Raw genomic sequence first — 57,671 nt, 5'->3', positions numbered from 1 at the left:
GGGTGAGTCATTACTCAAAAAATTTAAAGAATTAATATAAAACATATTATGGGCTAAGAAGCCCTTTTTTTGATTAATAGTATTAATAAGAAGATAGATGATATTCAAATATATATTTTAGTAGTATAATGTAGAAATCTACTCTGGCTATTGTTAATGACGTTCATCTGGAAACGTTATTATGTTGAATCATTGCAGCAGTTCTTCGAAAACGCTGCTTAAAGACAGCGACTGATCTATAAAAAACAAGCCATTATTAAGAAAATTGAATTGAGCGAAATTAGTTCGTGAGTATAAGCAAAACGTCGCCAATGTTTTGCTATACTATTTTAGTAATTATCTCGAAGAAATTTTGTTGATTTATACGCAGAGGAGCATTGTTAAAATGTTTGATAAATATCCAAATCTTCATAGGATACATCATTTAACGCCAGCACAGTTATTATTAGTTTTTTATTTTGGAGCAATTATTATTTCAACGATTGTTTTATCGCTCCCAATCGCATATCAAGAAGGGGTGCATGTTTCTTTTATTGATGTGTTATTTACTGCTGTTAGTGCGCTTAGTGTAACTGGGCTGAGTACAATTTCAATTGGTGATACATTAAGTACGACAGGAGTTATTTTACTTGCGCTAATTCTCCAGCTGGGTGCTGTAGGTGTCATGACAGTAAGTACGTTTATATGGTTACTTTTAGGGAAAAAGATCGGTCTTTCCGAACGCAGGTTAATCATGCAAGATCAAAATCAAACAACGTTTGGTGGGGTCGTTGAATTAATTAAACAAATTTTAGTAGTAGTATTACTAATAGAATTATTAGGGTTTCTTATATTAGGAACGTATTTTATGAGGTATTTTCCGACACCGGCGGAAGCATATTATAATGGATTTTTCAGTACAATCAGCGCAATATCAAATGGGGGATTTAGCTTGAATAATAATTCCCTCGCTCCTTATAAGGATGATTATTTTGTTCAGTTCATTATTATGTTACTAATTGTGTTTGGTGCAATCGGCTTTCCAGTATTGATTGAATTAAAACAATTTATACTGAAAAAACGTAAAATGAAAAGAAAATTTCGTTTTTCCTTGTTTACAAAAGTAACTACAACAACATTTTTGGTTCTCATTGTTCTAGGTGCTGTCTTCATCTATTTAATTGATTCTACAGGATTTTTTAAAGGGAAAAGTTGGCATGAGAGTTTGTTTTATGCATTATTTCAATCAGTTACAACAAGAAGTGCAGGACTTTCAACAATGGATGTGAGTCTGCTATCGGATTCAAATCATTTGTTTATGTCTTTGTTAATGTTCATCGGTGCTTCACCAAGTAGTGCTGGCGGTGGAATTAGAACTACGACATTTGCACTTGTCTTAATCTTTATCATTACGTATGCACGTGGTGGTAAGAAAATTAAAGTTTTTAGCCGGGAAATTTATGATAAAGATTTAATGAAAGCTGTAACAGTTATGATTTTAGCTATTGCTATAGTATTTACTACTTTGCTAATCGTTTCCATTATTGAACCATTCTCAATCACACAGTTACTATTTGAAGTTACTTCAGCATTTGGAACGGTTGGTCTTTCTTTAGGAATAACGGCAGAATTAACAACAGTGAGTAAAATACTGTTAATGATATTAATGTTTTTAGGCAGAATTGGACTAGTAACTTTTCTAATTACTTTCCGAAAAGAAAATCAGAATGAGTATATTCGTTACCCGAAAGAAAGAATCATTATCGGTTAATTAAGAGGAAGATGATGAACGCTTCAAGTGATAATCGATTTTTCAAATTAGGAAAAATGGTGAAGATAGTTTTCATATAATATTTTTTATTTTCCATACTAAATAGTAGAGTGATTAATAATCTTTATTAAAGATTTTCATGGTAATAAAATCGAGATGAATAAAAAACTCGTTATTAGGGGCCTTTTTATAAAAAAAGACCGTGTAACATATTATCACTTTAAAATTAAATGAATAATTGGTATGATGGATGAAGATTATATAATAGGAGAGGGTGCGTTCACATGTGGGTAACTGCATTTGGAATAATTTGTTTAGTTATTGCTTTTTTGAATATTGGATATAGTCTTTTCGACCATGAATAAAAGAAAAATTAAAAAGGTCTAACCCTATGTAGGAGTTCGACCTTTTTTTGTAGCTATATTGACATATACAAACCCTTGAATATTATTATTTCTTATCGTGTAATTTTCCACTCATTAAATGGGTAAATAATAAACTCAGATCTCCCAATGATATCTGAACGATTAATAAAACCTAAACCATTCCTGCTATCTTTACTAATTGCACGATTATCACCCATTACAAAATAACTGTCTTCCGGAACTTTAATAGGGCCAAAATTGCCTGTAAGTAGAGATTCGTATTCGTCAACATAAGAATTTTCTTGTTTAATTCCATCTATAAAAAGATGATGATCTTTCATTTCAATCGTTTCGTTTGGTAAGCCAATTATTCGTTTTACATAGTTTTTCTGGGGGTGTTGGATAATAATTATATCGCCGCGATCCGGTTCAGATATAATATAAATTAATTTATTGAACACGATTCGTTCGCCATCTTCAAGGGCTGGGTGCATACTTTCTCCTTCTACAATTGACGTTGCAAATACAAATGTTCTTAAAAGGAATGCAAGTAAAACAGCGATTACAATAGCTTTACCCCATTCTAACCATTCATTCTGTTTTTTTGATTCAGCCACACTGAAGACATCCTTTCTACATTGAGACAATCCTCTATTATAGTAGCATAGCATGGATTATGTTTCGAGTTAAAACTATTGATTAATACAAAATTTGAAAAATAGTTAATTTTAACTAAAATGTTTGCATTTATTACCAAAACAATTATACTTTTAGTATACAGTATACGTTAACGTTTTTAATTTCTTTTATCGAGAGGGGAAAAAAATTAATACCATGAATTACGAGAAAGTAACATTACAAAAAATAGAAGATCTTCGTAATAAACTTGCAAAATGTGCTTATAATAAAGGATTTACAAACACTGAAACTGTTCAAGTCAGTCAACAATTGGACAATTTGTTAAATGCATATTCAGATATAAAACGTCGCGGAAACTAAAAACGAATTTTAAAGTTGATTCATTCAGGATCAACTTTTTTAATTTAAATAAATGGAACTAAAGTCTTATATACTTATCACCCCGAGTAAAAAATCTTCTTCATAGTTTGAGTATAAGTTTAAAGATACGATTGCTCCTATACTAATCGTCTGTTAAATAAAAGATAGTTCAAATATTTCGATTTAAGAGGCCTCTGTATGGTAAAGTCCCCAAGTATAAATCGGAATGTATATAGTTTTTTAACAGTAATGAAATGACTCCCCACCAAAAAAGTCCCTTTTAATATAAAAATTAAAGGACGTTTCAATGCATTCATTCCTTTTCTACTATGTATATGATCAATTATCTATGTATACACTGATTGTATATCAACTGCTAGAAAGGACTTATTTAGATGAATAATCACCTATTAGATTATATAAATTTTACCCAATTAGAAGTATTAGGATTTAAAAAAGAGTATTTCATTGTCTTGTTTTTTTTATTATCCTTAATTATTTTTAGTAGTTTTATTAAGCTTGTGATGAGAATATTAAGTTCAAAGAAATATCTGTATGTGCTAACATTTCTGTTAAATAGCTTATTATTTCTTACAACAACGGCGGTGATCTCGCAATTATATGTAAACTATACTATTTTTCAATTAGCACTTCAATCCGTTATTCTCTATGGAGTCTTTTTATCCATTTTCATGTTATATAAATATGTGAAAACAACTCTATTTACGTAAAAATCGTTGAAAGAAAATTCCCGGTCTTAATAATTCTAAAAACAGCTTAATTAAGATTGGGGAATTTAGAAGAGTAGGGAAAGAATCAATTCAACGATTTTATCAATCATTATCATTCATAGTAAATATAAAATTTTTTTGTAGGCGGCCACTCCATCTTTCCGAGTGAAGAAGGGGTATAGTAAGAGGGAACTCTTTTTTGATTTATTTCTTTTGGTGATTTCCAATTTATATACTGATAGATAATTTTTTTTGCATATGATAAAGACATCTTAGTTTTGGGATTGCGAAAGTCATTGTCTAAAGATCCTAGATGTTTTAATTTTTTGAAATCATCTTTAGATGGAGGCACATGAAAGTAGTAATTAGCAACTTTTACTAGGAGTGTTGAATGCTGATTACTGAGCCTAGGATTATTAGAGAAATGTAAACCGATTTTTTCAGCTTTATTTTCTTCTAATAATTGATCAATTGCTTTCTTTTTAATCATATATAAATGTTGCGGTTCAGGTGCTGTCTTTGCATGCCTGTTGACGGTGTAAATTGCCTCAGCAATTTCTGAAACCTCAAGTTTATTATTCAATCTTAATCCTCATTTCTTAAAAAATTTTGTTTATATTACATACAATAATATGGCAAAGAAGTGGCATATAGATCCTCCAAGAACAAATAAATGCCAGATAACATGATGGTAGGGAATCCGTTTCCATATATAAAACAATGCGCCCAACGTGTATATGATACCTCCAATAACGAGTAAGGTCAGACCATTTTGATGTAAGGCCTCGGTCAGTGGATTCCAAACAATAACAATTAACCATCCCATCAAAATATAAACTAAAGTGGAAAGAATAACAAATTTTTTTACAAAGAAAATTTTTAAAATGACACCTGTTACTGCAATTCCCCATATGACCGCAAATAATGTCCAACCGATTTTGCCACTTAAAATTACTAATAAAAATGGAGTATATGTTCCTGCAATAAATACATAGATTGATGCATGGTCAATGATTAAAAAAGCATTTTTCCATTTTCCTTTAGGTAAACTGTGAACGAGTGTTGAAGAGACATACATGAGCAGCATCGTAACTCCGAAAGTTGTAACTGAAACTATGAGTGAAGGGTCTCCAGTCAAAGATGCAAACACGATAAGTAAAATTAAACCAAAAATACTTAAAACGGCACCGACACCGTGTGTAATGGCATGGGCAATTTCTTCTTTTTTCGTGAAAATATGAACTTGCATACAAACATCCGTCCTTTTTAATTGACATATATATGTATTGTACAGATAAAAATGTCGGAAGGAAAGAATTTTTTTTTATTTTATTAGCTCATCCAACATGTTACTTATACCCTATCTATGGTAAAATATAATAGAAGGTTCATAATGCCAATTACAATTTTTATCTATTGAACTCCACACCAAATGTAAGGCTTTACATGAAAAAGGAATAAATTAAAGAGGAGTTGCTTGAATATGAGTATGACACAAGAGGATAATCAATTAAAAAATTTAACGGTAAAGGATTTAATGATACCGTCTGAAAAAGTAGCGCATGTTCAGTTAAATAACCCGCTCGAACACGCATTGCTCGTATTAGTAAAATCGGGCTATTTTGCAGTACCTGTCTTGGATTCTTCATATAAATTAGCTGGTTCTATTAGCAAGACAGTTATATTAGACCAAATTCTTGGAATTGAACGTTTTGAAGTTGAAAAATTATCGGAACTTAAGGTACATGAAGTAATGAAAAATGATCTTGAAAGCATTCAAAAGAATGCAAGTTTTATTGACGGCTTAAAGGCAGTAATTGATGCACCATTTGTTTGCGTAGTTGATGAAGAAGGATTTTTTGACGGAATACTTACTAGAAGAGCAATATTAAAAGTCTTAAAACGAGAGTATTACAGACGTTAAATAAGATAATACAGTTGAATCTTAAACTGGTAACTTGAAGAGTCTTATATTGATTGTTTGGAATTCTTTGTCCATGTACATATTGATTCCAATACTTATTAATATTTACAATTACCATTATATTTCCTGTAAGAGAAAGCATTATTAGCGTTAAGGAAAAGGTTACGGAGGAAGCATGAATGAAACGAGAGTTTGCAGTAATTGGTTTAGGCAGATTTGGTGGCAGTATATGTGAGGAATTAAGTATGGAAGGGATGAAAGTCCTAGCTATTGATAAGAATGAGCAAAAAATAAATGAGTATAAAAATATTGCCTCTCATGCAGTTATAGCTGATTCTACAGATGAGCATGCTTTAAAAGATCTAGGAATCAAAAATATTGACCATGTGATTGTTGCAATTGGTGATAATATCCAGGCAAGTATTTTGACAACAGTTATATTAGCAGATTTAGGCATTAAAAAGATTACTGTCAAGGCGCAAAATGATTACCATGAAAAAATATTAAATAAGATCGGTGCACATCATGTTGTTCATCCCGAGCGTGATATGGGTAGGCGATTAGCGCATAGCTTAATATCAAGCAATATATTAGATTATTTAGAGCTCTCAGAGGATCATAGTATGGTTGAAGTAATTGCAGGAAGAAAAATGTTAGGTAAAACATTAATAGAGTTAGATATTAGGGCAAAATTTGGTTGTAACGTTGTTGCAATTAAACGTGGAAAGCAAATGAATGTTTCCCCACAAGCTGACTATAACATTCAAGAAGGAGACATTTTAATCGTTATCGGAGCAGATAAAGATATTTCTAGGTTTGAGAGGCAGCTTGTTATTGATGGATAATTAAGTTAATGATTTATGGGTAATAAACATTTCCTTACAGTAAGGTAGGGGAGAGTACTATCTAATAATAAACAATAAAAAACCAGCAAATATGCTGGTTTTTTGTTTTATACTTCCATGATAATTGGAAGGATCATTGGTCTACGTTTTGTTTTTTCATATAGCAATGGAGCAATCGTATCGATGATCTCATTTTTAATTTCTGACCATTTGCTTGTCTTTCTGCTCATAATCTTATTTAAATGATCTGCAACAAGTTTTTGGGCTTCATTAATCAGGTCCTCGGATTCCCTCATATAGACAAAACCACGTGAAATGATATCTGGACCTGCCGCTATTTCAAAGTTTTTCATATTAATACTTACTACAACGATGACTAGTCCTTCTTCTGATAAGATGCGTCGATCACGGAGCACAATATTGCCAATATCTCCAATTCCGCTACCATCTACATAGACAGAGCCGGAAGGAATTTTTCCAGCAACGCTTGCTCGATCCTTGCTTAAAGCAAGTACATCTCCATTGTCTAAAATGAACGTATTTTTTTCTTCTACACCGCAAGCAATTGCGAGTTTTGTATGTTCATTTAACATACTATATTCACCATGTATAGGCATGAAAAACTTCGGTTTCATTAAACGAAGCATTAACTTTTGTTCGTCCTGACTTCCATGACCTGAAGTGTGAATATTACTTAGTGGTCCGTGAATTACTTTTGCTCCTGCTCGCATTAACTGGTTAATAATACGGCTGACACTTACATTATTTCCAGGGATTGGTGAGGAAGAAAAGACAACCGTATCACCAGGTGTAATTTGTATTTGTCGATGGGTTCCGTTAGCAATTCGGGAAAGAGCTGCCATAGGTTCTCCTTGGGAACCGGTACAAAGGATCGCAATTTCGTTAGATGGAAAACGATTAATTTGATTTGTATCAATGAACGTACCTTTTGGCGCTTCAATATAGCCTAATTCTCGTCCGATTTCAATAGCGGATTCCATGCTTCTTCCGAAAATCGCTACTTTTCGATTATGTGTAACAGCGGCATCCACTACTTGTTGTAATCGGTAAATATTCGAAGCAAAGGTAGCAAAAATTAATCGCTCATCAACTCTACTGAAAATATCGTTAATATTTTCTTTAACTACTTGTTCAGACATCGTAAATCCTGGAACCTCACTGTTTGTGCTATCTGATAATAAGCAAAGCACGCCTTCTTCACCAATTTGTGCCATTTTGGCCAGGTTAGCGGGTTCTCCGACTGGGGTAAAATCAAATTTGAAGTCTCCAGTCTGGACAATATTCCCTGCAGGTGTTTTTACTACAACACCGAATGCATCAGGAATACTGTGGGTAACATGAAAGAAGCTTACGGAAGTTTTACGGAATTTTATAATATCGTCTTCTTGAATTGTGTTTAGTTTTGCGTTTCTTAATAATCCATGTTCTTCTAATTTATTTCGTATAAGTCCAATCGCAAGTTTTCCAGCATAAATAGGTACATTTATTTCACGCAGTAAATAGGGGATACCACCAATATGATCTTCATGACCATGCGTGATAATGAGTCCTTGAATTTTATCTTTATTTTGCACTAAGTATGTGTAATCAGGTATTACATAATCAATTCCAAGTAGTTCATCTTCTGGGAATTTAATTCCTGCATCGATCACGATGATTTCATCTTGAAATTGTACACAATACATGTTTTTCCCGATTTCGTCTAAGCCGCCAAGTGCAAAAACGGCAGTTTGATCATTTTTTACAAATTTCATGATCAGACACTCTCAATTCTAAAGTGTTCAGATTTTTTTTCATACTCAAAATGCAATTCTTTTAACTGCTGGATATATTCGATGTTAATATTACGATTGGATAATTTTTTTCGCACGTCTCGCTCTGATTCTGCTTCAACGTAAAGGCTTTTTGTCCCTTCACGCGTTAGAGCAACATCAGAGTCTTGATATAAAACTTTAAAAATCATTCTATCTCTCCTAATGTATATTCGATATAAAAATAACCATTTTTCTTCCGTGTTTTTTCATGTTTAAATTATTACTCGTTGTCCTTAAAAGTAGTTCTATTTATCAGTAGTCGGTACACGTCCTTGTCTCAAAAACTCTTTCCATTTTCTCTTTAGCTTTTCTTTTAGGCGCTTAAACATCACCCATGCATCTCCTTTCTAATTAAGAAAAGCAAGATAAAAACTTTAACCGATCCAATCCCTGTTAATCTTATTATAATATGATTTCTATTTTAATGGAATAAATATCAATTATTTTTAACAATTTTCTTTGTTGATTAGTTTTACTAACAGTATTTTTACTTGTTTAGTGTAGTAATATACCTTTTAGTAAAGATAAAAAATAACCTTTTAATTAAAAGGTTATTTTAAAAGAAAAATTATTCAATTTCTACAGCTTGATCTGGTATATGGTAAGGGTTTTGTTTGTTAATATAATCGTAAAACATAATTCCATTTAGATGATCAATTTCATGTTGAATTACAATTGCAGGATAGCCTTTAAATCTAAGTTTAAGTGGATTTCCATTTATATCGAATGCTCTCACAGTTACCCGTGCATTACGGACGACCAAACCTTCAATTGGTTCGTCGACTGATAGACAACCTTCTCCACCACTTAAAAAAGCTTTTTCAACAGAATGACTGATAATCTTCGGATTGATCAGATGATAACTGTAAAGTTTATCATTGTGTCTAAAATGAATAACTACTAACTGCTTATTTATTCCAAGTTGTGGCGCGGCTAAACCGACACCAGAACGCAATTTATACTGATTTGCAATTTCTTCGTCTTGACTGTTTTTAATAAAGGCCATCATTTGATTTAATAAATAAACATCTTCTTCAGATGGCGGTAAATCAACTTCAATTGATTTATTCCTTAAAGCAGGATGTCCGTCTCTTACAATATCTTTCATTAGTAACATTTATTCGTACTCCTTATATCTATCTTTATTGTTCTCATCACTTTAGATTATATTTTAACATATTTTTGATAGGACATTCATACAATTGCTACTGTAAAATAATTTCGTCTAAGTGTATGATAAATATGTTATATAATTTAGTGATGGAAGGGGGACATTACTATTGAACAAATTAATTCATATATCGTTACTTATTCTGTTTCTAGTTATTCTTTCTGCCTGTGGCAAAGGAGATGTAACGGATGAAATACATAAATATTTAGAGGAAACAGTTGAGATCGAACAAGAATTTCAAGCAAATCAAGAAAAAGTGTATGAGCTAGAACAAAAAGATGAAGAGATTTATAAAAAAATTATGGAGCTTGCCTCAGATGAAATGGATGAAGCTAAAGAATTATCTGAACAAGCGATAGAATTATTGGATGAACGACTTGAATATGTAAAATTAGAAAGGACAAGCATGGAAGAGTCGCGTGAGGCATTTGAACAAATTGAACCATTATTAGAAAAAATAAGCGATAAAGATCAAAAACTTCAGATGGAAAAAATGTACGAAACAATGATAAATCGATATGAAGCATATGAAAAAGTTTACGAGCAATATTCAGAATCAATTCGAATGACAAAAGAACTTTATTCGATATTTAATGAAGACAAATTTAATGAAAGAGATGTATACTCAGTCTTGGAAAATGTAAATAACAGTTATGATGAGGTTTTTAAAGCAAATGAATTATTTAATAATGAAACTGCACTTTATAATAGTTTAAAACAAGAATATTATGAGATGAATAATGAAAAATAAAGGTATATGAGAGTTAAATGGATAAGATTTAACTCTCTTTTTTATGGGTATATTTAAAAAGAATGAGAAAATAATCATGTGTGCTAATACAGAGGAATAAGTAGAGCATATACTAATACAGTTTGGTATTATTACTACAACAGATTAGATGGAGCAGTAATACAACAGTTATAAATCTAGATAATTTTAATAAGAAACATAATAAAACCAGTTAAAAACGTTGACCTAACAGAGTCGATAAGCTAAACTAGATTTATGTAACATTGTACTATTATGAAATATATTTTTATTATAACAGTTTTAATAAAAGGCTTTCATAATGGTTAGAAGCATCACGGAATGATAGTTTTATAAAAATAGTAAAGAATACATTATTAGATATGAAGGAAAGGAAGAGGTGACTGAATTGAAACATAATCTAGAAGAGATAGAAAATAAATTTGAAATGTTTCAAGTGCTAAACGAACATGGGGAAATTGTTAATGAAGAGTATGTACCTAATCTCTCGGATGAAGAATTACAAGAATTAATGACCAGAATGGTTTACACGAGAGTATTAGATCAGCGCTCCATTGCATTAAATAGACAAGGAAGACTTGGTTTTTACGCACCGACTGCAGGTCAGGAAGCTTCGCAAATTGCTAGTCAATTTGCATTAGAAAAAGAAGATTTTATTTTACCGGGATATCGTGATGTTCCACAGCTGATTTGGCATGGCTTACCGCTGTACCAAGCATTTCTTTTCTCTAAAGGCCATTTTCATGGAAACCAAATGCCTGAAGGGGTAAATGCGCTCAGCCCACAAATTATTATTGGTGCTCAATACGTTCAAGCGGCAGGTGTAGCGTTAGGAATGAAATTGAGAGGGAACAAGTCTGTTGCCGTTACGTATACAGGTGATGGAGGTACTTCGCAAGGAGATTTCTACGAGGGAATTAACTTTGCGGGAGCCTATAATGCTCCAGCTATTTTCTTTATACAAAACAACTTTTTTGCTATTTCTGTCCCGGTAGAACTTCAAACAAAAGCAAAGACACTTGCCCAAAAAGCGGTTTCCGCTGGAATTGAAGGATTCCAAATAGATGGAATGGATCCGTTGGCAGTTTATGCAGCAACGGAGCATGCACGTAAACGCGCGATTAATGGAGAAGGTCCTACTTTGATTGAAACAATAACATATCGTTATGGACCACATACAATGGCTGGAGATGATCCAACGAGATATCGTACAAAAGATTTAGATTCAGAGTGGGAGCAAAGAGATCCGCTTGTACGTTTCAGAACTTATTTAGAAAACAAAAATTTATGGTCTGAAGATCAAGAAAACGAAGTTATTGAACGTGCAAAAGAGGAAATAAAAGAAGCGATTAAAAAAGCAGATGCATATCCAAAACAAAAAGTAACAGAGCTTATGGAGAATATGTACGAAAATTTACCTCATAATCTTGAAGAGCAAATGCAGGAATACAGAGAAAAGGAGTCGAAGTAAAATGGCACAAATGACAATGATTCAAGCGATAACTGATGCAATGCACAATGAATTGAAGAAAGATAAAAATGTGCTAGTATTCGGCGAAGACGTAGGTAGAAATGGTGGAGTTTTCCGAGCAACAGAAGGATTACAAAAAGATTTTGGTGAAGACCGTGTCTTTGATACACCACTGGCGGAGTCAGCGATTGGGGGATTAGCAATCGGACTAGCATTACAAGGGTTTCGACCAGTTCCAGAGATTCAGTTTTTTGGATTTTTATATGAAGTAATGGATTCTATTAATGGTCAAATGGCACGTATGCGCTATCGTACAGGTAATACGTTTTCTTCTCCAATAACGGTTCGTTCTCCGTTTGGTGGAGGAGTGCAAACACCAGAACTCCATGCAGACTCACTCGAAGGTCTTGTCGCACAGCAGCCAGGATTAAAAGTAGTCATTCCTTCAACTCCATATGATGCTAAGGGACTTTTAATTTCTGCAATTCGAGATAATGATCCAGTTATCTTTTTAGAACATATGAAACTGTATCGTTCATTTAGAGGGGAAGTCCCTGAAGAGGAATATACAATTGAAATAGGTAAAGCAGATGTAAAACGTGAAGGAAAAGATGTTACTCTAATTACTTATGGTGCAATGGTTCATGCTTGTTTAAAAGCAGCCACCGAATTAGAGAAAGATGGTATTGATGCTGAAGTAATTGACTTACGTACCGTATCGCCTATCGATATCCCAACTATTATTAAATCAGTTGAGAAAACAAATCGTGCAGTTGTTGTACAAGAAGCTCAACGTCAAGCAGGTATAGCAGCAAATGTAGTGGCTGAAATTCAAGAGCGAGCTATTTTGCATCTAGAAGCTCCTGTTTTACGTGTGACAGCTCCAGATACAGTATATCCTTTTGCAGCAGTTGAAGATGCTTGGTTACCAGATCATCAAGAAATTTTGAAAAAAGTCGGAGAAGTAATGAACTTTTAAACGAGATAGGAGGTTAATCAGATGGCTTTTGAATTTAAATTACCAGATATAGGTGAAGGTATTCATGAAGGCGAGATAGTTAAGTGGTTTGTAAAAGAAGGCGAAGAAATTAAAGAAGATGATCCTTTATGTGAAGTTCAAAATGATAAAGCAGTTGTTGAAATACCTTCTCCAGTTGAAGGAACTGTTTTAAGCATTAAAGTAGCAGAAGGGGAAGTTGCAATCGTTGGAGATCCTCTCATCAGTATCGACGCAGAGGGATATGAATCTGAGGATGAATCAGTAGATTCTCAAGTACAAGAAGAGAAAGAGCCTGCTAAAGAAGAGACTAAAGAGGAAACAACATCCCAACAAACAAAGCAAGAAAACACGAAGTCAGATAAACGAGTAATTGCAATGCCTTCGGTTCGTAAATACGCGCGTGAAAAAGATGTAGTCATTCAAGAAGTTACTGGAAGCGGGAAAAATGGCCGTGTACTTAAAGAGGATATCGATACGTATTTATCAGGAGATACAGCAAAAGCTGCTGATGTAACAGTGTCATCAGAAAATCCAGAAGCAAGCGACACAAAAGAGCAACCGGCTGTTGTGCGTAGCGGTGACTATTATGAGACACGTGAGAAAATGAGCGGAATCAGAAAGGCAATTGCTAAAGCGATGGTTAACTCGAAAACAAAAGCTCCTCATGTTACATTAATGGATGAAGTGGATGTAACAGAATTAGTAGCACATCGCAAACGATTTAAAGAGGTGGCGGCTGAGCAAGATATTAAGCTGACATTTTTACCATATGTAGTGAAAGCACTAATTTCTGCTTCGAAAAAATATCCGATATTAAATGCTGCTGTAGATGATGAAACGGAAGAAATTGTTTATAAGCATTACTATAATATCGGGATTGCAGCGGATACTGATAAAGGGTTACTTGTACCTGTAGTTAAAGATGCTGATCGTAAATCTTTATTTGAAATCTCTAAAGATATAAATGAGTTGGCAGAGAAGGCTCGTAGTGGTAAACTAACAGCTGAGGAGATGAAAGGTGCTTCGAACACCATTACAAATATTGGATCTGCAGGTGGACAGTGGTTTACACCAGTACTAAATTATCCGGAAGCGGTCATTTTAGGTATTGGTAGGATTGCAGAGAAAGCCGTTGTTCGTAATGGAGAAGTGGTTGTTGCACCAGTGCTTGCATTATCACTCAGTTTTGACCATCGTATCGTTGACGGTGCTACTGGACAGCATGCACTAAATCAAATCAAAAGACTATTAAATGATCCACAATTAATCATGATGGAGGCGTAAGGTATGGTAGTAGGAGATTTTCCAATTGAAGTTGATACGCTTGTCGTTGGAGCTGGACCAGGGGGATATGTTGCTGCAATCCGTGCTGCCCAGTTAGGACAAAAAGTAACAATTGTAGATAAGAGCGATTTAGGAGGAACATGTTTAAACGTTGGATGTATTCCTTCTAAAGCATTGATTCAAGCTGGTCACTTAACAGAAGCAGCAAAAGGTAATGCAGATTTAGGGATTACTACTGAGAATGTATCCGTTGATTTTTCTAAAGTGCAAGAATGGAAAGGAAACGTTGTAAACCGATTAACATCAGGAGTAGAATCACTATTAAAAGGAAATAAAGTTGACATTGTAAAAGGGGAAGTATACTTTGTTGACAAAAACCATGTAAAAGTTATGGACGATAAACAGTCACAGACATATACATTTAATAACTGTATTATTGCAACTGGTTCGACACCAATTGAAATTCCGAGCTTTCCTTTTTCTGACCGAGTACTAGACTCAACTGGCGGGCTAAATTTAAAAGAAATCCCTGAAAGTTTAGTTGTAATTGGCGGCGGATATATTGGAACTGAGCTTGGTTCAGCCTATGCTAATTTTGGTACAAAAGTAACAATTATTGAAGGTGAAAAAGAAATCCTAGGTGGTTTCGAAAAACAAATGACTTCTATTGTTAAAAAACGTCTTAAGAAAAAAGATGTTGAAATTGTAACAAATGCAATGGCTAAAGGTGTCGATGAATCCGATAGCGGTGTAAAAGTAACATTTGAGGCTGGTGGAGAAGAAAAGACAGTAGAGGCAGACTATGTGCTTGTTACTGTTGGACGTCGCCCGAATACTCGTGAAATTGGCCTTGAACAAGTAGGTATTGAAGTAGATGATAGAGGACTTATTAAAATTGATAAACAATGCCGTACTAATATAGAAAATATTTATGCGATTGGAGATATTGTTCCGGGTCTTCCATTAGCACATAAAGCATCTTATGAAGGAAAAGTGGCTGCTGAAGCAATTAGTGGACAAAAGTCTGAAATTGACTATATTGGAATGCCGGCAGTAGTATTCTCAGATCCTGAAATGGCATCTGTTGGCTACACAGAACAAGAGGCAAAAGAGGAAGGAATTAAAGTTAAAGCTTCTAAATTCCCATTTGCAGCTAACGGCCGTGCATTATCACTTAATGACAGTGACGGGTTCTTAAAACTAATTACACGCGAAGAAGACGGACTAGTAATTGGCGGACAAATCGTCGGTGCAAATGCTTCTGATATGATCGCTGAGATTGGTTTAGCAATTGAAGCAGGTATGACTGCTGAAGATATTGCACTTACTGTACATGCTCACCCAACATTAGGCGAAATTACAATGGAGGCTGCAGAAGTAGCACTTGGAACTCCAATTCATATGCTGTAATAGTCTTTACCAATTTGATAGTAAAACGCTCAGATTATATTTTAATCTGAGCGTTTTTTACGTTTGTTTATATTTGGTATATATAATACTCGCAAGCTCTTAACTTGATGATTCATGAAAAAATATGTAAATCTGAATAGGCGATTGGAATCTTTAACTATAAAATCTCCTTAATTTCTCATCCATTTTTACTTAATTCTAGATAAGTTTCTACAAAGTTAAATAGGTAGCATAAAAAATCCCGATAATTTTTGTCGCGTGATTTATATCGTCTCGGTTTTGAATATATGGTTTTTACTGAATGTCAGATGTTTTTTAAGGCAGGCACAGAGTATTAAAATCATGATAGAAGGTATTTTCCTTCTATCATGATAATTGAGTTGACTTAGATTTGCCGAGGTCTGTAATAATGACATATAAAAAATTAATGTGTTATACTATTTAAGTCTTGATTTCTCTATTGTGCTATACTATAATGTACTTAACAGTAAAAGAGTGAACATATTAAATAATTAATTAGAGGAGTTGGCTTAAGTGGGAATTATCATTTGTCAACAATGCCAAGAAGTTATTAACTATTATGAAGAAGAAAAAGTGACGAAATTATATAGTACTTGTCCAAATTGTAATACTAAAAACGAAAAAACCGAATAACCTAAAAAGAGTTATGCTTTAATGAAGCATAACTCTTTTTTTACATTCAATAAAAGAATGTAAATGTATTTAATATGTGAAACTAACTTGTTGGCTTTATAATGGAGTTAGATGATAAGATAAAAGTTAATCAATCATTTGGGGGGAAGTACATATGATGAATTGGAATACCAAATTTACAGATGTATTTAATGTTACTTATCCAATTGTTCAAGGTGGTTTAGCTCATTTGGCATATGCTGATCTTGCTGCAGCGGTATCTAATGCTGGGGGACTTGGTCAAATTACCGCAATGAGCTTACCCGGACCAGAAGAGTTACGTGCGGAAATTAAAAAAGTAAGAAAAATGACGGACAAACCATTTGGTGTGAATTTTGCTATTGGTGCAGGAAGGCGACCTTATGAGGAAATGGTTCAAGTTGCTGTTGACGAAAAAGTTCCTGCAATCTCTGTTACAGGAGGAAATCCAAAAGGCGTACTCGATATGGTAAGCGGTCACAACATAAAAAAATTAGTTCTCGTTGCAGCCAGAAGGCAAGCTGAAAAGGCTGAGGAACTTGGAGCAGATGCTGTGATGGTAGTAGGACAGGAAGGTGGAGGACATATTGGTCGAAGTGATACAGGGACACTCGTGTTGACCCCTCAAGTTGTCGATCATGTATCTATTCCAGTATTAGCATCAGGTGGTATCGTGGATGGTAGAGGTTTGATGGCGGCGTTTGCTCTGGGAGCAGACGGAATAGAAATGGGAACAAGATTTATTGCAACGCAAGAGTGTATTCATGCTCATAATGCATATAAGCAGGAAATTTTAGACGCAGATGAAGAAGCGACCGTTGTCATAAAACGGACTTTAGGAGTTCCTGCTCGAGCATTGAAAGGAAGCTGGCCTGAAAAAATCTTAGATCTCGAAAAACAACAAGTTGGATATGAGGGATTGAAAAATTACATAAGCGGCGAAGCTAATAAGCGCTATATTCATGATGGGGTAAAAGAAGAAGGGTTTGGTTGGGCCGGTCAAGGAGCGGCAAGGATTAATGACATTCCAACTGTAGAAGAACTTATTCAGTCGATTATCAAGGAAGCGGAATCCGTCAGAATGAAATGGGGCAAATGAAAATTAGAAAATAATTAAAACCAGCAAACGAATGATCGAAATTAAACTTAGGGAATATATGTATACTCCTGGTCAGCTAAAAGAGGCCACTTCCTTGGTCTGTAGCACACTTTTATTCAGCGTAAAGATTTTTAATCAACGCCTATAAGAGGATGTGCTTTCACCCTAGAGGACAGAATATGTTCACGATGGGTCGAACGATCGTGTGGTCTTACAAATTCGATAATTCCTGTAGTAACTTTATGTAAGGAGTGACAAAAGGTTTATCCCGTGAGCGAAGTTAGCTCACATAAATCTAACTTCGTTTGTAATTCCTCGCAGACAGAGTTGAATATTTTAATCTACTGCTACTTTGAAGTTGTATTGCTACGGTCAAAAGCTAATTTATGTGTTTGGAGTGATACTTTAATGAAGGCGTTTACGTTAGTTGCGGAACGTGTCTCCCAGAAACAGTGATAGGGAGAATAAAAAGAAAAAATTGTAATTGAGTAAACTAAATAGAGCTGCCCACTGTCAAGTTGACAGGAGCAGCTCACTTCATGACTAAGTCTCTTTACTTTCATTCAAAAAACGCATAATATAGCGATTTTATAGCTCGATGTAAACCGTTTGCTTTTATACCAAACATCATTGATACTTCAGAAGAGCCTTGGTTAATCATTTCAATATTAACTTTTGCCTCTCCTAGGGCAGCTGTGGCGGTTTTTGCCATCCCAATCGTTTCTTTCATACCCTCTCCAACAATCATGATTAAAGCCAAATTACGATGAACTGTCACTGTATCTGCTTCTAACTCATTTTCGAATCGTTCGACTATAATTTTTTCTTTATTTTCTGGCAATTGAGATTCGCGGATAATTATTGACATATCATCAATTCCAGATGGAGCATGCTCAAATGAAACTTCTTCTTCTTCTAAAATTTGAAACAGCTTACGACCAAATCCAAGTTCCCTGTTCATTAAAAACTTACTAATATAAATGCTTACAAACCCAGTGTCACTTGCAATACCTACGACACATTTGCCATTCGCTTCTTTGTTAGCAACAATCATTGTTCCAGGTGCTGACGGATTGTTTGTATTTTTAATACAGACTGGGATTTGCTCTTTAACTGCAGGTATTAATGCTTCATCATGAAAGACGGAAAAACCTGCATACGATAGTTCTCGCATTTCACGATAAGTTAAGACTTTTATTTCTTTTGGATTGTTTATAATCGTTGGATTTACAGAATACACTGAATCAACGTCAGTAAAGTTTTCATATAATTCCGCTTGGACACCAGCAGCAATAATTGCACCTGTAATGTCGGAGCCTCCACGAGAGAAGGTAGCAAGTGTACCGTCTTTTGTATATCCAAAAAAACCTGGAATAACACTAATGCCATCTTCATTTCGTAATTCGTAAATCGTGTTAAAACTCTCTGGAAGTATTTGCGCGCCGTTTATATCATTTTTTACAATGATACCAGCATCTTTAGGATTAACATATTTCGCATTAATTCCAAGGGTTTGTAGATAGGCACTTAAAATTTTAGCCGAGCTATCTTCCCCGATTGCTTTAAAGCAATTAAGCATATGCTCATCCGTTAAATCACTTTCCATAATTGATTTTAATTTCATATCAATTTCATTTATTAAATCTTCCGAAACATTCAATTCATTAATTATTTTACTAAAACGATCCATAATAGTTATGTAATAAGATTTATACTTATCATTCGTTAAATATGCTTGGCCAAGCTGGATTAATAAATCGGTTATTTTAAAATCGTGATCATGTCTTTTGCCTGGTGCAGACACGACGATAAATTTTCTATTCTGATCATCTTTTATTATATTTGCTACTTTTTTAAATTGATTGGCGTCAGCAAGGGAGCTTCCACCAAATTTTGCTACTTTCATTCGAATTTCCCCTCCACATTATTACCTCAAAATTTATTACCCTATTTTATCATAAAATGAACGATATTTTATGATTTTTTTGAACGTTCTTTAACTAATTGACGTTTTTTATCACGATGATAAATAAAACCTCCAATAAATGCTAATCCACCAATAAACATGATAAGACCTAAGAAAAATTGAATTCCTTCATGAACTAAGATCGGATATACTTCGGAAAAAAGAGCATCCCTCATTAATTTAATGCCAAAAGCTCCGATAATCCCAGGTAAAAAAATAACTATTACTGCTAATATACGAACCATTTTATTCCCCTTTTTCTACATGAATAGTATAAGTATAGCAACGTCACACTTAATTTTAAAGAAAAGTGAAAAAGTTAAATGATGTAGCTTGCTAAAAATTTCACGTTAACGTAATATTAAAAGAAATAATGTGCAAGTTTTTTCATGGCGGTGAGTATATGAAACGTGTTTTAGTAATTGGTGCGACTAAAGTTGCTTACGATTATTTAAAGATAATTAAAGGTTTTCCCAATATGAAAGTTATTGCAATAGTAGGTGAGGGAGAAGAAAAAGAACTAGAATCAGAATTTATTGATTCCTTACAGTTGTTTATTTCGCCAAGAGTTGAGGAATGGATGGTAAAAGATAGTGATTTTATTTTAGAAACAACAGGAAAAAAGGAAACTATTCTCCAGCTACGGAATCATATTCAATCATCTACCATCATTATTCCTAAAAATGTCTTACAAATGTTATTGCCTTTTGTGAATGAGTGGAGTCTTCAAATAAGCAACTTAGAATTAATTTTAAATAATATTCGTGATGGATTAATTGTTGTTAATAATTTGGAAAGAATACAATTTATTAATGATGCTGCCTGTACAATCATCAATGTCGATAAGAAGAATTCTTTTGGGCGCCCAATTAAGCAGATTATTAAAAAGACTAGACTTCCGAATATACTGAGAAGTCAACATAAAGAAGTTAATCAAAAGCTGGATTTGGAAAATGGTAAGCAGATTATAACTACAAGAGTCCCTTTAATCAATGACAGTAACCATTTAGTAGGAGCTTTTGCTATTTTTAAAGATAGCAACGAAGTAATCCGGTTAGCGGAAGAAAACACAGATTTAAAGGAAATAAAAACAATGTTAGAGGCAATTATTCATTCTTCAGATGAAGCGATAAGTGTCGTTGATGAAAATGGGAATGGGTTGATCATTAATCCAGCATATACGAGGATAACAGGATTAACGGAAAAGGAAGTAATTGGACAACCAGCCACAGTCGATATTTCTGAAGGCGAGAGCATGCATTTACAAGTATTGCAAACTAGAAGACCAGTTCGGGGAGCAAAAATGAAAGTCGGTCCTTCTAAAAAAGAAGTGATTGTAAATGTGGCGCCGATTATTGTTGCTGGTAAATTAAAAGGTAGTGTCGCTGTTATTCACGATATATCAGAGATCCAAGAATTAACGTCAGAATTAAAAAAGGCGAAGCAAATTATTAGAAACTTAGAAGCGACTTATACGTTTGATGATATTATTGGCTCGTCTTCAGAAATGATGATTGCAATTGAACAAGCTAAAATAGGGGCGAAAACACCTGCAACAGTTTTGTTAAGAGGTGATTCTGGAACGGGAAAAGAATTGTTCGCCCATGCTATTCATAATGAGAGTGACAGGAAATTTAATAAGTTTATTCGGGTAAATTGTGCGGCGCTCGCTGAATCAGTGTTGGAAAGTGAATTATTCGGATATGAAGAAGGAGCCTTTACCGGTGCAAAATCCGGTGGTAAGAAAGGTCTTTTTGAAGAAGCGAATAATGGAAGTATTTTTTTAGATGAAATTGGGGAATTATCCTTATCCATGCAAGCAAAACTTCTACGAGTATTACAGGAAAATGAAGTAGTCCGAGTTGGTGGTACGACGCCAATACCATTAAATATAAGGATTATTACAGCAACGAATGTTAATTTAGAAAAAGCTATTACAAATAAAACGTTTAGAGAAGATTTATATTACCGTTTAAATCGCTTGCCTATTTATATACCTGCATTAAAGGAGCGGATGAGTGACTTACCATATTTAGTTCATCATATGATTATGAAGGTTAATCAATTATATGGCAGGAATGTAAAAACGATTACAGATACTGCCCTAGAAAAGCTTCGTCACTATGATTGGCCAGGAAATATAAGAGAATTAGAAAATGTCATTAGTCGAGCTGTTATTTTTATGGATACGACCGAGGAAGTTATTAATTATCATCATCTACCTGAATTGCAGGATGTAAAACCTAAAGAAAACACGTCTGTTGCTAGAGAGGCTTCTGATCAATCGTTACAAGATGCAATGGAACAATACGAAAAAGACTTTATTTATCATATTTATAAAGAAAATAATTTTAATAAGACTAAAACGGCAAAGAAGCTAAATATTTCTGTCCGAAATTTATATTATAAAATTGAAAAATATGGTTTGGAATAATTACGGACTATGTTTTGCTAGTACTATCATGCAAAACTATTCAAAACCTGCAAGAAATTGCAAGGAACAGTTAGCGAAATCCTTAATTTCATTTGTTTATGTAATTGGCATGAAAATTGCATTAAATATTAGTAAAGGACTGTAAAAGGAGTGGTAAAAATGAAGACATTTGAATTAATTGAAGAACATGACTATGAGCAAATTGTATATTGTTATGATAAGGAATCAGGATTAAAAGCAATCATTGCAATTCATGACACAACTTTAGGTCCAGCTCTTGGTGGAACGAGAATGTGGAATTATTCTAGCGAAGAAGAAGCAATGAGAGATGTTTTACGACTTGCTAGAGGGATGACTTATAAAAATGCTGCTGCCGGATTAAACCTGGGCGGCGGTAAGGCAGTGATTATCGGGGATCCAAAGTCGGATAAGAATGAAGCATTATTCCGTGCATTTGGTCGTTATGTCGAAAGTCTGAACGGTCGATATATTACCGCTGAGGATGTAGGTACGACAGAAGAAGATATGGATACAATCTATTTAGAAACAGATTTTGTAACGGGAACATCAAGTGGTGGAGTAGGAGATCCGTCACCAGTGACAGCATTAGGAATATATTACGGGATGAAAGCGGCAGCTGAAGAAGCTTTTGGTTCCAATAGTTTACATGGTAGAACAATCGCTGTTCAAGGGGTAGGTCATGTCGCTTATAATTTATGTAAATATTTACATGAAGAAGGCGCCAATTTAATCGTCACAGATATTAATGAAGAGGCAGTAAATCGAGCTGTTAATGAATTTAATGCACAATTTGTAGATCCAGATAGTATATATGGGGTTGAATGTGACATTTACTCTCCTTGTGCACTTGGCGGTACCATTAATGATCAAACAATAGAACAGTTAAAGGCAAAAGTAGTTGCAGGAAGTGCAAATAATCAATTAGCGGAAAGCCGACATGGAGAATTATTATTTGAAAAAGGAATAGTGTATGCGCCAGATTATGTTATCAACTCTGGTGGTGTCATCAATGTAGCTGATGAACTTCAAGGATATGATCGAGAAAGAGTAATGAAGAAGGTTGAATCTATTTACACTATTTTACAAAAAGTTTTTCAAATCTCTAAAGAAAAAAATATATCTACATCAGTTGCGGCTGATCATTTAGCAGAGGAAAGGATTCAAGCTATTCGATCTTCAAATAGACAATTCCTACCGAACAATAAACATATTTTACGAGGAAGATAATTTATGTACAGACAGCATCGCATCTTGGTCATTAATCCGAAATCAACTACAACTAATATAAGTGTTTTTCATGATGAAAGGTGTATTTTTAAACAGAGAGTTCAGCACCACTCTATTTTTAATAGTGATTTAGCTGAAATAGATAATGAAGTAACAGTGAGAAAGACACAGTTATTACGTGCTTTAAACGAAGCTGGAATTAATATGTCTAAATTAGATGCTGTTTCAGCAAATGGAGGATTATTACGAGCAATTGAAGGAGGCACATATATTGTATCAAATGATGTGCTTACTGATTTAAGGAGCAGTTACAACGGCAAGCATGCTTCTAACTTAGGTGGTATATTAGCATTTGAAATTGCCAAGGGGTTAAATATACCTGCCTATATTGTTGACCCTCCTGTAGTTGATGAACTTAGTGAACTTGCGAAAATTTCTGGTTTACCAGGAATAGAGAGGAAAAGCATTTTTCATGCATTGAACCAAAAAGCAGTTGCACGTCAAGCAGCTAAAGAACTAAACCTTACCTATGAACAGGCCAATTTAATTGTTGCACATATAGGACACGGAATTACGATTGGTGCACATCAAGAAGGAAAGGTTATTGATGTGAATAATGGCTTGCACGGAGATGGACCATTTTCTTTAGAAAGAGCAGGAACCATTCCATCTGAAGCATTAATTTCCCTATGTTTTTCTGGGGATTACAGAGAAGAAGATGTAATTAATAAAATTACGTATAAAGGCGGCTTAAAGGCCTATTTACATACAGAAGATATTACAGAAATTGAAAATAGAATAAAAAGTAATGATCTATATGCGAAGGAAATTTTCGAAGCAATGGCTTACCAAATTGCTAAAGAGATAGGTGCTATGGCTGTAGTTTTAGCTGGAAAAGTACACGGTGTAGTACTAACGGGTGAAATTTCTAATAGTGACCTTCTAACAGAGTTCATTACAGAAAGAATTAACTGGATTGCGGATGTATTTATTTATCCAGGTGAATATGATTTACAAGCCTTAAATGCTGGAACATTGCGAGTTCTGAAACAAGAGGAAACACCAAAAAGTTATAGAAAAAAGACCGAATAAGGGAGGAGTCTTCGTGTCGAAAGAATATGATCTTGTCATTCTAGGTGGGGGCACTGGTGGATATGTAGCAGCTATACGTGCGTCTCAACTTGGAATGAAAGTAGCCGTTGTGGAGGCAGAAAAATTAGGTGGAACTTGTCTCCATCATGGTTGTATACCATCTAAATCATTATTAAGAACGGCAGAAATGTATCGGCAAATGCAAGATGCGTTAACATACGGAATTGAAGTAAATAACCTCCAATTAATTTTTCCAAAAGCTCAGGAAAGAAAAGATAAAATAGTTAATACGCTTTATCAAGGAGTACAATCTTTAATGAAAAAGAATGGAATTGATGTTTATCAAGGCTATGGGAGAATATTAGGACCAAGTATTTTTTCTCCTATGCCTGGAACAATTTCTGTCGAATATAAAAATGGCCAGGATAATACGATGCTGATTCCTAAATTTGTTTTAATTGCTACCGGCTCAACTCCAAGACCTTTTCCGGGTATGCCTTTTGATGGAGAGCATATTTTAAATTCGGATCATGCACTTCAATTAACAGAGCTACCAAGCTCCATACTAATAATTGGTGGAGGCGTTATAGGGATTGAATGGGCCTCCATGTTACAGGACTTAGGTGTTGAGGTAACAGTCATTGAAAATAATAAAACTATATTAGCAGGAGAAGATCTAGCCGTTCAACAGGAAGTGTTAAAGGCTTTAGAAAGTCGTGGAGTTACTATTCTAACTGATACGGCAGTTGAATCTGACACAATTGAAATAAACGATTCAACAATACGACTATCCGTTAACACACAAGGTAAACAGCAAAATATTGAAGTGGATAAATTATTAGTTTCTATTGGAAGAGAAGCAAATATTTCAGAGATAGGACTAACGAACACATCCATCCAAATTAAAAATAATGTGATTCAAACGAATGAAATGTATCAAACGAAAGAATCTCATATTTATGCGATAGGGGATTGTATTGGTGGGATGCAGTTAGCTCATGTGGCCTCTGCCGAAGGAATTATAGCTGTAGAACATATGGCAGGGAAAAGCCCAGACCCACTTAATCCACTTCAAATTCCGGCTTGTATCTATTCTTTTCCAGAAGTTGGGAAGGTTGGGCTGACTGAACAACAGGCTAAAGATGCAGGCTATGACATAAAAGTAGGAACCTTTCCATTCCAGGGTATTGGAAAGGCACATGTTTATGGGGAACCAATTGGTTTTACAAAAATAATCGTTGATCAACAGACTGAAGATATTTTAGGTGTTCATATGGTCGGGTCACATGTAACTGATTTAATATCGGAAGCAAGCCTGGCGAAAGTATTAGATGCAACTGCTTGGGAAATTTCTAAAACAGTTCATCCGCATCCAACATTATCGGAAGTGTTTTTGGAATCTGCTTTAGCAGTTGATCATGTACAAATTCATGGATAAGGGGAGAGGAAAATGGGAGAAAATAGACACTCTTCTTTAGGGCTTACGGATAAAGATGTCATTAATATGTATAGAACCATGCTTCTTGCTAGAAAAATTGATGAGAGAATGTGGTTGTTAAATCGTGCAGGAAAAATTCCATTTGTTATTTCATGTCAAGGTCAAGAAGCGGCACAGGTTGGGGCAGCTTTTGCATTAAATGTAGAAAAAGATTATGTGGCACCATATTACAGAGATATGGGTGTTGTCTTGCACTTCGGTATGACAACAAAAGATTTAATGTTATCAGGTTTTGCAAAAGCGGAAGATCCAAACTCAGGAGGCAGACAGATGCCGGGCCATTTTGGAGATAAGAAAAATCGAATTATTACCGGTTCTTCTCCTGTTACGACACAATTGCCACATGCAGTGGGCTTTGCTCTTGCAGCCAAATTAAAAAATGAAGATTTTGTAACATTCACTACGTTAGGAGACGGTTCAACTAACCAAGGTGATTTTCACGAAGGGCTTAATTTTGCCGGAGTCCATAAATTACCTGTAATAACGCTTGTCCAAAATAATAAACTAGCAATTTCTGTTCCATATGAAAAGCAAGTGGCAAGTGAAAACATTGCTGTGCGAGCACAATCATATGGGATGCCTGGGATCGTAGTAAATGGGAATGATCCCTTAGATGTGTATAAAGCAGTTAAAGATGCTCGAGAAAGAGCGGCAAACAATGAAGGGCCTTCTTTAATTGAAGCTGTTACAGTAAGATTGACAGCACATTCCAGTGACGATAATGACCGAACCTATCGGACGAATGAAGAGTTAGAGGAAGCACGTAAAAATGATTGTATTAGTTTGTTCTCCACCTATTTAAAGCAGTGTGGAGTCTTAACTGACGAATTAGAAGAAAAAATGAATAACGAAATAGCCGACGAAATTAATGAAGCAACAGACTATGCTGAGCAAGCAGCATTTGCAAGTCCGGATACATTACTAGATTATGTGTATGAAAAGTAGAGGTGGGATAATATGGCTGAGATCTCATACATTCAAGCGATAACAGCTGCGATGAATGAAGAACTTGAAAAAGATGAAAATGTATTTATCGTTGGAGAAGATGTAGGGGGTAAAGGGGGAGTTTTCCGGGCAACAGATGGGTTATATCAGAAATACGGCGAAGAACGTGTTATTGATGCACCTTTAGCAGAATCGGCTATTGTTGGAGTTAGTATTGGTGCAGCAATGTATGGTATGAGACCAATTGCTGAAATCCAATTTGCCGACTTTATTTTGCCAGCAGTAAATCAAATAGTGTCGGAAGCTGCAAAAATCAGGTACCGTTCAAATAATGATTGGAATTGTCCAATTACAATCCGAGCACCATATGGTGGGGGAATTAGTGGAGCGTTATATCATTCACAATCTATTGAGGCGATGTTTAACAATCAACCAGGACTGAAAATAGTGATGCCATCTTCCCCATATGATGCGAAAGGATTACTAAAAGCAGCTATTCGTGATAATGACCCTGTTTTATTCTTTGAGCATAAGCGTGCATATCGATTATTAAAGGAAGAAGTGCCGGAAGAGGATTACATCGTTCCAATCGGTAAAGCTAGCGTAAAACGAGAAGGCACTGATGTCACAGTAATTACATATGGTCTTTGTGTTCATCTAGCTAAACAAGCAGCCGAAACGCTTGCTAAAGAAGGGATAGATGTTCATATACTTGATTTAAGAACTGTTTATCCTTTAGACCAAGAGGCTATTATAGAAGCAGCTAGTAAAACAGGAAAAGTGTTACTTGTGACAGAAGATAATAAAGAAGGTAGTGTGATTGGAGAAGTTGCAGCGATCATTGCAGAACATTGTTTATTTGAGTTAGATGCACCAATTCGACGACTTGCCGGTCCAGATGTACCTGCAATGCCTTACGCACACTCACTTGAAAAAGCCTTCCTAATTGATGAAGATAAAATTGAAAAAGCGGTACGAGAGCTGGCTTTGTTTTAAGCGATTGTTTGGTTAAATTGTAAGGGAGGGAAGTAAATTGGATACTAAAAAGATTACAATGCCTAAGTTAGGTGAAAGTGTTACAGAAGGGACAATAAATAGTTGGCTTGTGAAAGTCGGGGATACCGTAAACAAATATGACCCCATAGCGGAAGTCATGACGGATAAGGTGAATGCAGAAGTACCTTCCTCTTACTCGGGAGTAATAAAAGAAATTGTGCGTGAAGAGGGAGATACAGTCGCAGTCGGAGAGCTTATTTGCTATATAGAAACAGAAAATGAGCAAGAGTCAGAACAAGCTGAACAAAAAAATCAACCTTCGACAGGGAACCTTAAAGAAAGGCCAATTGAAACATCAGATGAAACTTCGATGCGTTCCAGATATTCTCCAGCGGTAGTTAAATTAGCTGGCGAACATAATATTGATTTACAATCAATTAGCGGAACAGGCCTCGGTGGAAGAATTACAAGGAAAGACATTCAAGCTTATATTAATTCCGGGAAAATGGATAAGGCACCTATTAAAGAAAAAGAAACTGAAGACCAAACAGCAATCTATTCGGCTGGTGGTAAAGATAATGAAATACCTGTGACTGGTATTAGAAAAATAATCGCGGAAAATATGACGCGTTCAAAACAAGAGATCCCTCACGCATGGATGCAAGTTGAAGTAGATGTTACCGATTTAGTTTCCTATCGAAATAAGATTAAAACTGAATTTAAGCAAAGAGAAGGTTATTCTTTAACTTATTTTTCATTTTTTGTTTATGCTGTAGCTAGGGCATTAAAAGAATTTCCAGAAGTAAATAGTACTTGGGCTGGAGACAAAATAATCCAAAGACATGATATCAATATATCTATTGCTGTTGCTAAAGAGAATGAATTATTCGTCCCAGTAATCAAAGGCGCAGATGAGAAAAGCATTAAAGGAATAGCTAAAGATATTTATCAATTGGCAGAAAAAGCACGTTCGAATAACTTGGCTCCATCTGATATGGAAGCGGGAACGTTTACCGTTAATAATACAGGTACATTTGGATCTGTTTCATCGATGGGAATTATTAATCATCCACAAGCAGCAATTTTACAAGTAGAATCGATCGTTAAACGACCAGTTATTATTAATAACATGTTTGCAGCACGGGATATCGTCAATCTTTCTTTATCGTTGGATCATCGTGTATTAGATGGATTAATTTGTGGAAGATTTTTAGCACGAATAAAATCATTATTAGAAAATATGAATGAGAAAAATATAACCATCTAATATATGAGTAGATCAAGTCTCTATAAATTGATATTATAAATTAATGTTGTTAAACTTGTATTAGATATTGTTTAGATTGATAAAGGAGATGTATCAGAATGAGTTTCAATGATTTTATGGTAGATGTAGTTAATGTTGCTCGAGAAGATATGCGAGAAGCTGGTTATGAAGAAGTAACTGAAGCTGATCAAGTAGATGAAGCGTTAACTCGAAAAGGAACAACACTAGTAATGATTAATTCTGTTTGTGGTTGTGCAGGTGGAGTTGCAAGACCAGCAGCAGCTAATGCGATACATTATGATAAACGTCCTGACCATTTAGTAACTATATTCGCTGGTCAAGATAGAGAAGCTACAGAAAAAGCACGAACATATTTTGAAGGGTATCCACCTTCATCGCCATCGTTTGCCTTTTTAGAAGATGGAAAAATTGTTACGATGCTTGAACGACATGATATAGAAGGTTCATCTCCGATGGAAGTAATCAGCCGATTACAACAAATTTTTGATGAACATTGTAAAGAAATATAAATATCGTTTTTGCTATAATGATAAGACTGACTCAGTTATTTTGAGCAGTCTTATTTTTACAAAACTCCCAATAACTGATGTGAAAAACAGAATAAAGATAAGAGGGATGTAAAGGTGAAAATCGGTTATCGGACGATTAAAACAGCTATTGCTACGCCAATTGCAATTTCAATCGCTCAGATTTTTGGTGTTACGAATGTTGCTTCAGCTGGCATATTAACAATCTTATGTATTCAGCCTTCTAGAAAAAAATCAGCAGAAAGTGCATGGCATCGATTTTTAGCTTGTATTTTAGCAATCGTTTTTTCTGTTGTTTTTTTCGAACTGTTTAGCTATTCTCCTATCGTTCTCGGTTTATTACTTGCTGTATTTATTCCGACTACAGTTTTATTAAAAATTGAAAAAGGAATTATGACGAGTACGGTTATTACGCTTAATCTTTATGGGTTCGGTAATATAAATTTTGATTTTTTATTTGATCAATTTTTATTAATTATAATCGGAATTGGAACAGGGTTATTAGTAAATTTATATATGCCTAGTTTAGATAAGCAATTAAAAGCAAAACAGAAACAATTAGAAGACAATTTTCAAATCATTTTATATGAAATTGCACTTTATATCCGTGAACAGCATATGGATTGGGATGGAAAAGAAATAACGAAAGTAGAAGAAATATTAGAAGAAGCAGATGAACTTGTAGAAAGAGATCGCGAGAATCATTTATTAAGAGATGAACATTCATTTGAAGATTACTTTATTATGCGCAGAAAACAGTTTGATTTACTTCAACAAATGTTGCCACTCGTCACTCGTTTACCAAATAGGGATGATGTGTCCGAACGAATAGCGGCATTTTTTGAAAGATTGAGTGAAGCGGTGCATCCCGGGAATACAGCAGTATTATTTTTGGATGAATTAAAAGATATTCGGACTGAATTTAAACGGGAAGAATTGCCAACCACTCAAGATGAATTTGAAACGAGAGCAAGCTTGTTTCAGCTCCTATACGATATTGAGGAATATTTAATGTTAAAAAGTAAATTTAAAAAAACAGATGTGAAAATGAAACAAAAAAAGCAAAAGAAGACAGGAAAAGCGAATTAATGTCCAGTCTCCTTATTTGTTTCAATTATAATAGGGATAGTCCGCTTAAACCAGCTGTTAATAAAGATAAGAGCATCGCAAGAACCATTAAATAAACAAATAACTTCGTTCGGCGCTCTCGCTTTGATTTTCTTTTTGGCACATGATTTTGTTTTTTCGTCACGATAAATCCCCCTTTAATACAATTTCTATTATATAGTTTATCGTTAAATGGTAAAATGAACAAGTATATAAGAATAATCGAAGTTGATTGGAGGAAATGAAATGGATCAATTATCTAAGTCGAAAGATGCTCCTAAAAAAATTGCTCATATCGGGATAGCTGTAAAAAATTTGCATGATTCGATTAACTTTTATACAGATTTACTTGGTCTCACATTAGAAAGAGTTGAAGAAGTAGCATCTGAACAAGTTAGAGTTGCATTTTTAAAAATTGGTGAATCGAGAATTGAATTATTAGAACCGTTAAGTAACGAATCACCGATTTATCGTTTTATACATAAGAAAGGCGAGGGTATTCATCACATAGCCCTTGAAGTAAATAATATTAATGATCGGCTTGCAAACTTAAAGTCGAATGGTATCCAGTTGATTAATGAACAAGCCAAAGAAGGAGCAGATAATGCCCAAATCGCATTTTTGCATCCAAAATCAACCAATGGTGTATTATTTGAACTTTGTCAACATCAAAATAAGGAGTGATGATGAATGGATATCTATAGCAAGATTAATGAACTTTATGATAAGAGAAGAGAAGTGGAACTTGGTGGCGGAGACGAAAGAATCGAAAAACAGTATGAGCGGGGAAAACAAACAGCAAGAGATCGTATTCATTATTTATTAGATGAAGGTACATTTGTAGAGTTAAATCCTTTTATGGAAACTCGTACGACGGACTTCGGTATGGACAAGGTAGAGGCGCATGGAGAAGGCGTAGTTACTGGTTATGGTAAAATTAATGGTCGTCCGGTTTATTTATTTGCACAAGACTTTACTGTTTTTGGTGGTGCATTAGGTGAAATGCACGCTAAAAAAATTGCTAATGTAATGGACTTAGCTGCTAAAAGTGGGGCACCTTTTATCGGATTAAATGATTCTGGTGGTGCAAGAATTCAAGAAGGTGTATCCTCCTTAGACGGATATGGGCAAATATTTTATCGAAATTCTATATACTCGGGAGTCATTCCTCAAATTTCTGTAATTATGGGACCTAGTGCAGGGGGAGCAGTATATTCACCTGCAATAACAGATGTTATCATTATGGTAGAAAAAACAGCTAAAATGTTTATTACTGGACCAAAAGTGATTGAAACAGTAACAGGTGAGAAAATTTCTGCAGAAGATCTCGGAGGATCTCATGTACATAATACGAAAAGTGGAAACGCTCACTTAAGTGCTAAGACTGAAGATGAAGCACTTGATATGGTTAAAACATTGCTTACATATTTGCCTGATAATAATGAGAAAAAACCTCCAATTAGCGAATATAATTCAGATGATGATAATTATCGAGGTGAACTAACGGAAATCGTTCCTTATGATACAACTAGGCCATATGACATAAAGCGAGTTGTAAATGAAATTGTAGATCCGGATAGTTTTTTTGAAATACATAAAGATTTTGCAAAAAATATTGTTGTTGGGTTTGCTCGAATAAATGGACAGCCAGTAGGATTGGTGTGTAACCAACCACGATATATGGCTGGGGGAATTGACATCGATTCGAGTGATAAGGCAGCCCGTTTTATCCGTTTTTGTGATTCATTTAATGTTCCGATTATTACATTTGAAGATGTAACTGGATTTTTCCCGGGAATTAAACAAGAACATGGAGGGATTATCCGCCATGGCGCGAAAATATTATATGCATATTCTGAAGCTACAGTTCCTAAGATAACAGTAATTGTTCGTAAAGCATTTGGTGGGGCATATGTTGCTTTAAATAGTAAGTCAATAGGTGCTGATTTAGTGTTTGCTTGGCCAAATGCGGAAATTGCCGTTATGGGACCAGAAGGGGCAGCAAATATAATTTTTTCCAGAGAAATTGCTGAAAGTGATCATCCAGAACAAACGAGACAGGAAAAAATCGATGAATATAAGGAGAAATTTGCAAATCCATATATTGCTGCAGGATTAGGAATGGTAGATGATGTCATTGATCCTCGAGATACACGAATTAAATTAATCCAATCATTAGAAATGTTATATAATAAGAAAGAAGAGCGTCCTAAAAAGAAACATGGAAATATTCCACTCTAGGAGGAAATATTCATTTTGTCTAAAATAAATAAAGAACGAATAATTAAGGAGTTTATGGAGTTAGTTAAAATTGACTCTGAAACAAAATTTGAAACGAATATTGCTGAAAAATTAAATGAAAAGTTCACTGCATTATCATTAATTGTCAAGGAAGATAATGCAAAAGAGAAATCTGGTCATGGTGCAAATAATTTAATCTGTACATTAAAAGGGAACCTAAAAGAGGTTGAACCTATATTTTTCACGGCCCATATGGATACTGTAACTCCGGGACAAAACGTTAATCCACAAATTGAAAATAATTATATTATTTCAGATGGAACGACTATATTAGGAGCGGATGATAAGGCAGGAATTGCTGTTTTGTTGGAAACGATACAGGTACTTAAAGAAAATAAAATAGATCACGGGGATATTCAATTCGTGATCACTGTTGGAGAAGAGTCTGGTTTAGCAGGGGCTAAAGCATTGGATCCATCTCTCCTAAATGCTAAGTTTGGTTACGCATTGGATAGTGATGGGCCTGTTGGGAATATCGTTATTGAAGCTCCATATCAAACAAAAATTACTTCTAAAATGTTTGGTAAGTCTGCACATGCAGGAGTGGCCCCGGAAAAAGGTATATCAGCTATAACTGTTGCAGCTAAAGCAATTTCAAAAATGAAACTTGGTAGAATCGATGAGGAAACTACGGCAAATATCGGTTATTTCAAAGGCGGAAAACAAACTCAGACAAACGTCGTTTGCGATTATGTAGAAATAGTATCTGAGGCTCGATCATTAAAGAAAGAAAAGTTAACAAACGTAGTGAATGATATAAAAGGAAAATTTGAAGAAACTGCTTCAGATTATGGTGGTAGAGCCGAAGTTATTATTGAAGAAATTTATCCAGGTTTTACTCATAAAAAGGATGATGAATTAGTACGATTAGCTTTACATGCTGCGGAAAAGCTTGGTTTACCGACAGATGTTTTAAAAAGTGGCGGCGGCAGTGATGCGAACATATTTAATGGATATGGGATACCGACTGCTAATTTGTCAGTAGGTTATGAGTATATTCATACGACAAATGAGCGAATTCACATTGACCATTTGATAAACTTAGGTGATTTAGTTGTCCAAATAATTGATGATTATTTCACTCCGTAATGTTAGCTGTTAACGTTCATTTATTCACTATTTTATTCGAATACTAGAGTGAATAAATGGGCGTTAATATATTTTCTCTAGTAAAAAAGGACGAATGAAGTATGGTAAAGAAACCAAAGGTAATTTTTCATGTCGATATGAATAGTTTTTATGCTTCTGTAGAGATGGCACATAATCCAAAGCTAAAAGGGAAGCCAATCGCTATTGCTGGAAATCCGGAGGAAAGAAAAGGGATTATTGTAACGAGTAGCTATGAAGCTCGTGCACATGGTGTGAAAACTACCATGCCTCTTTGGGAAGCTAAAAAACTTTGCCCTTCCTTAATCGTAATCAGACCGAATTTTTCCAGATACAGAGAGACATCCACTAAAATTTTTAAAATGTTATCTGAAATCACACCACTTATTGAGCCAGTTTCGATCGATGAAGGGTACTTGGATGTTACAAATCATTCTATTCATCCTATTGAATTAGCAAAGAGAATTCAAGAACAATTATTGAGCGTTTTGGATATCCCATGTAGTATAGGGATTGGGCCAAATAAATTTTTAGCAAAAACAGCTTCCGATATGAAAAAGCCATTAGGAATAACAATTTTAAGAATTCGTGATTTACCGGAGAAGCTTTGGCCACTACCTGTGAATGATATGTATGGTGTAGGAGAAAGAACCGCTGAAAAATTAAACAGTATTCATATATACTCTATTGGGGATTTAGCTAAAGCGGATGAATATGCATTAATTAATTTACTAGGGATAAATGGAGAACGATTAAAAAATAGAGCTAATGGAATAGATACCCGGAAAGTAGATCCAGACTCCATAAATGAATTTAAAAGTATCGGTAATTCTCAAACACTCCCATATGATACGACAGATGAAAGAGAAATTCATCATATTTTACTTCAGTTGGCAACGAGAGTGGAAGAGCGTTTACAACGTAGAAAATTAAAGGGACAGACAGTTCAATTAATGATCCGCTATCATGATCGTAAAACAGTTACAAGGAGTAAAAAGCTACCAAATTTCATTGATGATAAAGAAGCAATTATCCATACTATTTATGAATTATTCAAAGAGAACTGGACATTAGAACCAGTTCGTTTATTAGGTGTTACAGTTCAAGATTTACTGGAGAGTCAATATGTTGTACAACAATTAGATTTGTTTACATATGAGGAAGAAATGAAAAGACATCAAATCACAGAAACAATTGAACTGCTAAAAAAGAAATATGGGGAAGATACGTTTAAAAAAATGACGTCAAAAAAAGAGAATGAAAAATTACTACGGACCAGTTTTCAAAAAGACTTTCTTGATGATTATAAAAAATAAAGTAGCTTGGACAAACGTATTTTTATGAAAGAGAAGACGAACTATGCTCGTTGTATGGACAGCATCGGAAATATACTTCGCTCTCACCACAGTCCTAAAAGCGACATCTGGTAGTACACACACGGTTCGTCCCATCGGAACGCTTGCTGTTTCCTAGAGCGGAAAGGAAGTCCCAGTGTTTGCGTTGGTCACTAATCTTTTTGGTGAGACGAAAGCGTTGCTACAGTCCAAGGACGTGACCGCTTTTTAGCCGAAGAAGAGTCTACGTATATTTCCTACGCTAAACAAATATATTGTTCGTCATTAGAGTTGTTAGCTTCTTATATAAACAACTATTACTAAGATTGAAACGAAAGGTGGCGACTCCTGCGGGATAAAAGGCATCGGTGAGACTCACAAGTGAGATATTTAGGAAGGCCAACTAACATCGCCCTTTGCGGGCAACTTCGGCATACCCCTCGTCGGGGCACCGCCCGCGGTAAAGGAGACACAGAGAAAGCAAGTGCTAGCGTTGCTTGAACTGATGTCGCTCTTATGCCTGTGGTGAAAGCGACCACCTGTAGTGGAAATCGAAAACTATTAGTAAATAATATAGTTATTCGTTCGAATTTTCTATTGAATTAGTACTTATGAAATTCATTCATTTAAATAAACGTTTAACTAATTTAAAGCCGATTTTGCTATTTGGGTAGCGAACTGGAAAATCTATTTTTTTCGACTGTTTTAGTATACTTTTTTGATGAGAGAATGTGAGAAAACTGTATTTTCCATGATAAGCACCCATCCCACTTTGACCTACACCACCGAACGGAAGGTGAGGGTTGGCAAGATGATAAAGGGTATCGTTCATGCAACCACCACCAAATGATACAGATTCTAAAAGATTTTTCTTTTTCTTCTTTGACGAACCAAAATAATAAAGTGCCAATGGTTTTTCTTTTTCTTTAATTATTTGGATTACTTCATCTAAATCCGTAAAAGTAAGAATGGGTAAAACTGGGCCAAAAATTTCCTCTTTCATTATTGGGTCTTCCCAATTTACTTCATCTAAAATGGTTGGTTCTATTTTTAATTGGTTTAAATCTACATTTCCTCCTAGGATAATCTTTCCGCTATTTTCTAATAAATTTTCCAAACGGTTTAAATGTTTCAAATTAATAATTCTAGCATAATCGTGATTTTGGAGGGGATGTTTGCTGTATAAAGAAACAATAGCTTTACGTAAAGCTTTCATAAAAGCACTTTTTACTTTTTTGTGTACATAAACATAGTCGGGAGCAACACAAGTTTGTCCGGCATTGGTAAATTTACCCCAAGCTATTCTTTTAGCAGCTAATTTAATGTTTGCATCCTTATCAACGATCGTTGGGCTTTTACCACCTAACTCTAACGTAAGAGGTGTAAGATAATCACTTGCTTTTTTCATGATTATTTTTCCAACATGACTACTTCCAGTAAAAAATATGTAGTCAACTTGTTCATTTATTAGTTTATCTACTACATATTTATCTCCTTCTATGACTGTAATATAATTAGGATCAAACGTATTTCTAATTAACATTGCTAAAAGACTTGATGTTGCAGGTGTTAGTTCAGATGGTTTTATAATGACTGTATTTCCTGCAGCAATCGCTCCTATTGTCGGTGCAAGTGCTAATTGAAGAGGATAATTCCAAGGAGAAATTATAAGTGTTACTCCATACGGCTCATAAGCAATAAAACTTTTCGTTCCTGTATGGGTTAAAGGCGTTGATACTTGCTTATTTTCCATCCAGCTTTTTAAATGTTTTAACGTATGATTAATTTCTGCATAAAGAATTCCTAGTTCAGTCGTAAAGGCTTCTTGTTTTGATTTATTGAGATCTTTCATTAATGCATCATATATTTCCTTTTCATTCGATTGTAACATGGACTTTAATGCAAGTAATTGTTTCTTTCTGAATGAAAAAGATTTAGTTATGTTTGTATTGAAAAACTCTCGTTGATTGGAAACAACAGATTTCATTTTTAACCATCTCCTCATATTTCAAAGGTAAAAAAATCGTGGGCTAACATCGTGTTTGGAAATATTGCACGAGCTTCCGTGAGTAAACGATCTAAATCGCCGTTTTGATATCTAGATGAAATATGTGTAAGAATTAATGTACGTGCATTACTATCTTTTGCGAGTTTTGCCGTTTGTTCTGTAGTGCTATGGAAATAATTTTTTGCTAACGATTGGTTATCAGCACTAAATGTCGCTTCATGTACTAAAAGATCAGAGTTTTGAATAAATGTAGCATGATGTGGTACGTATCTTGTATCGCCAAAAATACTGATTATTTTTCCTTGCTTAGGTTTCCCGATAACATCTTTCCGATAAATGATCCGACCGTCTTTTAGGACTGTTTTTTCATTACTTTTTATGTCACGGTAAATCGGCCCCGGTTCAATGCCTAACTCTTCTAGTTTTTGAACATTTAATTCTCCGATTTTTTCTTTCTCTTTAATTCGATATCCATAGCTTTTAATATTATGGTCTAATAAAACAGCATCAACAATAAAAGAATCATCTTCAAAAATTTTTCCTTCATCTACTAATTCCACATAATGTAGTGGATAAGATAGATGAGTATTACTTATATGTAAAGACGTTTCTATATATTGTTTGATTCCTGATGGTCCATAAACAGTTAAAGGGTCTTTTCCTCCTTGAAATGATCGGCTGCTTAAAACCCCCGGTAAACCGAAAATGTGATCACCATGTAGATGTGTAATAAAGATTTTATTTATTTTTCTAGGTTTAATAGATGTATGTAATATTTGATGCTGGGTAGCTTCTCCACAATCAAATAACCATAGATGATTAATTTCTTGTATTAAGTCTAACAAAATGGCAGTCACATTTCTTTCTTTTGAAGGGATTCCTGCTCCAGTTCCTAAAAACGTTATTTTCATTTCAACTAACTCCTTGGTAAAAAATTGATTCTGTTGTGTAAAGTATACCCATTTTACCACAATAAGAGCAGATAAAACATGAGATCTCTTTTAGACAATAAATATTTATGTCATCTAACGCTCTTTTTAATAGTCTTACGTTCTATGATATAATAGAATGATAGTATTTTTCGATTTTTGGAGGATTTATTTATGTCAAATCAGACACCAATGATGCAACAATATTTACGAATCAAGGCTGAACATCAAGATGCTTTTCTCTTTTTTAGATTAGGCGATTTTTATGAAATGTTTCATGAAGATGCTATTAAAGCCGCTCAGGAATTAGAGATTACGTTAACAAAAAGAGACTCCGGACAAAAAGAGCCAATTCCAATGTGTGGCGTACCATATCATTCTGCAGAAGGATACATAAAAACACTCGTTGAAAAAGGGTATAAAGTAGCTATTTGTGAGCAAGTAGAAGACCCTAAAACTGCTAAAGGGGTAGTGAAGCGAGAAGTAGTACAATTAATTACCCCGGGAACTGTCATGGAATCATCTATGTTACACGAAAATGAAAGTAATTATATCGGAAGTCTTACTCATTTTCAGGACGGATCTTTTGTTATTGTCTACCATGAATTATCAACAGGTGAATCACAACTTATTCTATTAGAAGAAGATATTACTCAAGTGATTCATGAATTAGCGAACCAACAGATTAAAGAGCTAGTTATCGGTACTAGTTTACCAGATTCGTATCGACGTCAATTAGAAGCTCAGTTACAAATCGTTCTTTCCTATGAAGATGAAGTGAATTTTGTTGGAGAGTTTCGTGACCTGGTGGAAGATTTAAATGATGAACGATTTTTAAAAGCGTTCAGCAGAATATTAAACTATATCGTACGCACTCAAAAACGGTCGTTACATCATTTACAAAAACCACATGTCATTCAGCTGCAAAACTATGTTTCTCTGGATATGTATTCGAAAAGAAATTTGGAATTGACAGAAACAATTAGGCAAAAAGACAGATATGGTTCACTGTTATGGGTTTTAGATAAAACAGTCACTGCTATGGGAGCAAGAATGTTAAAAAAATGGGTCGAAAGGCCATTAATGGATCAACGGCAAATTACGGGACGTTTAGAAGTCGTTGAACAGCTTTACGGTGCTTTTATGGAGCGCGACTTGTTAAGAGAAACATTAAAATCGGTTTATGATTTAGAGCGCTTAGCTGGACGAGTATCATTTGGTAATGTCAATGCAAGAGATTTAATCCAGTTAAAACAGTCTTTAAAATCGATTCCAAACATAAAAAATATACTGAATGAGTTTTCGAATTCAAATATAAAAGCAATCAATGACAAGTTAGTTTATCCAGAAGCGCTTGTTACGTTATTAGAAGAAAGTATTATTGACGAACCTCCTATGTCAATTAAAGAAGGAAATATTATTAAAAATGGATATAATGAGCAGTTAGATACGTATCGCGATGCTTTAAAAAATGGGAAAGCTTGGATTCTCGAGTTAGAAAAACGAGAGAAAGAAATCACGAACATTAAATCGCTTAAAATTGGTTATAATCGGGTATTTGGCTACTATATAGAAATTACGCATGCAAATAAACATTTAATACCTGAGGGTAGATATGAAAGGAAACAAACCTTAACAAATGCTGAACGGTATATCACTCCAGAACTGAAAGAGAAAGAGGCACTTATCTTGGAAGCACAAGAAAAAAGTGTGGAATTGGAGTATGAACTGTTTGTTAAAATTAGAGAAGAATTAAAAAATGAAATTGAAGCTATTCAACAATTAGCAACTATAATTAGTCAAATTGACGTATTACAATCTTTTGCCGAAATAAGCGAACAAAATAACTATAAACGACCAACGTTTGTAGAAAACGATTTATATATTAAAAATGGCCGTCATCCAGTGATTGAGAAAGTAATGGAGGATGGTACATATGTTCCGAACGACGTTACATTAACAAAAGAGGAGTTTATTTTACTCATTACAGGGCCTAATATGGCTGGAAAAAGCACCTATATGCGTCAGCTAGCTTTAACAATTATTATGGGACAGATCGGTTGTTTTGTTCCTGCTGACCAAGCGAAATTACCGATATTCGATCAAATCTTTACTAGAATAGGCGCTGCAGATGATCTTGTCCGTGGTCAAAGTACGTTTATGGTTGAAATGTTAGAAGCAAATCATGCATTATCCCATGCTACAGATAAAAGTCTTATTTTATTAGATGAAATTGGAAGAGGTACAAGTACATACGACGGGATGGCATTAGCACATGCGATCGTTGAATATATTAATAATAATATTAAAGCAAAAACATTGTTCTCTACTCATTACCATGAGTTAACGGACTTAGAGGAAAGCTTAGAACATGTGAAGAATATCTATGTACGTGCAGAAGAATACGATGATAAAGTCGTCTTTTTACACAAGGTAGAGGTCGGTAGGGCGAATGAAAGTTATGGTATTCATGTTGCAAAGTTAGCGGATTTACCTGATGAGTTAATTAAACGGGCGACAATTATTTTAAAAGAGTTAGAAAGTAAACAAAAGCAGATCAATGTAAAACAAGATGAATTACAAACCCAATTATCGTTTTTTGATGAACCAAAACAACAGAACGCTAAAAAACTTACAAATAGTGAAAATGAAGTAGTAAAAGAACTAAGAGAAATAAACCTTTTAGAAATGACACCATTAGAAGCAATGAATAAGTTGTATTCTTTACATCAGAAAGTAACAAAGTGAAGGCGGTGAGAATGTGAAAATACGTCAACTTCCGGAACATTTAGCGAATAAAATTGCAGCAGGTGAAGTAGTCGAAAGGCCTGCTTCCGTAGTGAAAGAACTTTTGGAAAACAGTATTGATGCCAATAGTTCCATGATTAAAATCGAATTACAAGAAGCAGGTTTATCGCAGATTAAAGTTACAGATGATGGAGACGGGATGTCGAATGATGATTGTAAACGAGCATTTTTACGACATGCAACAAGTAAAATCGCCTATGATGCCGATCTCTTTCATATAAAGTCACTCGGATTTAGAGGGGAAGCATTGGCAAGTATTGCTTCAGTGAGCAAGCTAACTATCAAATCGTCATTAGGAACAGAAGCTGGAATCAATTTATATTTAGAAGGCGGTAAATTAGTTGATGAAGAAAGAAGCGATGCAAGAAAAGGAACGGAAATTACCGTAAATAATTTATTTTATAATACTCCTGCCCGTCTAAAATATTTAAAAACAATTCATACAGAACTTAGCCATATTACAGATTTGATTTATCGTTATGCGTTAGCTCATCCAACAGTTAGATTCCAAGTAGTACATAACGGGAAATCTATCTTTAATTCGCCAGGGTCTGGAAGACAATTACAAGTAATTTCACAAATTTATGGGATGCAAGTTGCCCGAAATATGATAGCGATTCAAGAGGACACAATTGATTTTTCGGTAAAAGGATTTATTGCAAAGCCCGAAGTAACACGGTCTAATCGAAATTATATAACGATCATTGTGAATGGCAGGTACATTAAGAGTACCGCCCTTTCCCACGCTATTATCAGAGCATATGATACGTTATTACCGATTCATCGATACCCTGTCGTTGTGTTGTCTATCGAATTGGATCCTATTTTAGTAGATGTTAATGTTCATCCAACAAAATTAGAAATCCGCTTCAGTAAAGAAAAAGAACTAATTCATTTATTAGAAAACATGATACGTGCGGCATTTAAAGAAAAAACGTTAATTCCTACGATTGAGCATAAGCAAAAAAGGGAAAAGATAAATGAAAAAACCGAGCAGAATAGTTTCTCACTTCATCCTGTTTTTAATCAAACGGTCGCTGATCAGCAGACAGAGATGGTCTCATCTTCAGTTCAAAACAATTCACCTTCAGTATCGAATAGTGAATTACGAGAAGAAGAATTTAACGATGAACCTCTAATGCAAACAACTAATGTAGTAGAAGACGTAATGGAGACAAATACGTCTAAAAATGAACAAACAAATGACCGAATACCTGCCATGTACCCAATAGGGCAATTACAAGGGACGTATATTTTAGCACAGAATGAATCAGGCTTTTACATGATAGATCAACATGCTGCTCAAGAAAGGATTAAGTATGAATTTTATAAAGAGAAATTAAGTTATCCAAATAAGGAGATTCAGCAACTTCTTTTTCCACTTTCATTCGAATTTACAACGAATGAAATTAGCTTTATTGAAAATCATCATGATGAACTAAACCAAGTAGGTTTATTCCTGGAACCTTTTGGAGAAAATACGTATGCAGTTAGATCGTATCCAAATTGGTTTCCACAAGGGGCCGAAGAAGAAGTAATTCGAGATTTAGTTGATCAAGTGATTCATGAGGGGAAAACAAATATTGGGAAATTACGAGAAGAAATTGCAATTATGATGTCATGTAAAAAATCAATAAAGGCGAATCATTACCTAACTAGCCAAGATATGAACCGATTATTAGAAGATTTAAGAAATACTAAGGATCCATTCACTTGTCCGCATGGAAGACCTGTAATTATCCATTTTACCTTCTATGAAATTGAGAAAATGTTTAAACGAGTGATGTAAGTATAAAATGATAACGTTTGTCCAAGCTATACGTATTAAACATGTAAGAGGTGTATTATGGACCGACAAAAACTAATTTTATTTTTGAATCAATTGTTAGCAAATTATTTTGTGATTTACGTAAAATTGCATCGATATCAATGGTTCTCAAAGGGAGAGCATGTATTTCAATTACAGCCTTTCTTTCAGGAACTTCATTCAAAATGGAAAGAAGATATTGATCTATTAGCTGAGCATATACTTACAATGGATGGAAAACCTTATGCAACAATGATAAAGTATGTAAAAGAAGCAACAATTGACGAAGCGACAGCAGACGATGAGGAAGAAGAGATGATTCTTCAACTATCGCATGATTTATCAAAACTCTATAAAGAAATAGAGGAAATTGGGTTAAAAAGAGCAAAAGATATTAATGATGAACTGACTGCTCATCTACTATTTTCATTTCAACAGAAACTAAGTAAGATTATTTGGAGATGTAAAGCATATTATAAATAGTTATGGTAGGGGAAATCACGTGAATAATGTCATCGTAATCGTAGGGCCGACTGCAGTTGGCAAGACAAAATTAAGTATTGATTTAGCAAAAGTGTTTCGTTCCGAAATAATAAGTGGCGATTCCATGCAAGTATATCAATCAATGGATATTGGAACAGGTAAAGTAACAGCCACAGAAAAAGCAGGAATCCCGCATTATATGATTGATATAAAACGACCGGACGAACCGTTTTCAGCTGCAGAGTACCAGGTGCTTGTTCAAACGTATATTCAAGAAATAAATCAAAAAAATCACATACCTATTTTAGTTGGGGGAAGCGGACTTTATATTCAGTCTGTTCTTTATGATTATGATTTCTCCAATCGAAAAAGAAACATCGAAATAACTAAAATGCTTGAAAAGCGGTTAAAAGAAGAAGGCATTGATGTTTTATATGAGGAATTAAACCATATAGATAAAGAGCAAGCAGAAAAAATCCATCCTAACAACTATAGAAGAGTCATTCGAGCACTTGAAGTCTATGAATCAACTGGTCTTACGATGTCGGAGTATCATAAACAGCAAACAACTAGTCCTAACTATAACCATTTTATTATTGGATTGGAAATGGACAGAAAAACTTTGTATAATCAAATTAATAACAGAGTAGACAGTATGATTCAGCAAGGGTTAATTCATGAAGTAGAACACCTATATAAACAAGGATATGCAGATTGCCAATCAATGAAAGCGATTGGCTACAAAGAAATAATTCCTTACTTAAAAGGTGAAATTGATTTAGATACAGCAATTGAGACCCTAAAAAGGAATTCAAGACGTTATGCTAAGAGACAATATACATGGTTTAAAAACAAAATGGATATTAAATGGTATACTATTAGTCCGGAGGGAAATAATCCCTTACCGGAAATCATCCAGGATGTGGAACAATTTTTTTCAGAAACATATAATAAACTCTGTTATAAAAGGAGCTAAGGTTGATAAATACAACCAGGTCTTCTTTAAAATATAGATAGAAAAAGAGGAGGAGAAAGAATGGCTCAGCAAGTAAACATTCAAGATCATTACCTGAATCAGCTTAGAAAAGAACGTATCGCAGTTACTGTATTTTTAACGAATGGATTTCAATTAAGAGGTGTGGTGAAAGCATTCGATAACTTTACGGTACTATTGGAAACAGAAGGGAAACAGCAACTGATCTATAAACATGCTATTTCAACCTTTGCCCCTGCAAAAAACGTATCTATTGAAAACAAAGAATGATAATGTTCAGTAGATAGCACGGTCATCTACATAGCCTATTTGAACGGCACATTCTAATTATGTAAACAGTTTTCAAAAAAGCGAATCTCTTGTAGAGAATTTCGCTTTTTTTCTGGGCTTTTATCACAAATTTAGCTTTTATACGTATACTGAAAATGCGAGGGGTGATAATTTGAATACGCAAATGACTCATCATGATAATGGAAAAATAAATATTATTTTTAATGAACAGAAGCGTCAAATTAATACTAAGCATTCAGCTTATATCTTAAAGCATAATCGTGAATTAAAGCTTATTGATAAACAATTCTCATCGTTTGTTGGTCTCGAACATTTCAAGGAAATCATTAAAGAAATATATGCAACAAAACTTATGAATCATAAACGAGAAGAAATGGGTTTAACGATTAATAAACAAGTTTTGCATATGATTTTCAAAGGGAATCCCGGTACAGGAAAAACAACTATTGCAAGGGAGTTAGCAAACGTACTATTTAAATTAAACATATTATCAAAAGGTCATTTTATTGAAGCGGAAAGAGCGGATCTGGTTGGTGAATATATTGGGCAAACGGCTCAAAAAACCCGTAACCTTGTCCAAAAAGCGTTAGGTGGAATTCTATTTATTGATGAAGCTTATTCTTTAGCACGAGGTGGACATAAAGATTTTGGAAGAGAATCAATTGATACATTAGTAAAACAAATGGAAGACCATCATGATGACTTTATTTTAATTCTAGCTGGTTATCCGGCCGAGATGGAGCAATTTTTATCCTTAAACCCAGGTTTGAAATCTCGCTTTCCTTTTCATATTCCTTTTCCCGATTATAAATTGGATCAACTGATTGATATTGCGATTCAAATTGCAAATGAACGGGAATATGAAATATCAGAAAAGGCATTATGGAAACTTCGAAGTCATTTACGGGAAAAACTCCATAATAAAGTTTCTCATTTTGCAAATGCTAGATATGTCCGAAATATCATTGAAAAAAGCATTCGTATGCAAGCAATAAGACTACTTCAAGTCAACGAGTATACGATTAAGGAACTAATGCAATTAAAGGCAGACGATATCCAATTTGAACAATGATGCTAGAATTTTTTATTTCTAATGACTAGTGATATGCTAGAAGATAGAGAACTACGAGGTATCTTTTGTTGGAAAAGAGGAAGTAATTTATGGCTAATGAAAATATATTAATTATGGCAGTTAAAAAGGCAATCGATTCGGATAGTCAGTTTGAATCATCACTAGAGGAGTTAAAGTCATTAAGTTATACGGCAGGGGGAATTGTGAAAAAAGTAGTCACTCAAAATCGATCTAAAATTCATCCTGTAACATACGTTGGGGAAGGAAAACTTGAAGAAATCAAACAATTTATCTCTGAATATGAAGTGGAACTCGTAATTAGTAATGATGAACTATCACCTGGTCAATTACGTAATCTAAATGACCACTTCGGTATTCGAGTAATTGACCGAAGTCAATTAATATTAGATATTTTTGCAAGCAGGGCTAAAACAAAAGAAGGACAACTTCAAGTAGAACTAGCCCAATTACAATATATGTTACCAAGACTCCATGGTATGGGGCTAGTCCTATCCAGATTAGGTGGTGGAATAGGAACAAGAGGGCCAGGTGAAACAAAATTAGAAACGGACCAACGTCATATTCGCAGAAGAATTGATGATATAAAAAGGCGCTTGAATGATGTTATTAAACAACGAGAACAGTATCGAAAAAGGCGTAAATTAAATAATGTGTTTCAAATAGCTATTGTTGGATATACGAATGCTGGTAAATCAACATTATTTAATCGATTGACAAATGAAACGGCATTAGAAGAAGATTTATTGTTTGCAACATTAGACCCTTTAACTAGACAAATACATTTGCCATCGGGATTTGAATGTCTAATCACAGATACGGTCGGGTTCTTACAAGATCTCCCTACTTCATTAATAGCCGCTTTCAAATCTACTCTTGAAGAAGTAGCTGAAGCTGACTTTTTACTTCATGTCGTAGATGCATCCAATGAAAACATGGAGCAACAGCAGAACACGGTAAGTGAGATTTTACAAGAACTTGATGCCCATAAGATCCCAATGCTAACTCTATATAATAAAAGTGATTTACTTGAAGGTGACTTTTTTGCTACTATTCATCCTTATATGGTTATGAGCGCTTATAAAAAATCTGACCAAGAGGAACTTTTAATAAACATTGAGAATTTATTGAAACAAGAATGGGGCTTTTATTCGATATCACTTTCACCTGAGCAAGGAAGAAATATGAATCAACTTGAAAAACACTCTATTGTTACACAAAAATCTTATAATGAAGAAACAAATCAATATTATTTAGAAGGATTTATTCCAGAAATACATCCTTTGCAAAGCATAATAAAGGAGCATCATACAAATAGATGATAAACGATTTAGTAGAAAAAGCAGAAAAAGATTGTGAAAAAATATTTAAGCAAATTAATCAAATGGCAGAGTTTAACCAAAGGAAAGTGTTAGAGGCGTTTAGGGAAGAACAAATCGGTGACTTTCATTTTAATTCCACGGATGGATATGGATATGATGACAGTGGTCGTGATGGCATCGAAGCTATTTATGCGCGCGTATTTGGAGGAGAAGATGCACTAGTAAGACCCCAGATTGTCTCGGGAACACATGCGATTTCTACCGCATTATTTGCTTTATTATACCCAGGGGATGAATTACTTTATATAACAGGTAGCCCTTATGATACATTAGAAGAAGTAATCGGAAAGCGGGGAGACAGTGCAGGTTCATTAAAAGATTACAAAATAGGTTATGACGAAGTTCCATTACTAGATAATGGTTCCGTTGATTTAGAGGGGATAAAGAATAAAATCTCTGATAAAACAAAAGTAATCGGGATTCAACGCTCAAAAGGGTATGAAGATCGCCCTTCTTTTACAATGAATGAAATAGAACAAATGATTTCATTCGTAAAAAGTATTAATAAAGATATTATAGTTTTTGTTGATAATTGTTATGGTGAATTTGTTGAAGAGAAAGAGCCTCTACACGTTGGTGCAGATATTATGGCCGGCTCATTAATCAAAAATCCGGGTGGCGGTCTAGTACGAGCGGGAGGGTATATTGTAGGAAGAAAAGAATTAGTATTAAAAGCGGCGAATCGATTAACAGCACCAGGATTAGGGAAAGAGGCAGGTGCAACGCTACATATGTTACAAGAAATGTACCAAGGATTTTTCCTTGCGCCTCATGTAGTAGGCGAGGCATTAAAAGGTGCTGTGTTCACTGCTCGCTTATTAGAATTAATTGGAATAAAAACGACACCACTTTTTAGCGAAAAACGAACAGATATTATACAGACAATTATATTTGGTCAAGAAGAAAGTATGATTAAATTCTGTCAAGCAATCCAGGAACAATCACCAATCAATTCATATGTTTCTCCTTATCCTAGTGAAATGCCTGGGTATGATGACAAAGTAATCATGGCGGCTGGAACGTTTATTCAAGGTTCTAGTATTGAATTGTCTATCGATGGACCAATAAAAGAACCATTTATTGCTTTTATGCAAGGTGGTTTAACATACGCCCATGTGAAAATAGCTGTCACAGAGTCGATTAAGAAGTTAGCAGATGAGAACTTAATTCATTTAAATTTTGTTAACCAGTAAGTAAACATAGAAAAAAGCTAGAATGAAGAGTTACACCCGAAAAGTGCATTATAATCAATGTTACTTTACGGGGAGCCTTCATCTAGCTTTTTATCAAGATAATAACTTTTAACAACTTAATTTCTAATTAAAAATTTCGATATAATCCTACAACTTTACCTAGGATGGATACATTTTTAAGTATTAATGGCTCCATAGAGTCATTTTCTGGTTGCAGTCTAAAATGATCACTTTCTTTATAAAAACGCTTTACAGTCGCCTCATCATCTTCTGTCATCGCTACAACAATTTCTCCGTTATCTGCAGTAGATTGTTGTTTAACTATTACTCTATCTCCACTTAAAATACCAGCATTTATCATACTTTCCCCTACAACTTCGAGCACGAATAAATTATCTTCCGTATGAGCCATTGAACTTGGTACAGGTGTATATTCATCCACATTTTCAATAGCAGTAATAGGAACACCAGCAGTTACTTTCCCAATTAATGGGGCATACCTAGCTATATCTTTTTCAACATTACTCTCGCTCTGGTCTAATATTTCTATCGCTCTCGGTTTTGTTGGATCTCGTCTTATGTATCCTTTATTTTCAATTCGTTCTAAATGCCCATGTACAGTTGAACTTGAGGCTAATCCAACTGCTTTCGCTATTTCTCTAACTGAAGGGGGATACCCTTTCATTTCTACTTCACTTTTAATAAAATCAAAAATCATTTGCTGCCTTTTAGAGAGCTTCTGCATCTTGCGTCACCTCACGTTAATTTATTAATTTAATAGTACCATTTCATAGCGAGAAGTCAAACATAAGTTCTATATTTACAACAATCAGATGTTTAAACTTGAAAGAGAAGCCTCTTAAGCATAATATAGAATAGTGTGTATATTTATAATTGAAATTTTTTACTAAATGGCATTAATTAAGTACAATAGTAAAATAGAAAGTGATATTGAGGTGATCAAGCATGATGTCCAAGGAAAAATTAAACCGAATAAATTACCTCTCAAAAAAGTCAAAAGCGGAAGGACTTACAGTAGAAGAAAAAGAAGAGCAGAAAAAACTGCGAACAGAATATTTACAAAATATGAGACAATCATTTAAAAACCAAATAAGTACTCTTACTGTAATAGATCCAGAAGGCAATGATGTTACACCCGATAAAGTTAAAAAATTAAGAAAAAAATAAAATAAAGACCTTGAAAGGGAGATAAAATAATAATGCATATTGAGCAGCGTTCGATTAATACAATTCGTACTTTATCTATTGATGCAATTGAAAAGGCTAATTCAGGACACCCAGGACTACCAATGGGAGCAGCTCCGATGGCGTATTCGTTATTTACCGATTTTATGAACCATAATCCAAAAAATTCGAAATGGTTTAACCGTGATCGTTTTGTTCTTTCAGCAGGTCATGGTTCAATGCTATTATATAGTCTTCTTCATTTATCAGGTTACGATGTAACAATGGATGATATTAAAAGTTTCCGTCAGTTTAAGTCAAGAACTCCTGGTCATCCAGAAGTGTTGGATACAGATGGGGTAGAAGCAACGACTGGCCCATTAGGACAAGGGGTAGCAATGGCTGTAGGAATGGCTATGGCAGAAGCTCATCTCGCTGCTAAATTTAATAAAGATGACTTTAACATAATTGATCATTATACATACTCATTAGTTGGTGACGGAGATATTATGGAAGGTATTTCCCATGAAGCCGCATCACTCGCTGGCCATTTAGGATTAGGAAAATTAATTGTTTTATACGATTCAAATGATATTTCATTAGATGGTGATTTAGACCGTTCATTTTCAGATAATACACAAAAAAGATTTGAAGCCTATAACTGGCAAGTGATCCGTGTGGAAGATGGAAATGATATTTCTGAAATCAGACAAGCATTAAAACTTGCTAAAGAAAATAAAGATCAACCTACATTAATTGAAATTAAAACGATTATCGGCTATGGCTCACCTAATAAATCTAATTCTTCATCTTCTCATGGTGCACCATTAGGGGCGGATGAAGTAAAATTAACAAAAGAATATTATGAATGGGCTCATGATGAATTTCATGTGGCTGATGAAGTCTATAAAGATTTTGAAGACAAAGTGATTAATAAAGGAACACAGTTAGAAAAAGAATGGACCGACTTATTAGCTGCATATGAAAAGGCATTTCCAGAACAAGCAGTTGAGCTGAAATTGGCGATCGAAAACAAGCTACCAGAGGGATGGACCGAAACTTTGCCAAAATATGAAGCAGGTAAAGACTCGTTAGCAACAAGAGTAGCATCTAGTGATGTCATTAATGCAGTTGCAAAGTCTGTACCAAACTTTTTTGGAGGAAGTGCAGACTTAGCAAGCTCTAACAATACAATGATGAAAGAAAATGCAGATTTTACAAAAGAAAGTTATGATGGCAAAAATATTTGGTTTGGTGTACGCGAATTTGCGATGGGGGCTGCATTAAATGGAATGGCCTTACATGGAGGATTAAAGGTTTATGGTGGTACGTTCTTTGTGTTTAGTGATTATTTACGTGCTGCAATCCGTTTATCAGCAATTATGAAAACACCAGTTACGTATGTGTTTACTCATGATTCAATTGCCGTTGGTGAAGATGGACCAACTCATGAACCGGTGGAACAACTACCTTCTCTAAGAGCAATGCCAAGCTTGTCCGTGATTCGACCAGCTGACGGGAATGAAACTCAGGCTGCATGGCGCTTAGCATTAGAGACAACTGATCAACCAACTGTTCTTGTATTAACTCGTCAAGGGTTACCTACGTTACCTGAAACAGATGAAAATGCATATGAAGGTGTTAAAAAAGGAGCTTATATTGTAAGTGACGCTCAAAAAGAACCAGAAGCTATATTATTGGCAACAGGTTCTGAAGTTAGCTTAGCAGTTGAAGCTCAAAAAGCATTATTAGAAAAAAATATTGATGTTCGAGTTGTAAGTATGCCATCATGGGATCGTTTTGAAGCCCAGGACTCAGCGTATAAAGAGAAAATAATCCCATCAAATGTCAAAAAACGTGTTGCTATTGAAATGGCGTCTTCCTTAGGGTGGGAACGTTACACTGGAGACGAGGGCTCGATCATTGCTGTGAATACATTCGGCGCATCAGGAAAAGGTGATGTTGTCGTAAAAGAATATGGTTTTACAGTAGAAAATATTATTAGCCATGTGGAAGATTTACTAGACTAATCTTTTACGTTTGTCTTATCATATCGAATTGTTTATACTGTAAAAGGAATTAGTTTAAGGAGGAAGTTGTCTCATGTCAACAATATGGGTAGTGCTAATTGCTCTTTTAGCATTAATTGCGGGAGTTGCGCTTGGATTTTTCATTGCAAGAAAATACATGATGAACTATTTAAAAAAGAATCCACCAATTAATGAACAAATGTTACGTACGTTAATGATGCAAATGGGTCAAAAGCCGTCGCAAAAGAAAATCAATCAAATGATGCGTGCAATGAGCAATCAAATGGATAAGAAATAAAAAAAATATGCCGCTCTCTTTTACTATTTGTAAAGGAGGTGGCTTTTTTCATAGATTTTTATGTAATTTCTTGTTAAGATAAATGTTACATCTGCCCCTCCGCTTACATACAATAATTTAGAATAGTGTATGGAGGGAAAAAACATGGTAAACCAAAATTATCATACAATCATTTTTCAACCAGTTAGAAGTGCTAATTATTTATCTCCGAATAATAATCTGTTGCTACAACCAGGCTATATAAGGACACAGGTCGCAGGAAGAGTAAACGAGTATTTAGCTAGAGGGCTAGCATATATTCAATATATAATTAAAATGCTTCAATCGAGTACTCCATTTTTCGAAAAATATGGACCTGTTCTGGAAGAAGTGCCAAAAATGTATCATTTAGTAAAAGCATTTAATGGGATAAAAGAGAATGATGGAATAAAAGAGAATGGTGGATCTTCTGAGTTAAATGACGACAACTCTGTCGAACCAGATATAACGTATGAAGGACCTTCTCCAAAATTATTTATATAGCTGAATAAAGAAAAAACACAACTTATAGGAGGACTGAACATGACAAATAACTTAGAAAAAGCTACATTTGCAGGAGGATGTTTCTGGTGTATGGTTGAACCATTTGATGAACGACCAGGAATTAAAGAGGTAATCTCAGGATATACAGGTGGTACAGTTGAAAATCCAACTTATGAACAAGTTTGTTCAAATACCACTGGTCACGTAGAAGCAGTACAAATAACGTATGATCCAACGATCTTCTCCTATAACGAGTTGGTTGATTTATATTGGCAACAAATAGATCCGACAGATGCTGGAGGACAATTCCATGACCGTGGAGATTCTTATAAAACGGCTATTTTTTATCATAACGACAAACAAAAAGAAATAGCGGAAAAATCAAAAGAAGAACTTCAAAATAGTGGAAAGTTTAAAAAGCCCATAGTAACCAAAATTATGGAGGCCAAACCTTTTTATCCAGCTGAAGAAGAACACCAATATTATTATAAAAAGAATCATTTCCATTATAAGACATATAAAAAAGGATCAGGCAGAGAACAGTTTATTAAAGACAATTGGCAAAAGCAATATAATAAAAAGGAATTAAAAGAACAGTTAACCCCGATGCAGTATTTTGTTACGCAAGAGAGTGGAACAGAACAACCATTTCATAATGAATATTGGGATCATAATGAAGAGGGTATTTATGTAGATATTGTATCTGGGGAAGTCCTTTTTTCATCTAAAGATAAATTTGATGCCAATTGCGGTTGGCCAAGCTTTACAAAACCGGTTATCAATCAACAAATCACCGAACACTTAGACACGTCTCATGGAAGAATTAGAACGGAAGTAAGAAGTAAAGATGGGGACTCTCATTTAGGTCATGTTTTTGATGATGGCCCAATAGAACAAGGTGGTTTACGTTATTGTATTAACTCGGCCGCATTAAAATTTATAAAGAAAGAAGATATGGAAAAAGAGGGATACGGTAACTATTTATATTTATTTGACTAAGCCATTTTAGTAAGATGAATCCTAGAAGCGTTTGTTGAATTCATAAAGAGATATGAACAACGTTAAGCTTAAGAGGGTAGAAGAGATGCTGATGCATATGAAACTTCCTAGAAAGAAGTAAGATACGCTGCCAATCGGTCAATTTCAGATATCGACAACCTCTGTATTCTGTATATAGTAGAAAACAGGGGTTGTAAAATTCTTTCATTACTAGTTAACCATAATTATATTATGTAAACAAAAAGAGGGATAATATAGATGATTCATTTAAATTGGGAAAAAAATAAGCCTGTCAAACGAGTAAAATGCATTCATTCAGATGCAAAGAAATATAAAGTTAATAATATGTTAACCAAGGGAAAAGAATATGATGTTATTAACGAGACGGATGAATTTATTTTTGTAATAGATAATAGTAATCGTGTCGCTGGATATTACAAGGAATACTTTACAACAATTTAATATGTATTTTAAAAAAGAAATAGAAATTAATCTATTTCTTTTTTTCTTACACATATATACTATTTATTCTGGGAATGGTACAAAGTAAGATAAACTATAAGGAGATAGAGCTAATGGACCAGAACAACTTACCAAATAAATCGACAAGCTATTGGCATGATTCAGTCGATGTACCTCATTTCCCAAAATTAAATGAAAAAATCCAAGTTGATGTAGGCATAGTAGGTGGCGGTATGACAGGTATCACTGCAGCTTATTTACTTTCACAACAAGGATTTAAAGTATGTGTCGTCGATGCAGGTGTCCTATTAAATGGGACAACTGGACATACAACTGCAAAGATTACCGCACAACATGGGCTTATTTATGATGAATTGATTAAACATTTTGGCGAAGATGGTGCAAAATTATATTATGAAGCAAATCATGAGGCGCAGAAGTTTATCGAGCAAACGATTAAGAAACATAATATATCTTGTCATTTAACGGAGGATGATGCATATATTTATACAAACTCTAAAGATGATATTACAAAACTCGAAAACGAACATAAGGCCTATGAAAAATTAAATATTGAAGGCTCAATTTCGGACGATTGTGAATTACCCTTTCCAGTGAAGAAAGTATTGAAAATGACGAATCAAGCTTATTTTCATCCACTTATGTATTTAAAAGACTTAATAAAGATATGCCAAGAAAATGGAGTAAAGTTCTATGAGCAAACAAGAGCATTAACTATTGAATATAACAAAGGTCCAACTATAATTACAGAAGACGATCATAGAATCATATGTCGTTACGTTATCCAAGCTTCCCATTATCCATTTTACGATGGTCAAGGATTTTATCCCGTAAAAATGTATGCTGCAAGATCTTATATCATTGCTGCGAAAACTAAAAAGAAAATCAAAGGCGGTATGTATATTAACGCCGAAACCCCGACAAGATCAATTAGACCAATCACAATAAATAACGAAGATTTATTATTAATTGGTGGAGATGGACATAAGACTGGCCAAAGTAATGAACCGATGATGAATCATTATGAATCCCTATATCAATTTACGGATAAACACTTTCATGTAGAATCAGTTCTTTACCGCTGGTCTGCACAAGATTTAGTAACCCTCGATAAAGTTCCTTATATAGGAAGAGTAACAAAAGCACAACATAACGTATTCGTTGCTACTGGATATAGAAAATGGGGGATGACGAATAGTACTAATGCAGCTAAACTACTTACTGATTTAATAATGGATAAGGAAAATAGTTACGAAGAGTTTTTTTCTCCTGGTAGAAACATTAAAGCAGATCCGGCAATTCGTAAATTTGTCAGTTATAATTCAGACGTTGCAAAACATCTAATCAAGGGAAAATTGGAGCGAACTCATGTAGAAATCGAAAATCTTCAATCGAATGAGGCTTGTATTTCTACGGTAAACGGCCAACGTGCTGGTGTTTATAAAGATAATGAGGGGGTCGTTCATGCCGTCGATACGACATGTACTCATTTAGGTTGTGAAGTAGAATGGAATAATGCAGAAAATTCTTGGGATTGTCCTTGTCATGGATCAAGATATACGTATACTGGCGATATCTTAAACGGACCAGCAGTAAAACCGTTAAAAAAAATCGATCTAGGCTTATAAACTTGCTTGAAATATTATTGTCATTTAATGCTATTCTGATATAATTAATTTAGACAAAACTAGACATTTTCCACTAGAGTTTTCCTTAAATTAGAAATTGAAAGGAAATGCAGCATAATGGCAGACAAGAAAAAACGGTTCAAATGGCCTATGATTATTATGGCTTGTATTTTATTTTTGCTTTTAATAGGTAAAATTACGCAGTCCATTTATTCGATTGACAAAGAATACATTTCGGTGAAAGTAAATAGTGAAAAGATAGAAAAAGGGATCAAATTGATGACGGAAACAAAGGAATCTGACTCCTACACATCATTTATGTCGATTCCTTTTTCTAAAATTGAAGAAATTGATCAACCAATAAATTATTGGGCGATTGAACAAGAAGAAAGTTTTTATGAAGAAGTAAAACAAACAGAATTATTACTAGACGAGGATGTTTCAGGCCATTTTAATTTACATACTGACGTTTATCAAATCAATGATCATATATATAACTATGCTTTAAATGTAGAACACTTTTTACAGAATGATCGAAAATACTCTCAAGTAAAAACATATATGATTGATTTACAAACAAATTCTTTTCTTTCTTTTTCGGATATATTTGATACCGATAAAATAAAATCGGAAAATATATGGAATTTATTGACTGACGATTCTAAAAAACAAATCAATGAAACATCCTTTAAAGAAAATTTCAGCAATTTGGATAACATCAATTGGATTGTAAATAATGATATGTTGATTATCTATATTAATCCAAATCATTTAGAAAAAAGTAATGACACATTAGCTGTTGAAATACCTTTGATTAAATTACATAAAAATATAAAAAATCCATATTTAAAGATAATAATTTCAGATAGCTTAACCGAGGAAATCAAACAAGTTGAGAAAAAAGAAGCTAGAAAAAAGCTTCAATTAGATAAAGACGGTAAATATATAGCACTGACATTTGATGATGGACCACACGATCAAGTGACTCAGCAAATTCTAGAATCATTAAAACAATATGACGCAAAAGCTACTTTTTTTATGCTAAGTAATAATGTTAAATATTATCCTGATATTGCAAATCAAGTACTTAAAGATGGGCATGAACTGGCAAATCATAGTGAAAGTCACGTAAATTTAAATGCTGCAAATAAGAAAAGAATTGATAATGAATTATTGAACTCAAAAACTGTTATTGAGGAAGTTACTGGTATTACTCCAAGCCTTTTTCGGCCACCATATGGAGAATATAATCAAAAAGTCATTGATCTTGCCAATGATTCAGATCAATCTATTATTCTATGGTCTATCGATACGCTAGATTGGAAATCTAGAAATGCAAAGTCCATTTATAATATAACGATTAATAAAGCTCGACCTGGGGCAATCGTTCTTATGCATGATATTCATCAGACTACTGCTGATGCATTACCATTGGTATTGAATGAACTATCAAAACAAGGCTATGAATTTGTAACAGTTTCAGAATTGCTAACGTTATTTGAAGATGAAGGTATAGGACCATACTATGGAAATTAACTGGCAAACTATTAAAAGACAAATGATTAATTTCATTTGTCTTTTTTTATAAAATTATATCTAACTTCCTATAATATATATTATGTAAACTAGAATATATTACAAACAAAACAATGACTCAACCCTCTCAGTTCTCGAAATATCTATTATTAGAAACTAATTGATACAGTGTTTATCTAACTTCAGATACTATATCAATTAGTTCCTAGGCATATGATGTGAAATGTTATCGTAAATTCTTAGTTAACAACAACTGTTCCGATAAGGAGAATTTCATGCGTTAATTTGTCTTTCCAACAGATATTTGCTCATCCTAGTAATTCTTGATACTCAGGATGTTTATCAAACTCTGCTTTTGCAAATGGACATAATGGGACCACTAGTAACTTCTCTTTTTTTGCATAGTCTACTGCAGCTTTCACCAATTGCTGACCTACATTTTTCCCTCTTAAATGTTCAGCTACATGGGTATGATCTAGAATAATCCGATTTTTTCCTGCACGAACAAAATGAACTTCTGCCTCACTATTTTCCTCGTTACCTATATAAAACGACTGAGAACCTTGTTTAATTTCAATTTTTGTATCACCCTCACTTTTAAGTTGATACTTCAGTGCCCCACTTGGACACCTATGAATAACTTCTGCTATCTTTTTTTCGTCTGCTTGGTCAGGAGAAATCCATGGCCTTGCTTTTACATTAAAGACTTCTGGTAATCCTTTTACACATTCGGCTGCATGTTGACAAATTTCTTTGTCAAAATAAACTGTGATTTTTTGACCTTCGTACTTTTTATAGCTCATGTTTATCACTCCTGATTTTATTTTATAATATCAC

The 57,671-nt window shown here is 34.3% G+C and carries 54 protein-coding genes (1 of these 54 cut by a window edge); 41 read left to right on the top strand and 13 right to left on the bottom strand.

The annotated features are described in order from the left end of the window. Together SPD48_RS04200 and SPD48_RS04195 are read left to right on the top strand one after the other, a co-directional pair. Window positions 1-40, top strand: the end of a protein-coding gene (locus SPD48_RS04200) for a YwpF family protein (RefSeq protein WP_336256805.1). Its footprint begins 368 nt before the window's first position; only the last 40 of its 408 coding nucleotides appear in the window; the start codon falls outside the window, past its left edge; the stop codon is at window positions 38-40. 345 nt (window positions 41-385) lie between these two features. Further along, entirely contained in the window at window positions 386-1,750 is a 1,365-nt protein-coding gene (locus SPD48_RS04195; protein WP_336256804.1) for a TrkH family potassium uptake protein, read from the top strand. 457 nt (window positions 1,751-2,207) lie between these two features. Here the strand turns inward: SPD48_RS04195 and lepB are convergent, their stop codons facing one another. Next, a complete protein-coding gene (gene lepB, locus SPD48_RS04190; RefSeq protein ID WP_336256803.1) occupies window positions 2,208-2,732 on the bottom strand; it encodes a signal peptidase I in 525 nt (174 codons plus the stop codon). 217 nt (window positions 2,733-2,949) lie between these two features. Between lepB and SPD48_RS04185 the strand changes: the two genes are divergently transcribed. Beyond that, a complete protein-coding gene (locus SPD48_RS04185; protein WP_336256802.1) occupies window positions 2,950-3,114 on the top strand; it encodes an aspartyl-phosphate phosphatase Spo0E family protein in 165 nt (54 codons plus the stop codon). An 843-nt stretch (window positions 3,115-3,957) separates the two neighbouring features. Here SPD48_RS04185 and SPD48_RS04180 read toward each other — a convergent pair. Then, window positions 3,958-4,428 (bottom strand): YkyB family protein, encoded by a 471-nt coding sequence (locus SPD48_RS04180; RefSeq protein WP_336256801.1) that lies wholly within the window; start codon window positions 4,426-4,428, stop codon window positions 3,958-3,960. A 30-nt stretch (window positions 4,429-4,458) separates the two neighbouring features. Next, window positions 4,459-5,094 carry a PAQR family membrane homeostasis protein TrhA gene (gene trhA, locus SPD48_RS04175; protein ID WP_336256800.1) on the bottom strand — a complete coding sequence of 212 codons (636 nt, stop codon included), beginning with the start codon at window positions 5,092-5,094 and terminating at the stop codon, window positions 4,459-4,461. A gap of 234 nt (window positions 5,095-5,328) precedes the next feature. Between trhA and cbpB the strand changes: the two genes are divergently transcribed. Further along, a complete protein-coding gene (cbpB, locus tag SPD48_RS04170; RefSeq protein WP_336256799.1) occupies window positions 5,329-5,769 on the top strand; it encodes a cyclic-di-AMP-binding protein CbpB in 441 nt (146 codons plus the stop codon). 179 nt (window positions 5,770-5,948) lie between these two features. Then, window positions 5,949-6,614 (top strand): potassium channel family protein, encoded by a 666-nt coding sequence (locus tag SPD48_RS04165; protein WP_336256798.1) that lies wholly within the window; start codon window positions 5,949-5,951, stop codon window positions 6,612-6,614. Window positions 6,615-6,721: 107 nt separating this feature from the next. On the opposite strand, the gene rnjA is transcribed toward SPD48_RS04165, so the two are convergent. The 3 genes from rnjA to def all read right to left on the bottom strand — a co-directional run bounded on the left by rnjA (window position 6,722) and on the right by def (window position 9,566). Then, window positions 6,722-8,389 carry a ribonuclease J1 gene (gene rnjA, locus SPD48_RS04160; protein WP_336256797.1) on the bottom strand — a complete coding sequence of 556 codons (1,668 nt, stop codon included), beginning with the start codon at window positions 8,387-8,389 and terminating at the stop codon, window positions 6,722-6,724. A 2-nt stretch (window positions 8,390-8,391) separates the two neighbouring features. Continuing rightward, on the bottom strand, window positions 8,392-8,598 hold the full coding sequence (locus tag SPD48_RS04155) for a DNA-dependent RNA polymerase subunit epsilon (RefSeq protein WP_336256796.1): 207 nt from the start codon (window positions 8,596-8,598) through the stop codon (window positions 8,392-8,394). 419 nt (window positions 8,599-9,017) lie between these two features. Continuing rightward, window positions 9,018-9,566 carry a peptide deformylase gene (gene def, locus SPD48_RS04150; protein ID WP_336256795.1) on the bottom strand — a complete coding sequence of 183 codons (549 nt, stop codon included), beginning with the start codon at window positions 9,564-9,566 and terminating at the stop codon, window positions 9,018-9,020. 163 nt (window positions 9,567-9,729) lie between these two features. On the opposite strand from def, the gene SPD48_RS04145 reads away from it, so the two are divergent. The 7 genes from SPD48_RS04145 to SPD48_RS04115 all read left to right on the top strand — a co-directional run bounded on the left by SPD48_RS04145 (window position 9,730) and on the right by SPD48_RS04115 (window position 17,325). Then, window positions 9,730-10,371, top strand: coding sequence for a YkyA family protein (locus SPD48_RS04145; RefSeq protein WP_336256794.1), 642 nt, complete (start codon window positions 9,730-9,732; stop codon window positions 10,369-10,371). 445 nt (window positions 10,372-10,816) lie between these two features. Continuing rightward, window positions 10,817-11,860, top strand: a complete 1,044-nt coding sequence (gene pdhA / locus SPD48_RS04140) for a pyruvate dehydrogenase (acetyl-transferring) E1 component subunit alpha (RefSeq protein WP_336257012.1) — start codon at window positions 10,817-10,819, stop codon at window positions 11,858-11,860. A gap of 1 nt (window position 11,861) precedes the next feature. After that, window positions 11,862-12,839 carry an alpha-ketoacid dehydrogenase subunit beta gene (locus tag SPD48_RS04135; RefSeq protein ID WP_336256793.1) on the top strand — a complete coding sequence of 326 codons (978 nt, stop codon included), beginning with the start codon at window positions 11,862-11,864 and terminating at the stop codon, window positions 12,837-12,839. Between the two features lie 21 nt (window positions 12,840-12,860). Further along, window positions 12,861-14,144, top strand: coding sequence for a dihydrolipoamide acetyltransferase family protein (locus SPD48_RS04130; protein ID WP_336256792.1), 1,284 nt, complete (start codon window positions 12,861-12,863; stop codon window positions 14,142-14,144). 3 nt (window positions 14,145-14,147) lie between these two features. Next, complete coding sequence (gene lpdA, locus SPD48_RS04125; RefSeq protein ID WP_336256791.1) at window positions 14,148-15,554, top strand: dihydrolipoyl dehydrogenase; 1,407 nt, start codon at window positions 14,148-14,150, stop codon at window positions 15,552-15,554. 534 nt (window positions 15,555-16,088) lie between these two features. Further along, window positions 16,089-16,208 carry a GapA-binding peptide SR1P gene (locus SPD48_RS04120; protein ID WP_336256790.1) on the top strand — a complete coding sequence of 40 codons (120 nt, stop codon included), beginning with the start codon at window positions 16,089-16,091 and terminating at the stop codon, window positions 16,206-16,208. Window positions 16,209-16,365: 157 nt separating this feature from the next. Continuing rightward, window positions 16,366-17,325, top strand: a complete 960-nt coding sequence (locus SPD48_RS04115; RefSeq protein WP_336257011.1) for an NAD(P)H-dependent flavin oxidoreductase — start codon at window positions 16,366-16,368, stop codon at window positions 17,323-17,325. 559 nt (window positions 17,326-17,884) lie between these two features. Here SPD48_RS04115 and SPD48_RS04110 read toward each other — a convergent pair. Both SPD48_RS04110 and SPD48_RS04105 read right to left on the bottom strand, forming a co-directional pair. After that, window positions 17,885-19,231, bottom strand: a complete 1,347-nt coding sequence (locus tag SPD48_RS04110; RefSeq protein ID WP_336256789.1) for an aspartate kinase — start codon at window positions 19,229-19,231, stop codon at window positions 17,885-17,887. 68 nt (window positions 19,232-19,299) lie between these two features. Then, a complete protein-coding gene (locus SPD48_RS04105) occupies window positions 19,300-19,536 on the bottom strand; it encodes a DUF2627 domain-containing protein (RefSeq protein ID WP_336256788.1) in 237 nt (78 codons plus the stop codon). Window positions 19,537-19,694: 158 nt separating this feature from the next. On the opposite strand from SPD48_RS04105, the gene SPD48_RS04100 reads away from it, so the two are divergent. From SPD48_RS04100 to SPD48_RS04060, 9 genes are all read left to right on the top strand, one after another. Beyond that, the gene (locus SPD48_RS04100; protein WP_336256787.1) at window positions 19,695-21,725 is read left to right on the top strand and encodes a sigma-54-dependent Fis family transcriptional regulator; all 2,031 of its coding nucleotides are present in this window, start codon (window positions 19,695-19,697) and stop codon (window positions 21,723-21,725) included. A 159-nt stretch (window positions 21,726-21,884) separates the two neighbouring features. After that, the gene (locus SPD48_RS04095; protein ID WP_336256786.1) at window positions 21,885-22,973 is read left to right on the top strand and encodes a Glu/Leu/Phe/Val family dehydrogenase; all 1,089 of its coding nucleotides are present in this window, start codon (window positions 21,885-21,887) and stop codon (window positions 22,971-22,973) included. A 3-nt stretch (window positions 22,974-22,976) separates the two neighbouring features. Further along, window positions 22,977-24,065 (top strand): butyrate kinase, encoded by a 1,089-nt coding sequence (gene buk / locus SPD48_RS04090; protein WP_336256785.1) that lies wholly within the window; start codon window positions 22,977-22,979, stop codon window positions 24,063-24,065. A 13-nt stretch (window positions 24,066-24,078) separates the two neighbouring features. Then, window positions 24,079-25,503 carry a dihydrolipoyl dehydrogenase gene (lpdA, locus tag SPD48_RS04085; RefSeq protein WP_336256784.1) on the top strand — a complete coding sequence of 475 codons (1,425 nt, stop codon included), beginning with the start codon at window positions 24,079-24,081 and terminating at the stop codon, window positions 25,501-25,503. Window positions 25,504-25,515: 12 nt separating this feature from the next. Beyond that, window positions 25,516-26,508 carry a thiamine pyrophosphate-dependent dehydrogenase E1 component subunit alpha gene (locus SPD48_RS04080; protein WP_336256783.1) on the top strand — a complete coding sequence of 331 codons (993 nt, stop codon included), beginning with the start codon at window positions 25,516-25,518 and terminating at the stop codon, window positions 26,506-26,508. A 12-nt stretch (window positions 26,509-26,520) separates the two neighbouring features. Then, on the top strand, window positions 26,521-27,504 hold the full coding sequence (locus SPD48_RS04075; protein WP_336256782.1) for an alpha-ketoacid dehydrogenase subunit beta: 984 nt from the start codon (window positions 26,521-26,523) through the stop codon (window positions 27,502-27,504). 37 nt (window positions 27,505-27,541) lie between these two features. Next, window positions 27,542-28,771: a dihydrolipoamide acetyltransferase family protein gene (locus SPD48_RS04070; RefSeq protein WP_336256781.1), complete on the top strand. Its 1,230-nt coding sequence runs from the start codon at window positions 27,542-27,544 to the stop codon at window positions 28,769-28,771. Window positions 28,772-28,869: 98 nt separating this feature from the next. Further along, window positions 28,870-29,301, top strand: coding sequence for a BrxA/BrxB family bacilliredoxin (locus SPD48_RS04065; protein ID WP_336256780.1), 432 nt, complete (start codon window positions 28,870-28,872; stop codon window positions 29,299-29,301). 114 nt (window positions 29,302-29,415) lie between these two features. Then, window positions 29,416-30,408 carry an aromatic acid exporter family protein gene (locus tag SPD48_RS04060; RefSeq protein ID WP_336256779.1) on the top strand — a complete coding sequence of 331 codons (993 nt, stop codon included), beginning with the start codon at window positions 29,416-29,418 and terminating at the stop codon, window positions 30,406-30,408. 25 nt (window positions 30,409-30,433) lie between these two features. Here SPD48_RS04060 and prli42 read toward each other — a convergent pair whose 3' ends face one another. Continuing rightward, window positions 30,434-30,571 carry a stressosome-associated protein Prli42 gene (prli42, locus tag SPD48_RS04055; RefSeq protein WP_336256778.1) on the bottom strand — a complete coding sequence of 46 codons (138 nt, stop codon included), beginning with the start codon at window positions 30,569-30,571 and terminating at the stop codon, window positions 30,434-30,436. A 101-nt stretch (window positions 30,572-30,672) separates the two neighbouring features. On the opposite strand from prli42, the gene mce reads away from it, so the two are divergent. The 4 genes from mce (at window position 30,673) to SPD48_RS04035 (ending at window position 35,150) form a co-directional block, all read left to right on the top strand. After that, complete coding sequence (gene mce / locus SPD48_RS04050; RefSeq protein ID WP_336256777.1) at window positions 30,673-31,110, top strand: methylmalonyl-CoA epimerase; 438 nt, start codon at window positions 30,673-30,675, stop codon at window positions 31,108-31,110. A 6-nt stretch (window positions 31,111-31,116) separates the two neighbouring features. Further along, entirely contained in the window at window positions 31,117-32,667 is a 1,551-nt protein-coding gene (locus SPD48_RS04045; protein ID WP_336256776.1) for an acyl-CoA carboxylase subunit beta, read from the top strand. 15 nt (window positions 32,668-32,682) lie between these two features. Beyond that, complete coding sequence (locus tag SPD48_RS04040) at window positions 32,683-33,816, top strand: M20/M25/M40 family metallo-hydrolase (protein WP_336256775.1); 1,134 nt, start codon at window positions 32,683-32,685, stop codon at window positions 33,814-33,816. A gap of 101 nt (window positions 33,817-33,917) precedes the next feature. After that, on the top strand, window positions 33,918-35,150 hold the full coding sequence (locus SPD48_RS04035; protein ID WP_336256774.1) for a DNA polymerase IV: 1,233 nt from the start codon (window positions 33,918-33,920) through the stop codon (window positions 35,148-35,150). Between the two features lie 640 nt (window positions 35,151-35,790). Here the strand turns inward: SPD48_RS04035 and SPD48_RS04030 are convergent. Together SPD48_RS04030 and rnz are read right to left on the bottom strand one after the other, a co-directional pair. Next, window positions 35,791-37,155, bottom strand: a complete 1,365-nt coding sequence (locus SPD48_RS04030; protein ID WP_336256773.1) for an aldehyde dehydrogenase — start codon at window positions 37,153-37,155, stop codon at window positions 35,791-35,793. 14 nt (window positions 37,156-37,169) lie between these two features. Next, complete coding sequence (gene rnz / locus SPD48_RS04025) at window positions 37,170-38,087, bottom strand: ribonuclease Z (RefSeq protein WP_336256772.1); 918 nt, start codon at window positions 38,085-38,087, stop codon at window positions 37,170-37,172. A gap of 192 nt (window positions 38,088-38,279) precedes the next feature. Between rnz and mutS the strand changes: the two genes are divergently transcribed. From mutS to SPD48_RS03985, 8 genes are all read left to right on the top strand, one after another. Next, complete coding sequence (gene mutS, locus SPD48_RS04020; RefSeq protein ID WP_336256771.1) at window positions 38,280-40,853, top strand: DNA mismatch repair protein MutS; 2,574 nt, start codon at window positions 38,280-38,282, stop codon at window positions 40,851-40,853. Window positions 40,854-40,866: 13 nt separating this feature from the next. Further along, window positions 40,867-42,702, top strand: coding sequence for a DNA mismatch repair endonuclease MutL (mutL, locus tag SPD48_RS04015; RefSeq protein ID WP_336256770.1), 1,836 nt, complete (start codon window positions 40,867-40,869; stop codon window positions 42,700-42,702). A 57-nt stretch (window positions 42,703-42,759) separates the two neighbouring features. Further along, the gene (locus tag SPD48_RS04010) at window positions 42,760-43,203 is read left to right on the top strand and encodes a Dps family protein (protein WP_336256769.1); all 444 of its coding nucleotides are present in this window, start codon (window positions 42,760-42,762) and stop codon (window positions 43,201-43,203) included. Between the two features lie 19 nt (window positions 43,204-43,222). Then, window positions 43,223-44,179, top strand: coding sequence for a tRNA (adenosine(37)-N6)-dimethylallyltransferase MiaA (gene miaA / locus SPD48_RS04005; protein WP_336256768.1), 957 nt, complete (start codon window positions 43,223-43,225; stop codon window positions 44,177-44,179). A 60-nt stretch (window positions 44,180-44,239) separates the two neighbouring features. Then, the gene (gene hfq, locus SPD48_RS04000; protein WP_336256767.1) at window positions 44,240-44,467 is read left to right on the top strand and encodes an RNA chaperone Hfq; all 228 of its coding nucleotides are present in this window, start codon (window positions 44,240-44,242) and stop codon (window positions 44,465-44,467) included. Between the two features lie 184 nt (window positions 44,468-44,651). Then, window positions 44,652-45,560: an AAA family ATPase gene (locus SPD48_RS03995; RefSeq protein ID WP_336257010.1), complete on the top strand. Its 909-nt coding sequence runs from the start codon at window positions 44,652-44,654 to the stop codon at window positions 45,558-45,560. Between the two features lie 89 nt (window positions 45,561-45,649). Beyond that, window positions 45,650-46,900, top strand: coding sequence for a GTPase HflX (hflX, locus tag SPD48_RS03990; RefSeq protein ID WP_336256766.1), 1,251 nt, complete (start codon window positions 45,650-45,652; stop codon window positions 46,898-46,900). Next, complete coding sequence (locus SPD48_RS03985; RefSeq protein WP_336256765.1) at window positions 46,897-48,153, top strand: methionine gamma-lyase family protein; 1,257 nt, start codon at window positions 46,897-46,899, stop codon at window positions 48,151-48,153. The genes hflX and SPD48_RS03985 overlap by 4 nt, the downstream gene beginning before the upstream one ends. A 127-nt stretch (window positions 48,154-48,280) precedes the next feature. Here the strand turns inward: SPD48_RS03985 and lexA are convergent, their stop codons facing one another. After that, window positions 48,281-48,898, bottom strand: coding sequence for a transcriptional repressor LexA (lexA, locus tag SPD48_RS03980; RefSeq protein ID WP_336256764.1), 618 nt, complete (start codon window positions 48,896-48,898; stop codon window positions 48,281-48,283). Between the two features lie 221 nt (window positions 48,899-49,119). Here lexA and SPD48_RS03975 point away from each other — a divergent pair, with 221 nt between their 5' ends. The 8 genes from SPD48_RS03975 (at window position 49,120) to SPD48_RS03940 (ending at window position 56,834) form a co-directional block, all read left to right on the top strand. Continuing rightward, window positions 49,120-49,341 carry a DUF896 domain-containing protein gene (locus SPD48_RS03975; protein ID WP_336256763.1) on the top strand — a complete coding sequence of 74 codons (222 nt, stop codon included), beginning with the start codon at window positions 49,120-49,122 and terminating at the stop codon, window positions 49,339-49,341. Between the two features lie 32 nt (window positions 49,342-49,373). Further along, the gene (tkt, locus tag SPD48_RS03970) at window positions 49,374-51,368 is read left to right on the top strand and encodes a transketolase (protein WP_442962103.1); all 1,995 of its coding nucleotides are present in this window, start codon (window positions 49,374-49,376) and stop codon (window positions 51,366-51,368) included. A gap of 73 nt (window positions 51,369-51,441) precedes the next feature. After that, window positions 51,442-51,666 carry a YneF family protein gene (locus tag SPD48_RS03965; protein ID WP_336256762.1) on the top strand — a complete coding sequence of 75 codons (225 nt, stop codon included), beginning with the start codon at window positions 51,442-51,444 and terminating at the stop codon, window positions 51,664-51,666. Window positions 51,667-51,810: 144 nt separating this feature from the next. After that, window positions 51,811-52,188 (top strand): hypothetical protein, encoded by a 378-nt coding sequence (locus tag SPD48_RS03960; RefSeq protein WP_336256761.1) that lies wholly within the window; start codon window positions 51,811-51,813, stop codon window positions 52,186-52,188. A gap of 39 nt (window positions 52,189-52,227) precedes the next feature. Continuing rightward, the gene (msrB, locus tag SPD48_RS03955; RefSeq protein WP_336256760.1) at window positions 52,228-53,187 is read left to right on the top strand and encodes a peptide-methionine (R)-S-oxide reductase MsrB; all 960 of its coding nucleotides are present in this window, start codon (window positions 52,228-52,230) and stop codon (window positions 53,185-53,187) included. A 258-nt stretch (window positions 53,188-53,445) separates the two neighbouring features. Next, complete coding sequence (locus SPD48_RS03950; RefSeq protein WP_336256759.1) at window positions 53,446-53,649, top strand: DUF6501 family protein; 204 nt, start codon at window positions 53,446-53,448, stop codon at window positions 53,647-53,649. A 113-nt stretch (window positions 53,650-53,762) separates the two neighbouring features. Beyond that, a complete protein-coding gene (locus SPD48_RS03945) occupies window positions 53,763-55,298 on the top strand; it encodes an FAD-dependent oxidoreductase (protein ID WP_336256758.1) in 1,536 nt (511 codons plus the stop codon). Window positions 55,299-55,415: 117 nt separating this feature from the next. Then, on the top strand, window positions 55,416-56,834 hold the full coding sequence (locus tag SPD48_RS03940; RefSeq protein WP_336256757.1) for a polysaccharide deacetylase family protein: 1,419 nt from the start codon (window positions 55,416-55,418) through the stop codon (window positions 56,832-56,834). Window positions 56,835-57,142: 308 nt separating this feature from the next. On the opposite strand, the gene SPD48_RS03935 is transcribed toward SPD48_RS03940, so the two are convergent. After that, the gene (locus SPD48_RS03935; protein ID WP_336256756.1) at window positions 57,143-57,637 is read right to left on the bottom strand and encodes a GNAT family N-acetyltransferase; all 495 of its coding nucleotides are present in this window, start codon (window positions 57,635-57,637) and stop codon (window positions 57,143-57,145) included. Window positions 57,638-57,671: the final 34 nt, after the last annotated feature.

It is taken from the genome of Pseudogracilibacillus sp. SE30717A (genome assembly GCF_037071985.1).
Lineage (GTDB): Bacteria > Bacillota > Bacilli > Bacillales > Amphibacillaceae > Pseudogracilibacillus.
The sequence above is the reverse complement of the archived record's forward strand: the minus strand, read 5'-3'. Positions and strand labels throughout refer to the sequence as shown.

Excerpts from the sequence above, each read along its gene's own strand:
- SPD48_RS04195 (WP_336256804.1), top strand. The coding sequence starts at position 386 with ATGTTTGATAAATATCCAAATCTTCATAGGATACATCATTTAACGCCA.
- SPD48_RS04185 (WP_336256802.1), top strand. The coding sequence starts at position 2,950 with ATGAATTACGAGAAAGTAACATTACAAAAAATAGAAGATCTTCGTAAT.
- trhA (WP_336256800.1), bottom strand. The coding sequence starts at position 5,094 with ATGCAAGTTCATATTTTCACGAAAAAAGAAGAAATTGCCCATGCCATT.
- cbpB (WP_336256799.1), top strand. The coding sequence starts at position 5,329 with ATGAGTATGACACAAGAGGATAATCAATTAAAAAATTTAACGGTAAAG.
- SPD48_RS04165 (WP_336256798.1), top strand. The coding sequence starts at position 5,949 with ATGAAACGAGAGTTTGCAGTAATTGGTTTAGGCAGATTTGGTGGCAGT.
- rnjA (WP_336256797.1), bottom strand. The coding sequence starts at position 8,389 with ATGAAATTTGTAAAAAATGATCAAACTGCCGTTTTTGCACTTGGCGGC.
- SPD48_RS04155 (WP_336256796.1), bottom strand. The coding sequence starts at position 8,598 with ATGATTTTTAAAGTTTTATATCAAGACTCTGATGTTGCTCTAACGCGT.
- def (WP_336256795.1), bottom strand. The coding sequence starts at position 9,566 with ATGTTACTAATGAAAGATATTGTAAGAGACGGACATCCTGCTTTAAGG.
- pdhA (WP_336257012.1), top strand. The coding sequence starts at position 10,817 with ATGTTTCAAGTGCTAAACGAACATGGGGAAATTGTTAATGAAGAGTAT.
- SPD48_RS04135 (WP_336256793.1), top strand. The coding sequence starts at position 11,862 with ATGGCACAAATGACAATGATTCAAGCGATAACTGATGCAATGCACAAT.
- SPD48_RS04130 (WP_336256792.1), top strand. The coding sequence starts at position 12,861 with ATGGCTTTTGAATTTAAATTACCAGATATAGGTGAAGGTATTCATGAA.
- lpdA (WP_336256791.1), top strand. The coding sequence starts at position 14,148 with ATGGTAGTAGGAGATTTTCCAATTGAAGTTGATACGCTTGTCGTTGGA.
- SPD48_RS04115 (WP_336257011.1), top strand. The coding sequence starts at position 16,366 with ATGAATTGGAATACCAAATTTACAGATGTATTTAATGTTACTTATCCA.
- SPD48_RS04110 (WP_336256789.1), bottom strand. The coding sequence starts at position 19,231 with ATGAAAGTAGCAAAATTTGGTGGAAGCTCCCTTGCTGACGCCAATCAA.
- SPD48_RS04105 (WP_336256788.1), bottom strand. The coding sequence starts at position 19,536 with ATGGTTCGTATATTAGCAGTAATAGTTATTTTTTTACCTGGGATTATC.
- SPD48_RS04100 (WP_336256787.1), top strand. The coding sequence starts at position 19,695 with ATGAAACGTGTTTTAGTAATTGGTGCGACTAAAGTTGCTTACGATTAT.
- SPD48_RS04095 (WP_336256786.1), top strand. The coding sequence starts at position 21,885 with ATGAAGACATTTGAATTAATTGAAGAACATGACTATGAGCAAATTGTA.
- buk (WP_336256785.1), top strand. The coding sequence starts at position 22,977 with ATGTACAGACAGCATCGCATCTTGGTCATTAATCCGAAATCAACTACA.
- SPD48_RS04080 (WP_336256783.1), top strand. The coding sequence starts at position 25,516 with ATGGGAGAAAATAGACACTCTTCTTTAGGGCTTACGGATAAAGATGTC.
- SPD48_RS04075 (WP_336256782.1), top strand. The coding sequence starts at position 26,521 with ATGGCTGAGATCTCATACATTCAAGCGATAACAGCTGCGATGAATGAA.
- SPD48_RS04065 (WP_336256780.1), top strand. The coding sequence starts at position 28,870 with ATGAGTTTCAATGATTTTATGGTAGATGTAGTTAATGTTGCTCGAGAA.
- mce (WP_336256777.1), top strand. The coding sequence starts at position 30,673 with ATGGATCAATTATCTAAGTCGAAAGATGCTCCTAAAAAAATTGCTCAT.
- SPD48_RS04045 (WP_336256776.1), top strand. The coding sequence starts at position 31,117 with ATGGATATCTATAGCAAGATTAATGAACTTTATGATAAGAGAAGAGAA.
- SPD48_RS04035 (WP_336256774.1), top strand. The coding sequence starts at position 33,918 with ATGGTAAAGAAACCAAAGGTAATTTTTCATGTCGATATGAATAGTTTT.
- SPD48_RS04030 (WP_336256773.1), bottom strand. The coding sequence starts at position 37,155 with ATGAAATCTGTTGTTTCCAATCAACGAGAGTTTTTCAATACAAACATA.
- rnz (WP_336256772.1), bottom strand. The coding sequence starts at position 38,087 with ATGAAAATAACGTTTTTAGGAACTGGAGCAGGAATCCCTTCAAAAGAA.
- mutS (WP_336256771.1), top strand. The coding sequence starts at position 38,280 with ATGTCAAATCAGACACCAATGATGCAACAATATTTACGAATCAAGGCT.
- SPD48_RS04010 (WP_336256769.1), top strand. The coding sequence starts at position 42,760 with ATGGACCGACAAAAACTAATTTTATTTTTGAATCAATTGTTAGCAAAT.
- hfq (WP_336256767.1), top strand. The coding sequence starts at position 44,240 with ATGGCTCAGCAAGTAAACATTCAAGATCATTACCTGAATCAGCTTAGA.
- SPD48_RS03995 (WP_336257010.1), top strand. The coding sequence starts at position 44,652 with ATGACTCATCATGATAATGGAAAAATAAATATTATTTTTAATGAACAG.
- hflX (WP_336256766.1), top strand. The coding sequence starts at position 45,650 with ATGGCTAATGAAAATATATTAATTATGGCAGTTAAAAAGGCAATCGAT.
- SPD48_RS03985 (WP_336256765.1), top strand. The coding sequence starts at position 46,897 with ATGATAAACGATTTAGTAGAAAAAGCAGAAAAAGATTGTGAAAAAATA.
- lexA (WP_336256764.1), bottom strand. The coding sequence starts at position 48,898 with ATGCAGAAGCTCTCTAAAAGGCAGCAAATGATTTTTGATTTTATTAAA.
- SPD48_RS03975 (WP_336256763.1), top strand. The coding sequence starts at position 49,120 with ATGATGTCCAAGGAAAAATTAAACCGAATAAATTACCTCTCAAAAAAG.
- tkt (WP_442962103.1), top strand. The coding sequence starts at position 49,374 with ATGCATATTGAGCAGCGTTCGATTAATACAATTCGTACTTTATCTATT.
- SPD48_RS03965 (WP_336256762.1), top strand. The coding sequence starts at position 51,442 with ATGTCAACAATATGGGTAGTGCTAATTGCTCTTTTAGCATTAATTGCG.
- SPD48_RS03960 (WP_336256761.1), top strand. The coding sequence starts at position 51,811 with ATGGTAAACCAAAATTATCATACAATCATTTTTCAACCAGTTAGAAGT.
- msrB (WP_336256760.1), top strand. The coding sequence starts at position 52,228 with ATGACAAATAACTTAGAAAAAGCTACATTTGCAGGAGGATGTTTCTGG.
- SPD48_RS03950 (WP_336256759.1), top strand. The coding sequence starts at position 53,446 with ATGATTCATTTAAATTGGGAAAAAAATAAGCCTGTCAAACGAGTAAAA.
- SPD48_RS03945 (WP_336256758.1), top strand. The coding sequence starts at position 53,763 with ATGGACCAGAACAACTTACCAAATAAATCGACAAGCTATTGGCATGAT.
- SPD48_RS03940 (WP_336256757.1), top strand. The coding sequence starts at position 55,416 with ATGGCAGACAAGAAAAAACGGTTCAAATGGCCTATGATTATTATGGCT.
- SPD48_RS03935 (WP_336256756.1), bottom strand. The coding sequence starts at position 57,637 with ATGAGCTATAAAAAGTACGAAGGTCAAAAAATCACAGTTTATTTTGAC.